Genomic DNA, 57671 nt, shown 5'->3' on the forward strand with positions numbered 1-57671 from the left:
CCATAAATTTCAATTTTTTTAGATTTTCCTGGAAGTTTATCTTTATAGGACAATTTTTTATTCTTATTTGTAATTTTAGGATTATCTTTATTGTTGTTTATTGTGTTGTTTATCGTGTTGTTTTTTAATAATAAGTCTCTTCGCTGGATGGCGCTATGCCGGTCGCATTTTCAATGCGGGAATATGCAGGGGGAAGGCCATCTCAGAGTTCCGTAGCCCGAAGGCCCTCCCCCTGCACCCCCACCCTCTTGGGCACGGAAGGAGTTCTGCGTTGTTGTGTGTGCTGCGTTGTTGACTTTTGTCTGTATGCTGCGGTACTCAGAATGGAACGTTGTGCCGATCTGGTTTCTGTATTCTTCGGTACTTATAGTGGTACGCTGGGCCGATCTGGTCCCTGTATTCTTCGATATTTATGGTGGTACGCTGAGCCGGGCTGCTGCGGAGGAGGGGTGATTACTACTTGGGCTGCGGGAGATGGCGTTATTGCGGCAGAGCCTGCTGTCTGAGCCGAAGGCGAGTTCTGTACTTGGCGATCTTTGTGATCCCTTTCACAAAGGTGACCGTCGTCAGCCCTGTATCTCCCGCAAAAATTCCCGGATACGCCGAACTCTCACCCACATAACCATGTGTAACCATTGATGCAGGGATATGGATACGGGTAAGACTTGTACATTGCTTAAATGCACCTGCTTCTACCACCACCCCATTATCCAGAATGTGGATGGAAGAAAGGAATGTACAGCCGGAAAAAGCTCCTCTTCCACTGCCTGTTCCACACTCTCTTCTGCTGAAAAATCAGCTGCACTGACCAGCATTCCCGAATCCAGGCTGCCAGCCAGAAGCGTCATTGTCAGCATCAATGCCAGTTTTCTTTTCATACCCAATCCTCCTTAAAAAATATAAAGCAGCCATATTTTATTACTGCTTATTATCCTGATTTTCTTTCTGATTCTTTTCTTTTTTCTGAGCAGTACTGTCGGACTCTGCAGAATCTCCCTGCATGATCTTATTCAGTTCCTGGATCATCTCTTCATCCTTCAAACGGAATTTTACCTCTACACGTCTGGACGCACCCTTATCTACATTTCCATCTGCATCCAGAACCGGATCTGACATGGAATGCCCATTCACTGTCAGACAATCCTTCAGTTCCTGAACCTGTGAATCCTTCAGAAAATCACTCTTAATATCCAAAAGATACTGCGCTACTGCCAGAGACCTCTTCTGTGACAGCTCCAGGTTATAACTGTAATCTCCGTCTGTATCCGTATAACCATCAATAATGATCTCGCCAAGATATTTCTTATAGGAATCATCCAGCAATACCTTACAATATGTCGGCAGTACCATAGACAATGTCATCTTACCGGAATCGGTAAGCTCTGCCTGATCATAATCAAACATAACATTGGCATTCAGCGTCAGCGCACCTGTCTGTGGATCAATATCCACATTGAGGTTCTTTTTTTCAAATTCCTTCTGCAAAGCTTCCACAACCTCCGCTTTCACGCCGATGATCTTGTCGATCTTCTCCTGCTGCTCTTCCAGAAGCTCTGTTTTTTCATCCAGCGCAGACTGCTGCTCTTTCAGTGTATCCTGCTGGCTGGAAAGCTTCTTTTTCTGAGAGGACAGCTTTTTCTGCTGTTCTTTCAGCTTTTCCTGCTGTGCCTCCAGTGTTTCCTGCTGTTTGGCAAGCTTCTCCGCCAGAGAAGACAGTTCTTCATCCTGAGATTTGATCTGCTTGTCCTTGGACTTGATCTGCTCATCCTGGCTCTTTAATGTTCCTGCCTGCTCATCCAGCGCATTCTGTTTTTCAAGAAGCTCTTCTGTATATTTTTCCTGAAGAGCGATTTTTTCATCCCGTTCCTTCAGACTGTCCTGATAGCTCTTCTGTGCCTGAAAAAGTGTCACACACATGATCAGAACAAAAAGCAGCAAAACTCCTGCCATCATATCCGAATAAGAACGCCAGACATTAAACCCATGCTCCTCCGGCTTTCTTTTTTTGCGCATTGACAATTCCTCTCTTATTTAAATAAACCAAAACGGCTTTTCTGTGCTGCCTTCGTTGCCTCACGGATACTGCGCTCGATCTCATCCAGCAGCGCTTCCTGTCTTGCACCCTGTCCTTCCAGAAGATCCTCCAGACCCGTCAGCTTATCCTTAAGTTCCTGGATACCGGCATTGCTTCCATAGCCCCAGGGCTGTCCGGCGATCAGATGGATATCACGGTTATTTTTTGCCGTCTTGATCTCAGAAAGAAGCCTGCGTACCTCATCCAGAACACTGTTGACCATCTTCTGGCTCTCAGTAAATTCTTTCACTCTGGCTTCAAAATCTTCGATCATCTTCTTATCTTCACGAAGAAGCTCCTCACTGATCCTATTGGAATCCGCAACTGCTTTCATCCCTTCTGCAGCACTGTCCACATACTGGCGCATAGATGCATTGCAGTTTTTCCAGAGATCTGCGGATTCTTTTTCATTTTCATGCATATGCCGGGCAAACTTTTCGTAATCCTGTTTCTGCAGCTGCTGGATCATCTGATTATCCCGGATAATACGGTCTGCAGTCTTCATATAACTGCTCTGCATCTCATCGATTTCCTTAATGGCATCCTTCATGGCACGTTCCTGCTTCGTAAAAGTTTCACTCAGCTGACTGCTCATGGTCTTGTACAATTCTGATGTATATTCTGTATTCTCCTTCTGCACCTTCTTAAGTTCTGCCAGAGCATCATTAAAATCTTCAAACTGCATCTGAAAGGAACCATGCATCTCGCTTAAAAACGTATCCAGGATCTCCCGGATCGCATCCTGCTGCCCTTTTGTCACAGACGCGGTAAGAACGTCCAGAGAATCATTCATCTTCTGAAAAGTAGGTGTGATCACTTTCTCAAAGCTATCTGCCATCTGCACAGAAAACTGTTCCGCCATCTGTTTCATGGCTTCTGTCTGTGTCTTCTGGCTGGAAACAAGGAGATTCCAGGACTCATTCTCCGCAGTAGGGAGCACCAGTGCGTGAAAACGATCCAGAAAATCCTGCATCGCCTGGGACATCGCAGAATATCCGCTTTTCATCCCAAATGTGTACACAACAGAAAGTGCAACTCCATAAATGGAAGTCAGAAACGCAACTTTGATGCCATCTACAAGAGCGGATACCGAGCTTGTCATCACTTCATAATCTGTGGGCTGGAAATTCTTAAGTCCCCACACAAGACCGATAAATGTTCCAAGGATACCAAGGCTTGTAAAAATGTCCGGAGCCATCTCAAGGAGTCTCTTGTGGATATGTACATCTACATCCTCAATATTCACAAAATCCTCTACTTCAGCGATCCCTTCTTCCGTTCTGCTGATGCTATCAACAAAATCATCCATCTTTTTGTCGAGATAGCGGTCACCGAAAATCCCTCGCAGCTGCCCAATCTCTTCTTTTCTGGCTCTTCCCGGAAGCTGAAACACTTCTGTGATCTCACCAGCGCCATGCTTCAGTGCTCTTGACAGGTTATCCATCCGATATAAACCTGCAAAAAGCCCCACTGCGTATATGATCAGCATAAGTCCCAGAAATGTAAAATTATAAAGCAACACATTCCCGGAGCCTTTTCCAACATAAGCAGTCAGGGTTGCCGCGACCACTGTTACTGCCAGAAACAGCGCTGTATTCATAAACTTTTTTCCCATAATATGCCTCCCCTGTCTTTATTTTTGAAAAAAGTTACTCTTTTGTTCCCATACTATCATAACATCTTCCCTAAAACAACCAGAAAGGACAATTCCTTCGCCAAAAGAATTGTCCTTTCGTCTTTTTTCTATTTTATACTTTTATTTATACTTTTATACGGCAGGCTGCATCATCGCTGATCAGGATCCTGCGTCCGCAAACACCTACGATCACTCCGCCAAGTATCCTGCTTATGATCTGTACGGTCTTTCCTTCACTGACATCATATTGCCTGATCTGTTCCATAGTCTCCGGCATTCCGGTCATCCACTTGATCGTGTAGCTTTCCCCTGCTTTTGTCTCATTTAATGACTGCATATACTCACCCCATTCCATATATCACATCACTATCAGTAATTATCCTCTATCCGTAGGCGGATATTCGCAATCCGCACTTGGTTAAATGATTTCATATAATCCCAACACAATTCTGCATCTTTATATAATTAGTAAAGTTTAACTTTTATTTTTCTGAATTATTCATTACTTTTATATATTTTATCTCATTTTATCTCATTTTATCTCAATTAGTCAATCATAACCTGTGAAATTCTACCAATAAAAACAAGCAAAAAAAGAAACGCAGAACAGCCATTACAGTTATTCTGCGTTTCTCATTATTTTCTATGCATAAACTCTATCTTCTTCCAGAAGCGTTGTCTTTCCATTCTTTACTTCCACAAGATTAACACAGCAGTTTGGCGGCACGGAGCCTCTCCAGAAATTCTCCGGATCAGGATCTACATTCTGAAGAAGAGCACGGACTGCACATCCATGAGAGGCAACAAGAATTGTTTTATCCGCAAGAGTCGGATCTGATGTTATTTCATCCCAGAAATCCTTTGTCCTGGCGATCACATCAAAAATATCCTCGCCCTTTTCCGGTCGTTTAAAATTTACCGGAGCACGGAAAAAAGTCTCGATCTGCGGATCGATATAATTGCCATCTGCATCTCTTACCTGATCACCCTCCAACACACCAAAATCGATCTCCTGGATCCGCTTATCCGGTATGATCGGAACATCACGTTTCCCCAGAACATATTCTGCTGTCTGTTTTGCCCTTGAGAGCGGACTTGTAAAACAGATATCAAACTTCACATCACGGAGAGCTTCTCCGGTTTTTTCTGCAAGAAGGATCCCTTCCTTCGCAAGAGGTACATCCGCTGCACCCTGAAGCTTTTTTAATTTATTCCACTCAGTCAGGCCATGTCTTACAATGTAGATCAGCATCAGCTTCTCAGCTCGATTCCAAGTCCGTTAAGACCATTCATGATCTTTTTCATTGCTGCGGAGATCTCGTTTTCACCAAGAGTCTTGTCATGGGCACGGAATACCAGAGAATAAGCCATGGATTTGAAACCTTTCTCAATCTGTTCGCCCTCGTAGATATCGAACAGCTGATAACTCTCAAGAATATTTCCGCCTCTCTGATCAAAAATCTCCTCGATCTGTCCTGCGAGAACTGCATGGGGAACTACAAGGCTCAGGTCACGAGTTACAGCCGGATATTTGGCAATTCCTGTATATTTGTGGTTGAAACCAGCAAATTCCAGAACATCCAGAATGTCGATCACTGCGATATATGCTTTTTCTCCGATAGAGTAATTATCTGCAACAGCCGGATGAACCTCACCTAAGTATCCAACTACCTTACCCTCGTAAATCATGTTAGCCTGTCTTCCCGGATGAAGGAATGGTTTTCCGCTGTTTGGATCGTAGGTAACCTTTTTCTTCATTCCGATCTTCTCGAAGAACTCCTCGCATACACCCTTCATATCAAAGAAATCGCCTTTTCCGTACATTCCAAGTGTAAACATGGTACGCTCATCCGGAAGCTCTGTGACCGGAAGGGACTTCGGAAGATAGATATTTCCAAGCTCGTAAAGACGAACATCTTTATTACGTCTGTTATAGTTTGTGGAAAGGGATGCCAGCATACCGTTCAGTGTGCTTGTACGCATGATACTGTAGTCCTCTCCAAGAGGATTGCTGATGGTGATGACTTTACGAAGATCACTGTCCTCAGGAATACAAAGCTTGTCAAATACCTTCGGGCTTTCGAAAGAATAGGACATTCCCTCTGAGAATCCGCAGTATTCTGCGATATCTCTTGCAACCTCCTGGATACGAAGCTTAAATGGCAGCTTACCTGTAGTAGCCTCTCCTGTAGGAAGTGTCATCGGGATCTTATCATAGCCATAGAATCTTGCAACCTCCTCTGCAACATCTGCATTACAGTGGATATCCTGACGGAATGTCGGTGCAACGATCTCGTCTGTTTTTTCATCATAAGCCAGTTCTACACGTCCAAGATAATCGATCATCTCTTCTTTTGTAAGGCTGGTTCCAAGAAGCTTGTTGATCTTCTCAGGCTCAAATTTTACTCTGGATGGCTCTCTTGTCTCGCTGCAGACATCAACCATTCCGCCTACAACCTCACCTGCACCAAGCTCTTCCATCAGCTGGCATGCACGGTCAATTGCAGCCTGTGCATTGTTCGGGTCAAGACCCTTCTCAAATTTACCGGATGCATCTGTACGAAGTCCGATCCTCTTGGAAGAAAGACGGATGCTGGTTCCATCAAAGCACGCCGCCTCAAAAAGAACCGTTTTTACATCGTCTGTGATCATGGAATTCTCTCCACCCATGATACCTGCGATGCCGACAGCCTTCTCACCGTCACAGATCATCAGAACGTTCTCATCCATGATACGCTCCTGGCCATCCAGTGTGACGAATTTCTCATCTTTTCCTGCACGGCGTACAACGATCTCCTTATTTGCGATGGTATCCAGATCATATGCATGCATTGGCTGTCCAAACTCTTCCATTACATAGTTTGTGATATCAACCAGGTTGTTGATCGGGCGGATTCCATTGGAAGCCAGACATCTCTGCATCCACTTCGGGGACGGACCGATCTTGACATTTTTTACAACTCTTGCGCAGTAACGCGGGCAAAGCTCCGGATCCTCTACAGTAACCTTTACATAATCGGAAGCTTTCTCATCATTTTCCTTAACCTCTACAATCGGCGGGCAGAATTTCTTCTGGAAGGTTGCTGCTGCCTCTCTTGCGATTCCAAGAACGCCGTAGCAGTCTACACGGTTGGAAGTAATCTCATACTCAAATACCACATCGTCAAGGCCAAGTGCCTTAACAGCGCTCTCCCCCACAACTGCATCCTCAGGAAAAATATAGATTCCGTATTCCGGTGCTTCCGGATACATTTCTCTGGTACTTCCAAGTTCCTCGATAGAGCACATCATACCAAAGGACTCCACGCCACGGAGTTTGCCTTTTTTGATCTTGATACCTCCGGGAGTCATTTTTCCATCGTGGCCGCCTGCAACACGTCCACCATCAAGAACAACCGGAACCTTATCTCCTTCTTTTACATTTGGAGCGCCTGTTACGATCTGCACACTCTCAGTTCCGATATTTACCTGGCAGATGATCAGCTTATCTGCATCCGGATGTTTCTCGATCTTATCGATCTGACCGATCACGATCTTATCAAGATCTGCATCCAGCTCTGTAAAGCCCTCTACCTTTGTGCCTGTTAAGGTCATGGCATCTGTATATTCCTGTGCCGTTACATCCAGATCCGGCACATATGTTTTAATCCAAGATAATGAAGTATTCATTTTGGTTGTCCCTTCTTTTTTCTATATTTACTGTCAGACGGATACTCATGATCCGTGTTCACTGTTTTAGAACTGTTTCAGGAATCTGCTGTCGTTCTCATAGAGAAGACGCATATCATCGATCTCATATTTCAGAAGTGCGATACGCTCCAGACCTACACCAAAGGCAAATCCTGTATACTCATCCGGATCGATCCCGCACATACGGAGAACATTCGGGTGAACCATACCACAGCCAAGGATTTCGATCCAGCCGGAACCTTTACAGAAACGGCAGCCCTTTCCGCCGCATTTGAAGCAGGAAACATCAACCTCAGCGCTCGGCTCTGTGAACGGGAAATGATGCGGACGGAATTTGGTCTTTGTCTCCGGTCCGAACAGCTCTTTTGCGAACTCCTGAAGGGTTCCCTTAAGATCTGCAAACGTAACATTCTTATCAATAACAAGACCCTCGATCTGATGGAAGGAAGGTGAATGTGTTGCATCTACCTCATCAGAACGGAATACACGGCCAGGTGCGATCATACGGATCGGAAGCTTGCCTTTTTCCATCTCACGTGCCTGCACCGGTGATGTCTGGGAACGGAGCAGAATGGAATCATTGATAAAGAATGTATCCTGCTCATCTCTTGCCGGATGATCCTCCGGAATATTCAGCTTTGTAAAGTTGTAGTCCGCATACTCAATCTCCGGACCTTCCACAACCTCATAGCCCATTCCGATGAAAATACGCTCAACTTCTTCCAGAGCGATAGTATTCGGATGGCGATGACCGATCTTTGCTTTCTTTGCAGGAAGTGTTACGTCAATCACTTCTGCCTTCATTTTTTCCTCACGGACCTTCTCCTCGAAATCCTTTTTGGAGGCTTCCAGAAGTTCTTCGATCTTAGCTCTTGTCTCATTGACAAGCTGCCCAACCTTCGGACGCTCTTCCGGAGCAACATCCTTCATACCTTTTAAGATTGCAGTAAGCTCACCTTTTTTTCCAAGATATGCAACACGCACATCATTCAGCTTATCCAGGCCCTCGGATTCCTCGATCCGTTTTCTGGCATTTTCAGCCAGTTCCTGAAGTCTTTCTTTCATATCCATGGTCTATTTCTCCTTTAATTAAAATGATCAAATGATCCGCCGCCCACCCCGAAGATCCAGATATGGGCAATAAAAAAACCGCCCCTTATAAAAGGGACGGAATATCCGCGGTACCACCCAGTTTCCCATGAAAAGATCACGGGCACCTCTTGTCTGCTTAACGCGCAGCTTACGTCATCTCCTACTGTTACTTCAGAGAGGAAGCTCCGGTGGGAAATTCAAGAACCATCTGAACTCGGGGAAGCTTACAGCCGGTGACTTCCCTTCTCTGTGAGAAAACGATCCTCTATAAACACCTTCACAGCTTTTCTGTCTTTTAATACTATGCCACAAGGTCTGTCTTCTGTCAAGCGCAAAGTCAGGATTCTTTGGTACTGTTTTTTTCATTTTCTTTCTTGGAAAGAAGTGTTTTTACAGATCTCTGGGCCTTTCGGAATTCATTTTCGAAGTAGGCATTAATCTCCGCCCCGTAAAGAAGCAGGTTCATACACACATACAGCCACAGCATTACCATGATCAGCGCAGTCAGACTTCCGTACATATTTCCGAAATCCGGAAAAAATGCAAAATACAGGGAAAATCCGTAGGAAAATATCATCCACGCCACTGCGATCATAAATGCACCCGGAAGCTGGCTTTTAAAGGTTGCCTTTCGGTTTGGAAGTACTTTATAAAGAACCAGAAACACTGCAAACAGCACGGCAAATACAAGCAATGTCCTGGCCCCCATAACCTTGGCCAGCAGCCTCCCAAGAATCGGAATGGTTCTCTGTGCAGCTACCTGGATCCGGTTACCAAGAACCAGAACCAGAAGAGTGACAATGATCGCCAGCACAAACAACAGCATATAAAAAACCGAATAGATTCTGGTCATCAGCCAGTTTCGGGTTTCCTTTACATGATAAATGGTATTTAAACCATTGGTGATCGCCTGCATTCCCTTTCCGGACGCCCAGAGCGCCATCAGCGCAGACAACGGCACGATGGCTGTACTTCTTTTGTATACTTCTACCACAATGCTCAGCACAAAGGTCTGCAGATTTCCGGGCACAAACCCGATGATGGCATCCCTGACAACATTATAGCTTAACGGTGTATAACGGATCAGCGTTGTAAGAAACAGTATAAACGGGATAAAAGACATGATCAGAAAATACGCTGCCTGGGCCGCATATGCACTGACATGATCTCCGTTTGTCCTGCGCACAAATCCCAGCATGAGCTGGATTATATTTTTCTTTTCCTCGTCCATGCTGACCTCCCTCAGGTTTTTTTTTTACCAGGAAAAACGTTCAAATCCGATCTTATCCTGGATTTCCGGAAAAAGCTTTACTTCCGGCTGCAGGCTCTTATGTTCGCCTATCATCTTTTCCATCCATACCATATTATACCAACGGTTAAACTTATAGCCGCATCTGTGGAACTCTCCCACACGCTTATAACCAAAATGTTTATGAAAATCCACACTGGCATTGGTCAGGTATTCATCTTCTTTTAGTGCAACTGCAATGCAGGCATTCAGGTTCAGAATTCCCATCTCTGCAAGAAGACTCTCCAGGGCTCGATAGAGTCTGCCTCCTGCACCGCTGCCCCGCCGGTCATGTCTCACATAAACAGACATCTCTGCGCACCAGCCATAAGCAGCCCTCGGGTGAAACGCCGAACCATAGGCATACCCCAGGATCTCTCCCTTCTCTTCTGCCACAATGTACGGATATTTCACCTTTATATCATGGATTCGCTGCGTAAACTCTTCTATGGAAGGTGTTTCATATTCAAATGTGATCGCAGTTTTTTCTACATAGTAGGAATAAATCTCTAAAAGTGTTGCTGCATCCCTCTCTTCTGCCACACGTATCTGCATTGCCTTCTCGCACCTCTTTTAATTCTGTTTATCTGTTATTTCACAAAGAAACGGTAAACCGTCTCAGAGCTGTACTCTTCACCGGGAAGCAGGATCGGAGAATGGAAATCCTCCACATTGACTGCATTTGGCTCCACCTGTGTCTCCAGGCAGAATCCATAACGTTCATGATAAACATGACCGTTCTTCCCCTTCTCATCCTTAACAAAATTGCCTGCATAGAACTGCACACACGGGCAATCGGAGGAAACCTCCATACCGATACCGGATTCCCTGCAGTATGCAGTCGCAATCGAACGGACATTGCCCTTTGCATAATTATCTGTCACATAGTTATGGTCATAACCGCCTGTAAACTTCAGCTGTTCAAAGTCCGCCTCAATATCTCTGCCGATCGGTTTGGAAACATTGAAATCCATCGGTGTTCCCGCCACCGGTGCATATTCACCAGTAGGAATGGACTGGCTGTCTTTTACCGGAGTAAAATACTTCGCATGAATACATACTTCCTGGTCAAGCACATCTCCGCTGCCTTCTCCGTTCAGATTAAAATAAGAATGGTTGGTCATATTGGCAACGGTAGCTGCATCAGAGCGTCCTCTGTAAAAAATCTTCAGTTCGTTTTCCTCTGTGAATTCATATTTCACAACAATGGAAAATTCTCCCGGAAATCCGTTCTCTCCATCCGGACTGATGCGGAAGAAATCCACGCTGTTCTTCTCCTGGGAAATTTCCTTTACTCCCCACAGCTTTTTCTCAAAGCCATCCGGACCGCTGTGAAGATTGTTATGATTCTCATTCTCTGCAAGAACCACTTCTTTATCATCAATAAAAAATCTGGAATTCTCGATACGGTTTCCGCTTCTTCCTATGATTGCACCGAAAAAGCATCCATTAGTCTCATATCCCCGGATATCGTCATATCCAAGAACCACATCCTTCAGATCTCCGTTCTTATCCGGAACACATATCTTCACCAGGATCGCACCATACTGAAGCACTTCAGCATAGGCACCTTTTTTATTCTCAAGATGATAGATCTTTACTTCTTCCCCTGTAGGAAGTGTCCCAAATTTCCTTTCAGAAACACTCATGTTTTAATTCCTCCCATATATGAAAAAAGAGCCACTAACCGGCTCTATGTCTTTAACCGATTAATCCCGGGATGCCGTTCCCTTATTTTTGACGCCTAGCAGATGCTAGGTGGGTATCCTCAACAGTGTCTTCTGCCTACCACGACGTGAGGTCTGACATCCAACCTGCGATTTTGGATTCCCAAAATGTCAATGTAGGTTCAAAAAGAAAAGGGGGATCGAACATTCCAGGATTCGGTTTTCGTTGTTTTTATTATAAACCAGTATTTGTGCTTTTTCAACAGAAAATACATTTTCTTACTGATTTTATTATCAATTATTATTTGATCTTAAGGATATCCTTTACTGCTGCCGGCATATCCACTGCATCTACCACCCTGTCATGAAGGACCGACGCAGTACGGATTTCTTCAACTGCACGTGGAACAGGTACTCCGGAAAGCGCACTTAATGCGTCTACAAGGCCAAAATCATCCAGATCTTTATGCTCCTCGCCAAGTGCTTCCATAACACTTCTTGTGAATTTATACGGACTTGCAGTAGAAGCGATCACTGTCGGAAGATAATCCGCTGTCTCACTTACATACTTCTTATATACGCCGGCTGCAACCGCTGTATGCGTATCGATCACATAATTGCTGTCTTTGTAGATATCACTGATGGCCTGTGCAGTCTCATCTTCGCTGCAGAAATTGCCATAAAAATCACCAAGCTGTGCTTTCATCTCGTCAGTAATGGTATATTCGCCGCCCTCACTTAAAGATTTCATAAGCTCTGCACACTTTTCAGCATTTTCTCCGGTAAGACGATAGATCAGTCTTTCCAGATTGCTGGAGATCAGGATATCCATGGAAGGAGATGTCGTAAGGATGAAATCTCTCTTTCTGTCATAAGTTCCTGTGCGGAAGAAATCATAAAGAACACGGTTCTCATTCGATGCACAGATCAGCTTGTGGATCGGAAGTCCCATCTGTTTCGCATAGTACGCAGCAAGGATATTTCCGAAGTTTCCGGTAGGAACTACCACATTGATCTCCTGTCCGTCTTTGATCCTGCCGTCACGTACCAGTGATGCGTAGGCATATACATAATACACGATCTGAGGAACAAGACGACCTATGTTGATAGAGTTTGCAGAAGAAAACTGGAAGCCCGCCTGATCCAGCTCTGCTGCCAGCTCGTGATCATTGAACATCTTCTTAACTGCAGTCTGGGCATCATCAAAGTTACCGGTAATACCTACCACATAAGTGTTGGCACCCTTCTGAGTTACCATCTGTTTCTCCTGGATCGGGCTGACACCATGCTTCGGATAAAATACAATGATCTTCGTTCCAGGCACATCTGCAAAGCCTGCCATGGCAGCTTTACCGGTATCTCCTGATGTTGCGGTAAGGATCACGATCTCATTCTTAACATTATTCTTCTTCGCTGCAGTTGTCATCAGATGCGGAAGGATGGAAAGTGCCATATCCTTAAATGCGATGGTCGCGCCATGGAACAGTTCCAGAAAATATGCCCCATCCGCTTCATGAAGAGGTGCAATCTTTTCTGTATCAAATTTACTGTCGTATGCTTTGTTGATACAGTTCTTAAGCTCATCCTCAGTAAAATCTGTAAGGAAACGGCTCATTACCTCATATGCTGTCTCCTGGTAGGTCATCTGTGCCAGCTTGTCCATTGGTACATCCAGCTGTGGAATGCTTTCAGGCACGAACAGTCCGCCGTCCTCAGAAAGGCCCTTAAGTATGGCCATAGACGCTGTAACTGCCTGCTCTTTTCCTCTGGTGCTCTTGTACAATACCTGCATTGGTGTTCCGCCTTTCTATTGTAAGATATTCGTTTTCTTTTCAACGTTATCACATTATAGCATGGAATTATGGAAAATGCCACCACTTTTAAAAAAGAATCTGTCTTGCCCAATCCCACCCTGTGATCAGACAGATATTCACAGCTTTCGGACATAAAGAAACCGCCGGTCTGTTTCTGCCGGCGGTTGGTTCCTTCTGTACTGCATCAGTTCTTCCTATTTATATGTATAAAATTCATGGACCCCATATTTAAAGAGCCTCTTCAGGTCCTTTTCAAACCATTTCACATTGTGTTCCTCTGCTGCGGATTTCTGGATAAAGAACAGTGCACCTTCAGAATAATCAGCACCCTTCAGCGCCTGCTTGACCGCTTCCCTTGTTTCATCAGAAACTGCAACTTCATTGATCCTGCCATCATAGGTCGGTGAAAACTGCGGAACGCCGTCACTGTTATCCCAGACAACCTCTGTCACCGTATTCGGAAAATCTTCGCTTTTTACACGGTTCATGATGACATTGGCCACCAGAACACGGCCCTTGATATCTTCACTTCCTGCTTCTGCCTCCACGATCCTCAGAAGTGTATCATAGTCCTCATCTGACATCAGTGTGGGATTTTCTGCCAGTGTGATCGATCTTGCATCAAGCTCATTTACTTTGTTTTCCATAGAGGAGCTTACATTAAGATCTGCAGCAGTATTGGTCACTCTCTGTACTCTCTGGCCTACGATCACCTGCTCACAGGAGCTTCCGATCCTTGTAACCGTGCTTCCGGATAATGGCGTATCCGTAACTCCTGAAACCACACCTGCGATCCCGGTAGGAACAGCAACCTCTTCATAGGAAGAGCCCTCTCCTCCATCTGAAGCTGCATAAACCCTGCCTCCTTCACTTTCTGCAAATGTCCTTGTCCCCAGAGAAATAACCATCGCCAAAACTGCACATAATGTCAGCACTGCAAAACTGCGCGCGGAATTTCCTCCGGTTTTTCCATTTCTACGTTCATCCTGCACTCCGTCAGCCTCACGTAAATCTTTCTCAACTTTCATAATCTCATTCCTTGCGTTTCATTTTCTGTAACAGCCCATAATCCTCCGATGCGATATCACAACCCCCATTATCATCGCTTCCCGGATATTTACGGATCATTACGATTTCCTTTACATGTTTGTAACATTTTTGTAATGTATGGGAAAATTATATTTAATAATATTGAATATGTCAAGCTTTTTCCCGTATTTAACGCTTCAACGGCGGTATTTGTGTTTTATCCACACTTTATCCACATGTATTCCACATTAAATCCACATAAAATCTCAGAGTTATCCACACTCATACCATATTTCATTTCAGAAAAAAAGACAGATAGCGTCTCCATCTCCGTCCAATGTTGTACACCCACTTTCCGGAAATCGTACTTCTATCTGCCTGTTTATCCTTTTTCAGAACAGTTTTTTCTTCTGTTATCTACGGATTTGATTATAATATTTTGTTTTCATCCAGTCAAGGATTTTTGCTCGACCAGATCTGACACCTTATGCAAAACGGCACAATGCCTGCACGAAAAGTGTCGCATAAACGCACAGATCGATACTCCAGGCTCCCAGAAACAGCCCCCATGGTGTTTCCCCGGCTCCTTCGGCAAATCGTTTGGGCTTCAGCGCAAGGATCAGCGAAAAAAGAAGCGGCAGAAAATACCGTCCCTGAACGCCCAGGATCTTATCGTAGCCATAGGCTGTCCACTGTCCGTATAACGTGACAAAGATCAGCGCAAATACCAGGAGACTAACTCCTCCCAGAATACCCTTTGCCGGAAGATCCAGACGGATTCCCGACATATCATCATTCCCGGAAACCTGAAGGGCCAGGATCAGAAGATATCCCATAGCCAGCAGGGCACAGACAGGAATGTTCAGCCATCCAAGATTACTTCCTATCATTTCTGTAAGATAGGTCACACCAAAGCTGTCCAGGCTCCGCACAAAAGTCAGGACAAAGGCAGCCGGATCCTTCAGAATCCCCACAAGCTGTGCAGCTGTATCCACACCCGGCTGTGACTCACAGAGATATCGGGACGCAATGGCCAGCCAGCCGAAACTTAAGATCAGGATCACGGTTCCTGCGCAGACTACGTGGAACCAGTAATTTTTCCTGCTTCTAAACCGTTCTTTCGGAATCAGGAACAGGAGCAGGCAAAACGGCATGTAAACCACTTTGCAAAGACACAGAAATCCGGTCAGTACGTACATCCATATCAGCTGTCTTACACTCATAACTTCTTTTTGTTTATATCGCATGGCCAATACAAAGGCAGCCAGAGCAACCGTCAGAGCCAGGGCAAGGGCATCTGCAGACATGGAATTTGCTGACTGGATATTCACAGGTACCAGCCCCAGAAGTACGAGAAAATTTTTCCCAACAGGCGTCAGACGAATGGCAAAGAAAAAGAACAGTCCAAACATAAGCATATTGGCAATCCTTCCCGCATAGGCAAGGACCATCGGCCGGTCTGTAAACAGATCTGCAATGCGGATTCCCACTGCCTGGGGAAGATACGAAGTAGGTGCATACAAGGCTGTATTTCCAAATCCGTAAAACTGTGTTTTTTCCCGGTCGATATGCTGATCTGCATTCTCTCCGATATCCCATAATGATACATGATCCTTGGAGGTAAATTCCGGAACCAGACCACTGTTAAACGTCCTTCCATATGAGAATAAGTCGTTTCCTCCGTTGCCTTCCGACGTCAGATATCCTCTGGAAACCTCATAGCTTCTCAGATAATGACTGTACTCATCCGGCGAATTAAAGGCCGGAACCGCCGCCAGCGTACAGATACTCATAAAAATATAAACAACGGCAAACACCACTTCTGCCCGAAGCTGTCTGCGTTTCAGAAATGCAAAGATCACCAGCATCACAGCTGCCGCCGCCCCAATTACCAAAAACACCAGTGATTTTGGAAATGGACTGGAAATGATACGATAGGCAAGTGTCTGTGTATCATCCTTCTGGCTCACCAGCCCTGCAGCCACTCCGGTATCCCCTTTTGCGCCATCTAAAACGATTCGAAATTTCTGTCCCTTACATTCCGTAAGCTTCTGGTCAAGCCTGAAATACGTGGTATCCCCCGACGATATGGTCAGTCTGCTGGCCTGCCAGCTCTGGATCTCCCTGTCATTCTGATACAGAGTTACCTGAAACGTTCCAGCAACCGATGCACTCTCTGTAGAAAGAAAAAGCTCCACACCTGACAGACGGTTCGTTTTGCAGGTAAACTCCTCTTCAAAGCATCCTCCCACACCGATCATCGACCAGGTATCCGGTCTTGCCTGCTGCTTTACATTTCCGAGAATCTCCGAATCACTTAGCAGATATGCGGAAAAAATTAGGATCATTCCCCATATCAACAGATATTTCAGAGCGTTTTTCAGCTCTGCAGACAAGCTGTATGAGCTCCTGTTTTTTTTCTTATTTTTCATAATATCCCTCTTACTCTCTGTTATTTTCACATTCCGCACTATTATAGCATCTGCACGGCAAAAAAAGAAGCTGCGTTTTATGGCAGCTTCTCATTTTTTGTAAGCCTGTTCTGAACCGGATGCTTATCGATTGTTGATCGCAGTTACCAGTGCATCAATGGAGGCACGGATGATATCCTGATCAACACCTGCTCCCCAGGCAAGCGTTCCATCTGGTTTGCGGATTCCCACATAAGCGATAGCCTTGGAGGAAGAGCTCTGCTCCAGAGCATGCTCCTGATAAGTCTCCAGTGTGTATTTCAGTTCGTAAGCTTTCTTCAGTGCATTGTTTACCGCATCCAGACGACCATTTCCGGAAGCCTCTGTAACGATGGTTTTTCCACGGAATGTAGAAGTAACCCGTGTTATGATGCCATCTTCTTTCTGCTGGAAATGAACATCACTGATGCTGTATGGTTCAACCACATTTTCGAAGGTAGATTTGAACAGACTGAAGATCTCGTCCGGATGAAGCTCTTTGTGCTTGTGATCGGACACTGCTTTGGCTGCATAGCCCATAGCCTCTCGCATTTTCGGAGGAAGGTTCAGTCCAAACTTTGTCTCCAGTATATAGCCTACGCCACCCTTTCCGGACTGGCTGTTGATACGGATAACATCTGCGTCGTAATTTCTTCCCACGTCTGTCGGATCGATCGGCAGATACGGAACAGTCCAGTGCTCCAGATCTCCATTCTCTCTCCAGTGCATACCCTTTGCGATGGCATCCTGATGAGATCCGGAAAATGCAGCAAATACAAGAGCTCCACTGTACGGACTTCTTTCATAGATCTGCATTCCGGTACATTTCTCATAAACCTCACAGATATGCGGCATATCAGAGAAATCGATCTTCGGATCCACACCCTGGGAATACATATTCATACCAAGTGTTACAATATCCACATTACCGGTACGCTCACCATTTCCAAACAAAGTTCCCTCAATTCGGTCAGCACCCGCAAGAAGACCCATCTCAGAATCTGCAACGCCACATCCACGGTCATTGTGCGGATGAAGAGAAACGATCACGTTTTCACGGTATTTCAGATTATCACACATGTATTCCACCTGGCTTGCATACACATGCGGCATAGAATGCTCAACAGTAACAGGCAGGTTGATGATCGCTTTGTTATCTGCAGTAGGCTGCCATACATCCAGAACCGCATTGCACACCTCCAGCGCATACTCAGGCTCTGTTCCCGTAAAGCTCTCCGGGCTGTACTCAAACTGGAAATTGCCTTCTGTCTCATCAGCCAGTTTTTTCAGAAGTGCAGCGCCATCTACTGCGATCTTCAGGATCTCCTCTTTTGATTTTTTGAATACCTGCTCTCTCTGAGATACGGATGTGGAATTGTATACATGAACGATCGCTTTTGGGGCGCCTTTAACAGCTTCAAAAGTCTTACGGATGATATGCTCTCTTGCCTGAGTCAGCACCTGGATCGTTACATCCTTCGGGATCAGATCCTGCTCGATCAGCGTACGGAGAAACTCATACTCTGTCTCAGAAGCAGCCGGAAATCCAACCTCGATCTCTTTAAAACCAATCTTTACAAGAAGCTTGAAAAATTCCACTTTCTGCTCCAGGCTCATCGGGATCACAAGTGCCTGATTTCCGTCACGAAGGTCTACAGAGCACCAGATCGGGGCCTTATCCACATATTCTTTCTCCGCCCATTTCATACATTTCACCGGCGGCATGTAATACTGACGTTTGTACTTGGATGGTGTCATCATTTTGTTTTCCTCCACTTTCTGTTTCCATTAAAATTTCTCTTTGGTTTCTGTTTTTGATATAAAGACATAAAAAAAATCTTCCGACTCTGCAGATTCTGCAAGAGACGAAAGACAACTGCTGTCCTACGCGGTACCACTCTTATTTCATGAATAAAAATTCACACACTTGACAGATACGGAATGTATATACATCCTTATATCCTCTCCGGATAACGGCGGACACCGTCTGCGTCTACTCTCTTATATAATATATAAAGATTTCAGGCAGATGCTCCGAGGCGAGTTCCACAAATCCCTTCCGCTGCTTCTCACCGGCCAGCAGCTCTCTGTGCTCCGTTCTCTTGTGTACTATTCCTCATCTACGCATTTTCTTTTTGAAACTGGTATTAGGTTAACACGTTATGGAAGATTTGTCAACGAAATTTTAACGATGCACCGCGCAAAAATTTCAGTGCATCACTCACGAACAGCAATCCGGGCTGATCCGTTTCTCTGTCTTCCTGCTATCTGCGGCAGACATTATTCGGCTCCCCGCCTGACTGAAAGCTGATGACCAATCCAGTACACAGCCCCGCCAATACCTCCTCCAAGAGTATTATATGTCAGATCAGAAACCTGGAACGTCCCAAGCCTCAGGAAAAGCTGCAGAAGTTCAATGGACAGTGAGAATACAAAGGTAATCTTAAGTCCGGTCCACACAATATTCAAGAATGTTGTTTTTTTCAATATTTTCTTTCCTGCGGTCCAGAACAGCAGGATCGTGAACGGAATGAACAGCATCAGATTCTCAATACACTCAGTTGTGAGATATCTGGTACCATCCTCTCCATATTTCCAGATCCACCAGTTCGCCATCACATCCGAAAGGGGATTCATCCACATATCCCGGTTCAGCAGCGTGCGAAACAAGATCATGGTTGTATAAAAGGTCAGAAAAAACAGCTTCCGAAAAAAAGCATTTCCTCTGAAATACTGCCACCACACGGAAAAAGCTCCCCTGATTCCCCTTCCACCTGTCTCATTATGGTAGGCAAAGAGATAAAAAAACAGTACCATCACAGACAGGATCACAGAAAACCAAAATGGCTGGTACAAAGCTGTCAGTACACTTGTAATAATACTTGATATGATGTCTTTCATTATAAGTCCTTTCACATAAGCCAGACAGTCGACCATTCTTCTGTCCGGCAGCTCTGTCATTATTCCTACCTATATTACTACACTCTTCCCACAAATGCCAGAAAAAGATATCTCTCACCGCTCTGTCAATCGACCTGCATATCGTTTTTATATTCCTGAAAATGTGAGGGTCATGCGGATATTCGCAATTGAAGCAGGGGACTTACTTGATTCGGCTAAACTGCAATATTTTTTTATTTTTAACAAATTTTTGTTATATTTTACCAGCAAAACATGCTATAGTTCATAGTAAGAAAAACATTTCGGAGGTATTTTTAATGAAACGTGATCTGAAAAAAATCGTAAGCCAGATGACACTGGAAGAAAAAGCCGGCATGTGCTCAGGTCTTGATTTCTGGCATCTGAAACATGTGGAACGCTTGGGAATCCCGGAAGTAATGGTCAGCGACGGCCCTCACGGACTTCGTAAGCAGGATGACAAGGGCGATCATCTTGGAATGAATGACAGCATCAAAGCCGTCTGCTTCCCGCCGGCCGCTTTAAGCGCCTGCTCCTTTGACCGCAAGCTGATGGAAGAAATGGGCAAAACCATCGGAAAAGAAGCTCAGGCCAACGATGTATCCATAGTTCTCGGACCGGCCGTAAACATCAAACGTTCTCCTCTCTGTGGAAGAAACTTCGAATATTATTCCGAGGATCCTTATCTTGCAGGTGAGATCGCAGCCGCTTTTATAAACGGAGTACAGTCCCAGCATGTAGGAACCTCTATCAAGCACTTTGCAGTAAACAACCAGGAATATCACCGCATGAGCAATTCTTCCGAGGCTGATGAACGCACTTTACGTGAGATCTATTTCCCTGCATTCGAAACCGCAGTAAAAAAAGCTCAGCCATACACCTTCATGTGCTCCTACAACCAGATCAACGGCACTTTCGCATCTGAGAATAAATGGCTTCTCACAGATGTTCTCCGCGGCGACTGGGGCTTCAAGGGCTATGTAATGTCCGACTGGGGTGCAGTCAATGACCGCGTCAAAGGTCTTGAGGCAGGTCTTGAGCTGGAAATGCCTTCCTCCAATGGGGTCAACGATGCCCTCATCGTACAGGCCGTAAAAGACGGTTCCCTCAAGGAAGACATTCTTGACCAGGCTGTTGAACGCATTCTACGCATAATTTTTGAATATGCAGACAACCGGGCACCGCAGGAATTCACCATGGAAAAAGACCATGAAGAAGCACGCCACATTGCCGAAGAATCTATGGTTCTTCTGAAAAACGATGAGCAGATCCTCCCTCTGAAAGCATCCGAGAAAATTGCTTTCATCGGTGGTTTTGCAAAGAAGCCTCGTTTCCAGGGCGGCGGAAGCTCTCATATCAACTGCTTCAAGATCACAAACGCACTGGATTCCGTTCCTTCCGATGCACAGGTTACTTATGCAGAAGGTTTTCCTGCAGACAAAAATCTCTACGATGACGCACTTGCAGCTGAAGCGATCAAAACTGCTGCCGCCGCTGACAAGGTTGTGATCTTCGCCGGACTTCCGGACAGCTTTGAATCTGAAGGATACGACCGTTCCCACATGAGGCTTCCTGAATGCCAGAATCGTCTCATTGCTGAGATCCTTAAAGTACAGCCGAATACCGTGATTGTCCTCCACAACGGTTCCCCCGTGGAGATGCCATGGCTCAATGATATAAAAGGCCTTCTGGAAGCATACCTCGGTGGTCAGGCAGGCGGTACCGCTGTCGCAAACATCCTTTACGGAAAAGTAAATCCAAGCGGCAAGCTTGCCGAGACAATACCGCTCAAGCTCTCCGACAATCCATCTTACCTGAACTTCGGCGGCGGTGAAAAGGTTGAATACCGTGAAGGCGTATTCGTAGGCTATCGCTACTACGATACAAAAGAGATGGGTGTAGCATATCCGTTTGGCTATGGACTCTCCTACACTACCTTTGCCTGCAGCGACCTGAAGATCTCCAATGAAAATCCTACAGACAAAGACACCATCACCGTTTTGGTTGATGTAACAAACACAGGAAATATGGCAGGAAAAGAAGTCGTACAGCTCTATGTCAAAGACTGTACCAGTTCCGCAATCCGCCCGGAAAAAGAGCTCAAGGGCTTCGAAAAGGTTTTCCTGAATCCAGGCGAAACCAAAACAGTAACCATGGAGCTGGACAAGAGAAGCTTCGCATGGTACAATACAGAGCTTCACGACTGGTTCGCAGCCAGCGGCGAATATAAGCTCCTTGTCGGTACCTCTTCCAGAGATATCCATCTTGAAGGCAGGATCCATCTGAACAGCAGCCAGGAGCTTCCGATGCATGTTCATATGAACACCACCCTGGGCGAACTGTTCCGCAACCCGAAAACAAGCGAAACAGCAAAAGAACTGACAGCAAAATATATCTCAGCCATGAACGTTGGTGAAGAGTCCTCTTCTGAAGCCGCTTCCGAAGCTATCACTGAAGAAATGACAGAAGCCATGACCGACTCCATGCCATTACGTGCGCTGGTAAGCTTCGGCGGATATTCCAGAGAAGAACTTACAGAAATTATTGAAAAATTAAATAAACTGGTATAATTTCACAGGACATCCTCCGCCGAACGAATTATACTTACATAAAAAGCTGCATAAAACGGCACAAAAAGCGACATAATTGGACCGCTATGGCAGTTTCAGATCGCTTGACAAGCATTAAAGCGGATGTTATCATTACATATGGTTCAAAATCTTGGATCAAACAACAGAATAATCCGAAAAAATTACTGTCGCTTAATCTAACATTAAGCGGCAGTTTTCACATTCTCTTCATTTTCCTTTCACACAATGCACACATTTTTTTACTATATTATTAACTGTAGATAGCAAATGCTAAACAATCTTTTTCTTTTTCATACTTTTTTGCCGGGAGTCCGCACAACTCCCGGCCTCCTTTTTTTATTCTTCAGGTAGTTCGCCTGCATTTTCTATTATTATTAAAGATATAAAAATATGTCTTGTTTTTTCTTATTATATATATTATACTAGTCAAGAACTTATTGTTCCTGTCCATTTTGTTCTTTGATAATTTCATAGACTTCATACTCGAAACATGATACAATATCCGCACAGAGAAATATGCGGTACAATTTTTATAGGAGGATGCGCATATGCTAGATCAGAAAGATTTGGAATTATTAGCCGGTATGATAAACCCGATCAATGTCCAGCTGGGCAATATAAATAACCGATTAGATGGTATCGACGCCAGACTGGATGCAGTGGATACTCGTCTCGACGGTATTGACGCTCGTCTCGATGCTATGGATGTTCGTCTCGACGGTATCGACGCTCGTCTCGATGCTATGGATGTTCGTTTTGACGGTATCGACGCTCGTCTTGATGCTATGGATGTTCGTTTTGATGAAATAGATGCCCGCTTCAACCGGGTAGAAAACAGACTTGAAATGATCGATCTGAAATGTGATACCAACAGAAAACGCCTGGACGACCTTTCACTGGATGTTAAGCTTGCAGAACGGAATATCCGAAAAGATATCAAAAATTTACAGGACACAACAGAAACTCTTGTCGTTGTACTTCAGGGAAGAGGTATTTTACCTGACCCAGGTAACACAATACAGACAGCCTGATCATATTATGTAAAGAGTGTGAAGCCTATGAAAGTATCAAGGGATCACACTCTTTATTATCATCCATACAACCATCTTTCTCCTCAAAAAATGGTTGCATTTACAATTCGTTTATGTTATAGTTATATGCGTTGCGGGGTATGGCGTAGCTTGGTAGCGCGCACGGCTGGGGGCCGTGAGGTCGCAGGTTCAAATCCTGTTGCCCCGATATTTCTAACAAATTCAAGGATTTCCGAGGTCTGATGACTTCGGATTTTTTTATTACCTTTATTACCTTACTATTTTTCGAAAGGAAGGTTTTGCATGCAGGATAATCTGTCTCTTTATCATATTTTTTATACGGTAGCACGTACCGGCAGTATCTCCCACAGTTCCCGGGACCTTTATATCAGCCAGCCTGCTATCAGCAAAGCGATCCAGAAGCTGGAGCAGAATCTGGATACCGTTCTTTTTAAACGCAGTTCCCGGGGTGTCACTCTGACTCCGGACGGTGAGCTTCTTTTTGAAAAAGTAAAAGAAGCTCTTTCACTTCTGGATGAAGGAGAAAATTCCATTCGCCATAACCGTTCCCGGGACATTCCAAAGCTGCGTCTGGGCGCCAGTTCTACTCTTACCAGATATGTACTGCTCTCCCACCTGGAAAACTATATTGCACGTTTTCCTCATGTACGTATCACAATTTCCTGCCAGTCTACTTATCAGACGCTGCAGCTTCTGGATGAGGAAAAAATCGATCTGGGACTCATCGGACGGCCGCAGAAGCTTCGGGGATATTATTTTCAGCCTCTTTTGAAAATCCAGGATACCTTTGTCTGTACACAGCAGTATCTGGAAAATCAGAAAAAGCTCTATCCGGATGAACCTCTGATCCAGGCAGCAACTTTCATGATGCTGGATGAGGACAATATTACACGTCAGACCGTGAACACTCAGCTGAAAGAACATCATGTGGAATTAAGTCATATTCTGGAAGTAACAACTATGGATCTTCTGATCCAGTTTGCGGAAATTGGTCTTGGGATTGCATGTGTGATCCGTGATTTTGTAAAAAAAGAGCTCGAAGAAGGAACTCTGGTGGAAGTACCGGTAGGATTTTCTTTTCCGCTGCGTGAGATCGGGTTTGTATGCAGACAGAAAGATACTGATTCGGCTTTGATCGCGCCATTTTTTGATGATGAAACAGGGCATCCGGATAAATAAAGGAATGAAAAAAAATCCCATCTGATCATTGCGACCAGATGGGATTTTTAAATTTCAAAAAAGTTTCCTACCACTGTATTACGTGTGTGACTTCTTTGACTCAAACTTCGCTGCGCTTCGTTCGAGTAGCGCAAAATTTATTGCACCTGCAATAAATTTTGCTTAGTTATTAATAAGCTTATCCTCGCCGTTCCAGCTGTAGAGTTTACGGATCTCTTCGCCGACTTTCTCAGACTGATGCTCAGAAGCTAATTTTCTCATAGCCTTGAAGTGTACCTGTGCACCTGCATCGGACATGTCGAGTAAGAACTCTTTTGCGAATGTACCATCCTGGATATCGGAAAGAACTTTCTTCATTGCTTTCTTTGTATCCTCTGTGATGATCTTCGGTCCTGTGATGTAATCGCCATACTCAGCTGTATTGGAGATAGAATATCTCATTCCGGCGAATCCTGACTGGTAGATCAGGTCAACGATCAGTTTCATCTCATGGATACACTCGAAGTATGCGTTTCTTGGGTCATAACCAGCTTCAACAAGTGTCTCGAAACCAGCCTGCATAAGTGCGCAAACACCACCGCAAAGTACAGCCTGCTCACCGAAGAGGTCTGTCTCTGTCTCTGTACGGAATGTTGTCTCAAGAACACCAGCTCTTGCTCCGCCGATTCCAAGTGCATATGCAAGTGCGATATCCTGAGCTTTACCTGTAGCATCCTGCTCTACAGCGATCAGACAAGGAACACCTTTACCAGCCTGATACTCGCTTCTTACTGTATGTCCAGGTCCTTTCGGAGCGATCATTGTAACATCAACATATGCTGGTGGTTTGATGCATCCGAAATGAATGTTGAAGCCATGAGCGAACATAAGCATGTTGCCTTCCTCAAGGTTCGGCTCGATATCCTTCTTGTAAAGTGCAGCCTGTTTCTCATCGTTGATCAGGATCATGATGATATCTGCTTTCTTAGCTGCTTCAGCAGATGTATATACCTCGAAGCCCTGCTCCTCAGCTTTTTTCCAGGATTTGCTTCCTTTGTAAAGACCGATGATTACATTACATCCGGACTCTTTAAGGTTCAGTGCATGTGCATGTCCCTGGCTTCCGTATCCAATAATCGCAATTGTCTTACCATCTAATAATCCGAGATTACAGTCTTCCTGGTAAAAAATCTTATTTGCCATTTTACTTTCCTCCTCTGATGTTTACAACATCTTCTTCATAAAAATTATTTATCGTTAAGAGAGTAGCTGCTCTCCTAGCAAACATATGTAAAAATTTTTACAGGTACCGGACATCGTCACTGCCTCGTGACAGACCTGTGATTCCTGTTCTTGCAAGCTCAAGGATCTCATAGTCAGCCATCAGCTCCACAAACGCCTGCAGCTTGTTCTGGCTTCCGGTCATCTCCATAATAAGAGAATCCTTACTTACATCCACCACCTTGGCACGGAAGATATCTGCAACAGAAAGAGCTCCCTGTCTCTGTTCCGGCTTCACAGCAACCTTGACGAGCATCAGCTCACGGGCAACGCTGTCGTCCTGTTCAAGGACCTTAACATCCCGTACATCTTCCTGCTTCGCCAGCTGCTTAGTGATCTGCTGGAGCATCTGATCATCTCCCTCACAGACAACTGTCATACGGGAATATCTCTGATCTGCAGTCACTCCTGCGGTAATGCTGTCAATATTATATCCACGGCGGCTGAAAAGACCAGCCACACGGCTAAGGACTCCGGAGGTATTATCCACAAGGATGGATAGTATTCTCTTTTCCATAATACACCTGCTTTCAACACTTTTATGTATAGAAAACCGACTTCGTCAGTTAACGCTTTAATCTAATAAACCCTTGCTTTCTTACCATTATAACAACTTCGAAAATTTTGTCAATCAAAATTTCCTGCAAAATCCCTTCAGGCTGATAAGAAATGTTTTTATCCTCAGATCAGATATTTTTTCTTAAGCTCCTCGGATGCCTTTGGTGTCAGATAAAGTTTTTTTCGAAGGAATCTTTCAATTCCTCCGTTTTCTTTTTCGATGACATCAAAAACTGTATTGATATAGGACTCCTTCACCTGATAGAAGGCTTTCAGATCTGCAAGCTTCCGGCTGTTTTCCGGCCAGTCTGCCCGGTAAAGCCTGCGCATATATTTCAGTTCATCTTCCAGACATGGATTCGACCGCATATAATCCCTTCGTATCGTTTCCTTAGGTACACCCAAAGCAAAGAGCAAAAGTGCTGTTCCGACTCCTGTCCGGTCTTCTCCTGTGGCACTGTGAAAAACAACAGCTCCATTCTTTACATGAAGCAGGACATCCAGAAAACGTGCATACTGCTTCAGAGAATACTCATCCGTAACGAAATTCCGGTACCAGTCCTGCATATACCGGTCTACATCACCATAGCAGGACATCACATGTTCAAAAAAGCTGTTTCCACTGCTGTCCTCATCCCGGATTGGAATGTGATAATACTCCACTCCTGCCATGATATCATCCGGTTTTTTCTTTACTTCTGCAGCTGACCGGAAATCGATCACTGTTTTTACATTATATTCTTCTGAAAGGATCCGGTTGTCTGCAGCAGAAGCATGATAGATTTCTCCGCTGCGCAAAAGTTTTCTGGGAAGAATATGCGAACCGTCTACTGTCATCAATGCACCCAGATCTCTTGTATTCGGAAGATTCTGAAGCGGAAGCCTGCTTCCTTTTGGAAAACCAACCGCAAGATCCGGATTCAGTACTTTAAGAAGCTGAAGGCAATCCTGTACCTCCTGCTCTGTCATATCAAATTTATAACGCTTCTGACGTCTGGTTATGATCACCAGATAATTGATGATCAGCTGCTTTTCACCGGTTTTATCGGTTCCCTCACGGCGCATGTACGCCCAGAGAATATCTTTACACGGAAGACTGTTGAGCATCATATGTCTGGTAAACACAAAAAAGCCATCTTCGATCCGTATTTTTCCGTATCTCATTTTCTTTCCTTTCTCCTTCTCAACCCCTGTGCTGCTTTCTTCGCAACACTTTTTATCATACCAGAAATCTCCAGTCCCGTATACCTCGTTTGACAATTTTCGTAGTTTGAATATAATAAACAGAGAAATTTTACCACAGGGAGGCTTTCTTTTATGGACAATCTTATTTTCTGTCTGAATGTTACCGTGCCCATCTTTCTTACGCTGCTCCTGGGATATTTTTTCCGGAGGATCGGACTGTTTGATGAAACATTTGTCAATCGTATGAACAAATTTGTGTTTGTCATCCCCCTGCCTGTGCTTCTGTTTCAGGACATCGCTAAAATCGATATCTATGAGGCCTGGGATCCCAAGATGATTCTTTTCTGTTTTGCGATCACATCGCTCAGTATTATGATCTCCGTGCTCCTGTCCCGTTTTCTCCACCCTTCCGATATCCGGGGCGAGTTTATCCAGGCATCCTACCGCAGCAGCGCAGCGATCCTTGGTATCGCCATTATCCAGAACCTTTACGGAAATGCAGGTATGGCACCACTGATGATCATTGCCAGCGTCCCTCTTTACAATGTAATGGCTGTTGTAGTTCTCTCTGTCTTTAAACCAGGTCAGGGAAAAATAGATGGTACCGTTCTGAAGCGCACTTTAAAGGGAATTGTCACCAATCCCATCATTCTCGGCATTGCAGCCGGTACACTCTGGTCCTTTCTTCGTCTTCCATTTCCGAAGATCCTGGACTCTACGGCAGGCAATCTTGCAAAAACCGCCACGCCTCTTGGCCTCATGGCTATGGGCGGATCTCTGCACTTCGGAAAAGCCTTTTCCCGGCTGAAAGCATCTGTTGCCTGTACATTTATGAAACTTGTCGGTTATGAAGCACTTTTTCTTCCTCTTGCCATCCGTTGCGGTTTTACAAAGGACAAGCTGGTTTCCATCATTATCATGCTGGGGTCTGCCAGCACCGTTACCTGCTTTGTCATGGCAAAAAACATGGGACATGAGGGCTCTTTTTCTTCGGGAGTCGTGCTTCTTACCACATTATTCAGTGCCTTTACCCTGACACTCTGGCTGTTTATCTGCAAAGGTCTGGGACTGATCTGATATTGCAGCTTCTGCATATTATCTACCCGGAAAAATCTGTAACATAAAATGCTGTAAGAACTATGATTTCTGGTTCTTACAGCATTTTTTTATAAAAGCATATTCACATAAAGCTATCATTTCTGATGTGGATGTTTCTGTTCTTACAATCTCATAGCCTACAAAACAAACGAAGCATTCTCTCAGATCAGCTTCAGATATTTCAAGCCATCCCGAATGCCGTAGTGGAACATGTCAGACGTAACATAATCTGCCAGTTCTTTGATCTTCGGAGAAGCATTTCCCATGGCAACCTTTGTTGCAGCGTATTCAAACATGGCAAGATCATTGTTGCTGTCTCCAAAAACAACGGTATTCTCCCACGGAATATCAAACAGGCGGATCACAGCTGCGATCCCAACAGCCTTGTTAAAGCCCTTTGGCACCAGTTCAATGGTATTTCCCACAAACGAACTGCTGCCTTCATGGCGGATGATATCATAGTATTCTGATAAAATGGATAACGCTGCCTCCGCATCACATCCCTCAGTCATTTTTGCACTGATCTTATTGATCCGCATACAATCCTCATTTCCACGGATAGGCCTCCATTTATCGCCCAGGGATTCTGTGATCAGACTGGCATACCAGTTCACTTCATCGGTATACTCCTCTTTGTCATAATACATAAAATCCGCGCCTTCCATTACCGGGATCAGTCCGTATTTTCTGAGAACCTCCACAGAAAGCTTTGCAACCTCCGGCGTCATCTCTTTATTAAAAAGTCTCTTCCCGTCCTTCTCAATGGTGGATCCGCAGGCACTGATCATTCCCGTAAAAGGGATCTGCTCCAGATACCAGGATACAAACGCACGACTTCTTCCTGTGCAGAGCCACGCTTCATGTCCGTTATCTACCAGCGCACGGATGGCTTCTATGGCACTGTCCGGCACTCCTTTTTTCATATCACAGACTGTTCCGTCCGCATCAAAAAATACTGCTTTTCTGCTCATTTTCCTGTCCTCCGATATCACCTGTAAAATACCTTTGCCGCACGGATCAGGCTTTCCGTATCTTTCACTCCGGCTGTTTCATAAGCGGAATGCATCGCCAGCTGCGGCAGACCGATATCGACCGTATTTATGGCCGCCTGGGTATTGGAAATATTTCCCAGAGTGGAACCACCGGCAATATCGGAACGGTTCACAAATGTCTGATATGGCACATCTGCTTCTCTGCAGAGTTCCTTAAAGATTGCTGTGGAAATCCCATCGGTACAATATTTCTGATTGGCATTATATTTGATCACAATTCCACCGTTCATTACCGGACGGTTTACAGGATCTGCCTTGTCTGTATAATTCGGATGTAATGCATGTGCATTGTCCGCAGAGATCATAAAGCTCTCTGCAAGGGCCATCAGATAACTTTCCTGATCTCCGCCAAGGGCCAGATTGATACGAAACAGTACATCTTTAAGAAATGTGGATGCAGCTCCCTGCCTGGTAGTGCTTCCCACTTCTTCATTATCCAGTACACAGTGGACTGCAATGACCTTCTTCTTATCTGCCTGAAGAAAGCCTTCCATTGAAGCGAAAGCACACTGCAGATCATCTAATCTTGGACTGGAAACAAACTCATTCCTGGACCCCCAGATCGTTCCGGGCATCCGGTTATAGAGAAACAGATCATGGCCCAGGATATCCTCCGGACGGATCTCTGCCTCTTCTGCCAGCATCCGCATGAAGTTTCCTTTTTCGCCACTGCTACTGTACAATGGAAGCATATCCTTCTGGACATTATAATGATAGCCTCCGTTAATATCTCGGTTCATATGGATCGCAAGGCTCGGGATCATGACCAGATCTCTATCAATATCTACAAGCTTTTCCAGAATTTTTCCGTTTTTGTGGACGATCATGCGGCCTGCCACAGAAAGGGGACGGTCAAACCAGGTAGAAAGGATCATTCCTCCGTACCGCTCCACATTCAGTTTCACATAAGCTCCGTTTACAGACATCTCCGGATTTTCTTTTATTTTAAAAGACGGAGAGTCACTGTGACTTGCAATGATATGATATCTCCTGCAGTCATTGACAGGAATGGAAAATCCGATGATCGCGGAATGATTTCTCATGACAAAATATTTTCCGCCCTTTTCCAGCTCCCAGCGCTCCTCTTCCTTCAATTCTGTAAAGCCTTCCTCCAAAAAACGTCTTCTTGTTTCCTCTGCCGCCTGAAAGGCTGTAGGACTTTTACTGATAAATTCCAGCAGTTTTTCTGTTGTTTCTTCGTACATAATCTTCTCCTCTGTCGGCCCGGTAATATCCAGGCTGTTATGCTATTACCCATTATACGGCAAAACTTTTTTCAGGGCAATATCTCAGATTTCTGCACTCTTTCGTACCCACATATGCTGCACAAGCTTATCCCCAAGCTTATTTGCGAGCATCGTATAAATTGAACTAAATACATTGGCTCCAATACGGAGCAGCACTGCTGCCGGCATTCCAAACAGTCCTGATGCAATGGACAGTGCTCCAAATGTATTAAATGCAGTCTGCCACGCATAACCTGCGGAATATCCCACACCGATTCCTCCGATCATTCCAATATAGGGATACATAGATTCCGGAAGTATCAGATAAAGCACTGCAAACAGAATACAGCCAACGATGTTGAACATAGCTCTTTTTCCGGCTCTTCCCCTGCAATCCGCGGTAAACGGCAGACACACGGACATACAGGCAATTCCGGCCCACATTGCTCTTGGAAGTCCCAAAAGAGACATGATCAGCATAGCGCTGGAAACGATCAGCGTCAGTCTTAAATACCACCTGCCTCTTGCAGAATGCAGGTCAAATTCCCGGAACAGGTCCAGAAACGTCCTGCGATACGGGCGGTTTTTCTGATTCTTATAAAAAACTACCATGCAGAGAACCATTCCGGCCAAAAGCCCCTCTACACGAAGCAGATACGCCTTTCCGGTTACGTCATATCCCATCAGAAGCAGATATCCGAGAACAAATGTGGAATGGTTATACATAATTACATTATGACATCCCAGGATCATCAGTAACAGGATGCTTATCGCATTAACAAAAAATGCCGGTACCGGTGAAACCATATTGGATAATCTCGGTCCTGCGATCAGAATACAGAAAATCCCGGCAATGGACAACAATCCGTGGGACGTCCGGATTCCGAAATCCGCCTGTCTTAAAACCAGCACTGCCAGTAGTACGGTTACTCCTACAACACTGTTGTCATTGCCGGTTATCTTACTGTACAATGTCACAACCGCCACACAAAATGCCATGACAAGATACACTTTAAAATTATAGATCAGAATATGCCTTCTTTTCTCCTTTTTGTCTGTGGTATTTCTGATCAGCTGTTTTGATCCGGTTGAGCTTAACTGCAGTTCCTGATAAAATGTCATTTTCATCACTCCTTTTGTAAAACAGACATTCTCATTTCGCTTTTTTCACATGCTCATAAACGCAATCTCTTTACAATTTACGTTCAAAGATACAAACAGCCATTATACTTGGTTTATTCTGAAACGTCAAACACTTTTTCTGAAATCATGTTCACGCATTACACTCCCAGCCCCGATCAGATCACTCCGAAAATGGCCAGGAACATTTTTATTATTTTTATATTTACTGCAGCTCCGCTATCCTGGTCACTGCTACATAAATGTCCTGTATCTTATACCAGGTTGGATAATCCACCACTCCGGATGCAGGAAGCCCGAATATATTCTGGAATTTTTTTACAGATGCAGCAGTAGCCGGACCATAAATACCATCCACAGTCACTGACGGGATGGCAGGATAGGCTTTTGCTATGGCATTAAGCTGTTCCTGGATCTGCTGTACCTTTTCTCCGGTAACACCGATAGTCAGGTCATATCCCGGCCAGGACGCGGGAATCCCGGAAACTGCTTCCGCCACATTGATATACATATCGTTTCCATAGAAGCTCCGCAGGATCTCAATTGCGGAATATCCCTGATCTCCCAGAGCTTTGCTTCCCCACTGGGTCATCCATCCCCGGTTCCTGCACTGCACCTGGTGTCCGTCACAGTACTGGGTCAGGATCGGCTGACGTACATCCGGTCTGGAAAGGTAGTTTTCAAAAAGTTCATCCACGATCCGGTCGATACTCTCAAAAATATTCCTGCCATGGATCCATTTGTGGTCGTATGCTGTGGAGGATGTAATGGTGAAATCATAACCCTTATTCCGGTACCACTCTGTATAAACTCTGTTCAGAGTAAACGACATGATTGCCAGAACATTGGCACGTATCGTGTCCTCCGGCCAAGTTGCGTAGATCTCACTGCTGGCCACGTTTTTGATATAATCCTTATATCTTACATAATAATCCTGTGCAGAGGTATCCCCTATTGGCCCGTCGTGGACTACGATATACTCCGGGATCACCACTTTGTTTAATACGATCTCGCCGGTTTCATTTATCGGCTTGATCTCTGCTTCCGGATTTTTGGGAGGATATTCCCCAAAAAGCGTATGGGGTCCGATGACGATCCGCTGATAGTCCTCTCCACTACCCTGCTGTCTGCTAAGGGATGCTCCCTGCCTGGCAATGGAATGGGGAAGAACTTCTGTCCCGGCAACTTCTTTTGGTGTAAAACCTTCTGCACTGATCCGAACTGTATATTCTGCATAAGGCTGCTGCTCCACCGGTTTCATGCTGTATTCCAGTGGAGGAGCTGCTAGCTCCAGCATGGGCGTTTTTCCGGAGGAATCCGTACGGATTTCTTCGATCACATTATCCGGGACTCCTGTGTACGAGATCCGCACTGTAGCATTTTCCACCGGACGGTTACTGGCACTGTCCAGCACCGTCACCTGCAGCTGTCCCTGATCCGGCATATCCTGCTGCATGGAAATATAAGAATGATTTTTCATAAACAGAGGCTCCTTTTTGTGCCTGAAAGCACACTGGTTCTCTGCTAGTATATGTACAGAATCTCAAAATGCCATATCTCCTACTGTGCTTCCTCCCAGTAATCTTCCGCATCCTGGATATCATCAAACTCATCTGCATGATCATAATAAAAATCTTCCGGATCATCATAATCCTGCACATCGTACATATCTTTTCTGTCATTATTCCTGCTGGTATTTCCACGGTAAGTTTTTTTCCCGGATGTTGTGGATGAAACAAATTCCACTACACTGCTGACCCGTCCGTTTCTGCAGACTGCCATGAATTTTTTTGCTCCATTGCTGTTATACCACATATATCTGTACTGAATGTCCTGTGTTCTTTTTCCCGGTGTGTCCCGCCAGTAATGTTCTGTTCTTTTCTCTTTTGCCCTTCCCAGAAGCGTAATGTTTATGTATTTTTCTTTCATTCCCTTATATGGCTCATCCTCCTTTCGCATTCTTTCTTCCTCTTCTTTTTCCTTCTGTGCCATATATTTTTTGTATTGTTCTTCTGTATCTTTCTGGGCCTTCCTCATTTCTTCTATATATTTGCTACTGTACTCATCTCCCTTTGGAACATACCATATAAGCTTATGCAGCTCCTCAATTCCTTCTCCATTCTGAACAGCATCGCAAAACTTTGCATATTGGATAATATATTTTACATCCTCATAATATCCCGGAAGTTTTTCCAGCAGCTCTATCGCATCATCATATTTGCCTGCATCCATGCATTCTTCCGCTTTTTCATAACATTCCCTGTTCTGTTTTTCCTTAAATTCCTCATTTTTGATCTGGATTGCCTCTTCTGCCTTTGTAGCCAGAAAAGGAACTGCTATAACAACTGCTATCAATGCCGCCAGTATTAAAATATCCTTTTTCAAATTTACATATCCCCCTTTACTCTGATGCCTTTATTATATAATAAATATCTGCACAAAAAAAGTGCTGTATCATCTACTCACAGATCATACAGCACTTGATAGTTATTGTTCACTCCGTTCTCAGTAACACTTGATATTTACCTTCTTCCGCCAGATATCAGAATATCTTCAGAATATCTTCAGAATATCATTATACATAACGATAACCATCAACGCCATCAAAAGCATCAGCCCCGCAAAATGGATCATGCCTTCTACCTGACGGTTTACCGGTTTTCTCCGGATCGCTTCTGCCACCAGAAATACCAGCCTTCCTCCATCCAGCGCAGGAAGAGGAAGAAGGTTCATCACTCCCAGGTTTGCAGAAAGAAGAACTGCCATATTCAACAAATTCATCCAGATCATCAGCGTTCCCTCACTCTTGGACTGTTCGTAAGTGTCGCCAATGGCATCCGCAATACCCACAGGACCACTTAAGTCTTTCATTCCAAGGTGACCGGTCACAAGCTCTTTCAGGCTTAAGATCGTAGTACGGATCATGTATTTCACTTCCACAGCACCATATTTCAGAACATTAAAGCCGGAAGTTTTTTCACTGTATGTGTTATATCCGAAACCGGAAACCGGTGTTCTGTATTCCCTTGGTGTTATCTCTGCCTCATATTCCAGTCCGTTACGCTCATAGGTGATTGTCACAGGTTTCTTGGATAACGGATGCTCCTCGATGTATTTTTCATATGCATTTCCATCCGGGACCTCCACACCATTGATCTTCGTGATCACATCGCCGGCTTCCAGACCTGCCTCTTCCAGTGGCATTCCCTTGATCAGTGATTCCACTGTCATGGAATTTACATCGGAACGGTTAAAGCCAAGAAGATACCGCACATTTACATCTGGTTTATAGGAAATCTCCTGTTCCTTTCCATCACGTTTTACTTTCAGCCGGATGGTATCTCCCTCTTTCAGTTCGTTGAGATACGAATATACATAAAGATCTTTCCCCAGATCAATATGATAGCCCTGATATTCCGTGATCACATCACCCTTTTTCAATCCTGCCTTTTCCGCAGCAGAATTTTGGGTTACTTCCAATACGGTTGCCGGATCATAGCCCATACAGCCTACAATGATCACAGACAAAACAAATGCCAGCAGAAAATTAAATATCGGACCTGCAGCAACCACTGCGATCCTGCCCCACACAGGAGCCGAATTAAAGGTTCCCGGACTGTCATCTTCCGCATCCTCTCCGGCCATGGCGCAGGAACCTCCAAGAGGAAACAGTTTCACGGAATAACGTGTGCCGCCCTTTACCGTACTTATGATCCTGGGTCCCATACCAAGAGAAAATTCCAATACCTCGATATGGTTCTTTTTTGCCAGAAGAAAATGTCCCAGCTCATGGATCAGTATCACAACACTGAAAATAATTACAGCAATCACAAATTTCAATTTACCACCTGCTTTCGATCCACTGATAAGTATCCTGCTCTACAGAAAGGATCTCATCCAGATCCGGATGTGCGATTTTTTTATGTCTTTCCATAGACTGTGCAATAATCTCATAAATATCCAGAAAGCCGATCTTTTCCTCCAGGAATTTCTTTACTGCAAGCTCATTGGCTGCATTAAAGACAGTCGGCATACTTCCGCTCTCCCGGGATGCCTGGATCGCCATAGGAAGTCCCCGGAATGTCTCCATATCCGGAACCTCAAATGTGATCTCATGAAGCTTCGTGAAATCAAGGCGGTCTCCGTCCAGATATCGTCTGTGCGGATAGTACAGAGCGTACTGGATCGGAAGTCTCATATCCGGAGTTCCAAGCTGTGCCATGATCGCACCATCCTTAAACTCCACCATGGAATGGATGATACTCTGCGGCTGCACCACCACCTGAATATGATCCAGATCCATGTCAAACAGCCATTTGGCTTCCATAACTTCCAGCCCTTTGTTTACCAGGGTTGCGGAATCTACGGTGATCTTTCGTCCCATTACCCAGTTTGGATGCTTCAGAGTATCTGCAACAGTGACCCTTCGCAGCTCTTCTGTGGTACGTCCGCGGAAGGGACCACCGGATGCCGTGATCAGAAGCTTGTGGATCTCTTTGTTTTCTTCTCCGTGGATAGCCTGGAAAATAGCGCTGTGTTCACTGTCTACCGGAAGGATAGATACGCCATATTTCTTTGCCATGGGCATGATCAGATGACCGGCTGTGACAAGGGTTTCCTTATTTGCCAGGGCAATGTCCTTTCCGGCACGGATTCCCTCCATGGTAGGACGGATCCCGATCATTCCCACGATCGCAGTGACAAGAATTTCTGATTCCGGCATGGACGCAAGCTCCAGAAGTCCCTCCATTCCGCTGACTACCTTTGTATCCGTGTCCGCAATACGCGTTTTCAGATCCCGGGCTGCTTCTTCATCCCAGACTGCTGCCAGAAGCGGATGAAACTCACGGATCTGCTCTTCCAGCTTCTCCACACTTTTGCCTGCACTGACTGCAACAACCCGAAGGTCTTCGTTTTTTCTTGCCACATCCAGTGTCTGGGTCCCGATGGAGCCGGTAGAACCTAAGATTGCAATATTCTTCATTTTAATGTCTCCTAAATTCCAAGAATCATTTTTGCAAGATAGTAAATAACAGGGGCTGTGATGATCACACTGTCAAAACGGTCCAGGATTCCTCCATGGCCCGGGATCAGCTTTCCATAGTCCTTGATGTTCTGGTTTCTTTTGATCGCAGATGCAGCCAGATCACCCACCATGGAGATCAGAGCTCCAACTGCGCAGATCAAGGCATACTCAGCCATTTTTCCCTGTGTTGCTGCTGCATAAATCACTCCAAGAAGCGCCGCTCCCGCAACGCCTCCTACAGCTCCCTCGATGGATTTCTTCGGGCTTAAAACCGGCGCCATTTTATGCTTTCCGATAAGCATTCCCACACAGTAAGCACAGGTGTCACATCCCCAGGAGCACAGGAATATCAGCCATACCAGGAATTTTCCGTCCGGAAGGCTTCTGGTAAGATAGATAAAGGAAAGCATCACAGCAACATATACAACTCCAAAAAATGCTGCCATCACCTGTTCTGCATGGTATTTCGGATAACCGAATACATAAACAAACAGGATCAGGATCATACTGATGATGATCGCCATTGTTCCGTAATTTCCAAAATCAGCTTTCATGGCAATATAATAAAGCACTGCTCCAAGATATCCTACAAGTTCCAGCACAGTAACATGCTCATCGCTTACCTTCATTACCTTGTAAAGCTCTCTCATTCCGATCAGTGAAACAGCCAGAAGTGTAAAAAATAAGATCCAGCTTCCGGAAATGATAGTTGCCAGGGCAATAATGACAAGGACGATACCACTTATCAGTCTTGTCTTAAACATGATCTACTCCTCCTTGACGCCACCGTAGCGTCTGTCTCTCTGATTGTATTTCTCGATGGCTTTGATCAGCTCTTCTTTATTGAAATCCGGCCATGCAACCGGTGTAAAATAAAACTCGGAATAGGCAAGCTGCCAAAGCAGGAAATTGGAAAGCCGCTGCTCACCGCTTGTGCGGATCAAAAGATCCGGATCCGGTACACCTGCAGTATCCAGATAGCTCTCAATCGTATCTTCTGTAATGCCATCCGGCTCAACTTTTCCGTCTTTTACATCCTGTGCCATCTTCTGCATTCCACGGCGGATCTCATCACGGCTTCCGTAATTTAATGCCAGCTGAAAATAAATACCGTCAAAATCTTTGGAATATTCCTCCAGTTCCCGGACACTCTGCTGGATATCCGGTGCAAAGGCAGTAACATCTCCGATGACTTTCATCTTCATATTATTTTTCTTGGAAATCTTGATACATTTCTTAAGATAACCGCGGAACAGTTTCATCAGTGCTTCCACTTCTTCTCTGGATCGTTTCCAGTTTTCTGTGGAAAAAGCGTAAACCGTAAGATATTTCACCCCAAGGTCTTTGATATCATAACAAATGTTTTCAAGATTGGCGCATCCCTTTACATGTCCGTAGGTTCTCGGCATTCCTCGTTCCTTTGCCCAACGTCCGTTTCCGTCCAGAATGATCGCGATATGATTTGGTACGTTCATAAATCTCCTCCATACAGAAAGAGAGCTTCTTCAAAGAAGCCCTCTCTATCCTCGTATTTCTTACAATTATACAGTCAGAATCTCTTTAGACTTGTTCTCGATCGCCTTGTCAACTTCCTTGATGTACTTATCTGTAAGTTTCTGGATCTGATCCTCAAGCTCTTTGATCTCATCCTCAGAAACATCCTGTTTTGCAAGTTTCTTAAATGCATCGTTGGCATCACGACGGATATTTCTTACTGCAACCTTGGCACCCTCGCCTTTTTTCTTAACGTCCTTCACCAGCTCTTTACGACGCTCCTCGGTAAGCTCCGGGAAAACAAGACGGATCATTTTTCCATCGTTGCTCGGGTTTAATCCCAGATCAGAGCAAAGGATCGCTTTCTCGATCGCTTTGATCATGCTGGATTCCCACGGCTGGATCTGGATCATACGTGCCTCCGGTACAGAAATGTTTGCAACCTGCTGGAGCGGAGTCGGTGCTCCATAATAATCTACGGTAAGTTTGTCAAGAATATGCGGGTTTGCACGGCCGGCTCTGATGGTTGTCAGCTCACTCTCCAAAGCATTCAGTGTTTTTCCCATTTTTGTTTCGTATACCTGAATTCTCTCATCCATTTCACATATCTCCCTGTATGGTTTTTTTTATTATTCCCTTTTGATCACACGGTCACCTTTGTTCCGGAGAACTTGCCATGTACGGTATTGACGATGCTGTCCTTTTCATCAAGACCGAATACCAGCATCGGCATCTTCTGCTCCATACACATGATGGAAGCGGTAAGATCCATAGCTGCCAGCTTCTTTGCAACTACTTCATCGATGGAAATCTCATCATACTTCTTGGCATCCGGATTTACCTTCGGATCACTGTCATAGATTCCATCAACAGCCTTGGCAAGAAGAATGGCATCTGCGCCGATCTCAACAGCACGAAGTACAGTAGCTGTATCTGTAGAGAAATACGGATGGCCGGTACCACCTGCAAAGAATACAACCTTTCCTTCTGCGAAGCTCTCTTCTACAGCATCCTTGGAATAAAGTGTGGTAAATGCACCACATACAAACGGGGTAAACACCTCTGTCTTAAGTCCCACATATCTGCAGATGTCAGACACATAGATACAGTTCATGATAGTAGCAAGCATGCCGATCTGATCCGCCTTGCTTCTGTCCATGGCTCCGCTGGTACGTCCTCTCCAGAAGTTTCCACCTCCGATCACGATACCAACCTGAAGTCCTTCATCCACGATCGTCTTGATCTGTTTGGCAACCTCTGTAACAGTTGCTTCATCAAAGCCTCTCTTCTGCTCTCCTGCAAGAGCCTCTCCGCTTAATTTCAGTAACACTCTTTTCATATGTTTATTCTCCTTTACCATACGCCGGATACAACTTCATTGCCGTCATTGTCAAAAGTTGTGGATACCGTAAACGTATCATAATAATAATAACCTGTCTTACCGGACTCCGGCTCGTCCTCATAATCACTGCCATTTGGGCTGCCGCATGCATTCTCAAGCTCAGACATGGACTGACCGATATATCTTGCTGCTACAGATGCCGGATCATCCTCGCCGGATGGTGCTTCCGTAGGATCCGCATCGGAAGAATCAGAGGAAGCTGGTGCAGATGTTGGATCCGGTGTGGATGTGGAGTCCGAACTGCCGGACGAACTGCTGTCTGTACTGTCTCCATTATCATCAGAACTCTCCGGAGTCGGAGTCACAGCCGTACTGTCTGAAGAATCTGTACTGTCACTGTCACTTTCACTGTCATCCTCAATGCCAAGCCTTGCCTTTACATCCTTCAGGGTAGACACCTCCTTGGTGCTTCCGCTCGCCAGATATGTAGCATATGGGATTCCGTCTTCACCCTCACCATCCATACAAAGACTCAGCTGTGAGATCGTCAGAAGCGGCAGCTGGCGGAAGAAACATTCATTCTGCTCTTCGTCAGAAAATGTGATCCTTACATCAAAGCTTGTTGCTGTATCTCCGTTATCGTCCTTCTGGCTCTTCTCCATATAATAAACAGCCTTGTCGTTGGAAGCCAGTGTGAATTTACCATTTACAAGATCGCTTCCCCAGGTCTCATCACTGTCATCGCCATCATCTCTGGTAGGACGGACATAAATTGCAGAAATCGTGGAATTCATCTTATTGGTAAATACAATACTGGTAGTGGTCTCACTCTTGGTTCCCATTACGTTCTTGATATTTGCTGTTTCATCCGTAGAGGTCTGCATCTCCACCACATCCGTTTTCGCAGCTTCCGTTACCGTCGGGGTTGCCGTTGCCTCCACCTTCTGCTCCGGTGCCACAGAGTTCTTCTTTCCGCAACCGGCTGCAAGCATGCTCGCTGCAAGAATTCCGGCAAGAATCAAATAACGTTTTTTCATTATATCTCCTCCATATAAAATGGTCCTATTCGCTGTCAGGTTTTCCTTTTCTATTATTACAGAGTATCACTTTCTTGTCAACCTGACCGTTCTGAATTTCACAGAATCTTTAGATATTTTAAACTATGTCAAAAATTGGAACAGCTGAGGTCAGAACCCGTTTTCCCTTCGCTGTCTGCGCATATCACGGCGCATTTTCGCAGCTTCATTCCGGGCTTTTTCCGCTTCTGTGGTAATGATCAGTTCCGGCACCTGGATCGGTTTCTGGTCTTCATCTACAGCCACCATCACAAAAAATGCCCGGTTTACAGTATGACGCATGCCATCCGGCTGTTCCACATACGTATCGATCTCGACCTCCATGGAAGTTCTTCCCACATAAGTCACATATCCCTTAAGTACTACGATCTCTCCCTCATAGATCGCATGCTTGAACTGAAGATTGTCCACTGCCGCAGTTACCACCCGATATGTCTCCGCATGACGCATAGCTACCACTCCGGCAACCTCATCCAGCCACTGCATCAGTGCTCCGCCAAAAAGTCTTCCGCCTCCGTTCAGATGCTGCTGCATGATCAGATGAACCTGCTCCGTCATCGATGCTTCTACCGTTTTTTTACGTCTTTCCTGTACCTCTGTCATTTCTCATTCCCCGCATTTTATCATACTTTTACTTTTTCAGTTGAAACCAGCCGATCAATAAAGATTTTTTACTTTAAAGTCTCGCTCCGCTTCTCTTCTCTGATCCTTCTTTGCAATATCCTGGCGCTTGTCATAAAGCTTTTTACCACGTGCCATGCCAATCTCTATTTTTACCAGGCTGTCCTTGAAATAAACCTTCAGTGGTACCAAAGTCAATCCTTTTTCCTTTAATTTAGCTTCGATCTTATTGATCTCGTAGCGATGCAGCAAAAGCTTACGCACACGAAGAGGATCTTTGTTAAAAATGTTTCCTTTCTCATAAGGAGTGATATGCATTCCATATACATAAACTTCTCCGTTTTCCACACGGACAAAGGCCTCCTTGATGCTGCATTTACCGGAACGTAAGGATTTCACCTCGGTTCCTGCAAGTGCGATCCCGGCCTCATAGGTATCCTCGATAAAATAATCATGAAAAGCCTTTTTATTATTTGCGATCAGTTTCATTCCTGTTTTTTTTGCCATTTCGCGCTCCCTCAGTCTTCCTCAGCCAGGACAAAATCCACGGTTTTCAGCATTTTATCCGCATCTGCCACACGGACACGGACCTTCTGCCCAAGACGGAAGATCTTTCCTGTCATGTCGCCCCGCAGTTCATATGCATCCTGGTCAAATACATAATAGTCATCTCGTAATGTATTGATATGGATCAGTCCTTCTACGGTATTCGGAAGCTCCACATAAAGTCCCCATCCTGTAACGCCGGAGATGATCCCCTCATACTCCTCTCCGAGATGATAGGACATATACTCTGCTTTCTTCAGCTTATCGGATTCTCTTTCCGCTTCGTCTGCACGCCGTTCGCACACACTGGACTGGCGCGCCACTTCATCCAGGATCTCCTTGTAATGCTCGGTACGTCCTTCCCTTACCAGTCTGCCTCTCAGACGGTCATGGATGATCCTGTGGATCTGAAGATCCGGATATCTTCGGATCGGAGAAGTAAAGTGGCAGTAATACTTCGCTGCAAGTCCGAAATGTCCGCTGCATTCCGTAGTATATTTTGCCTGTTTCATGGTACGCAAGGTCAGTCGGCTGATCTGTGCCTCATTGGGCATTCCCTCAATACTTTCCAGGATCTCCTGGATCTCACCAGGCGTGATCTCCTGTCCGGATTTCTGTATGTTGACTCCTTCATTATGAAGAAGCATCAAAAGACTTTCAATCTTTTCCGGATCCGGATTTTCATGCGTTCTGTATACAAAGGGATAATCTCCGGTACAGTATTCCTGTGCCACGGTTTCATTGGCAAGAAGCATAAAATCTTCAATGATCCTGGTTGCCACATTGGCCTCATAGGGCTGCACATCAATAGCTCTTCCTGCAGCATTCAGGATGATCTTACTCTCCGGAAAATCAAAATCAATGGAACCTCTTGTATGCCGACGGCTGCGCAGGATCCCGGAAAGCTCTTTCATCAGGAAAAACATGGGGATCAGAGCTTCATAGCGTTTCTTCGCCACATCATCGGTATCTTCCAGAATATTTTTTACATCGGTGTAGCACATACGCTCATCTACACGGATCACGGTTTCTGCAATCTTATGGGAAATCACCTTTCCTTTTTCATTAACATCCATCAGACAGCTTAAGGTCAGACGGTCCTGTCCCTGGTTCAGAGAACAGATACCGTTGGAAAGCCGCTCCGGGAGCATGGGAATGACACGGTCTGCAAGATAGACGGAAGTTCCGCGCTTCAGTGCCTCTCTGTCAAGGGCACTGCCGCCCTGAACATAGTTGCTCACGTCTGCGATGTGCACACCCAGATGGTAGATTCCATCCTTCTTTGTCAGGGAAATGGCATCATCCAGATCCTTTGCATCCTCACCGTCAATGGTGACTGTAACAAGGTCTCTGAGATCCAGTCTTCCATCCAGATCCGCCTCCTGTACATGGTCCGGCACACGGTCAGCCTGACGAAGTACTTTGTCAGGAAATACATTTGGTATGTTAAAGCTCTTCACAATAGCAAGGATATCTGTTCCAGGTGAACGTAAGTTTCCCAGCACCTCTGTGATCTTTCCTTCCGGCTTCCGGTTTCTGGAACCGTAATCTGTGATCTCTGCAACTACCTTGTCTCCGTCCTTTGCTCCCATGGAGTTTTTTCTGGAAATAAAGATATCTTTGGAAAATTTGGGGTTATCACTGATCACAAAGCCATAATCACGGCTGCTCTGGTATGTTCCCACGATCGAAGGCATTCCCCTTTCCAGAACCTTCAGCACAACGCCTTCCTGACGTTTTCCCTCTTTATGTCCGTTCCGTACAAGAATCTGCACCTTATCCTGATGCATGGCGCTTCCCGTGTCATTTTCCGGAATAAAAATATCCTGTTCCTGACCCTCCACTTCCACAAAGCCAAAGCCCTTGTAATGGCCAATAAAAGTTCCCTCCATGATGGTTCCGTCCTTCTCGGAGAAACGATATTCCTCATGATTCTTCTCTCTGCGTTCTCTTCCCTTACGGCCACGCTCCGGCTTTTCTGCCTTCAGAGCTTCTTTATTCTTTCGTCTGTCTCTGCGCTTGCCGGAAACTTTGCTGTATCTTCCTTTATTATCTACTTCAGCCTTGCCCTGGGCGCAAAGCTCGTCCAGCACGTCAAAAAGCTCTTTTTTCTCACTCTTATCCAGCTGAAGAAGAGATGCGATCTCACGCAGACGCATGGGCTTATACAGCGGATCTCCCAGAAGCTCCATTATAAACTTTTTTCTTTTTTCAAAATTTTTCGATCTTTTCACATTTTCTCCTGTTTCATATTTATATTTCATTTTTACCCTGTTATCCTTCCGGAGGAAGGCTCACCCGTGCCCCTGTATCAACGCAAAAACACTCCTGCTGATTAACAAAAGAAGTCCCCATCCGAGTTTCTTCTGCATGCTAACGCAGCAAGAGTGTTACCAACTTCTGTTCTGCCCCTGGCAGATCAGATAATGTTCAGTACGATTGACAGTACAAAGAAAATAACTCCCATGATAATGGTACCTCTTACAAGACCACCTTCCATGGAACGGCCCTTATTCTTACCCCAGTAAGTATCAGCTACTCCGGCGATAGAGCCAAGACCCTGCTGCTTGCCCTCCTGCATCAGTACGACAACAGTCAGAGCGATACAATCTATTGCATAAATTACAGTCAGAATAATCTTCAAAATGTTCACGCGGTTACACCTCCTAATCAACTAGAGGTTATTTTACCATAGCTAAACCGGGATTTCAACCATTTTCCGTTTATTTTATGCAGGGCTTTTTCTGAGATTTTTTTACAAAAGGATCTTTATATCTTCCAAGAGCTCCGAGCTGTTCGTGGATCCGCAGAAGCTGGTTATACTTGGCGTTCCGGTCCGAACGGCAGGGTGCGCCTGTTTTGATCTGTCCTGCCCCACAGGCAACTGCAAGATCTGCGATAAAGGAATCCTCTGTTTCCCCGGACCTGTGAGAGATCACTGCACGATATCCGGCATGCTGAGCCATCTCCACCGCATCCAGAGTTTCCGTGAGAGTTCCGATCTGGTTTACTTTAATAAGGATAGCATTGGCAACATCAAGTCCGATGCCACAGTGCAGCCGTTTGATATTGGTGACAAACAGATCGTCGCCTACCAGCTGGATCTTTTTTCCCAGGTGTTCCGTCAGATATTTCCAGCCTTCCCAGTCATCCTCCCAGAGACCGTCTTCAATGGAAACAATGGGAAATTTTTCCACCAGTTTTTCATAATACTCTGTCATCTCACCGGCATCCCGGTAGATCTTTTCTCCTTTCATGCGGCTCTCCCCAGGGAAAAAGTACACACCCTTTTCCTCATCATAAAGCTCGCTGGAGGCTGCATCAATGGCAATGGTGATTTCTTCTCCTGGTTTATATCCTGCTTTTTCTATGGCATGAACGATCAGGGTAAGCACTTCCTCCGAATCAGAAAGATCCGGAGCAAAGCCGCCTTCATCTCCAACTGCTGTGGAGAGTCCTTTTTCCCGGAGAAGAAGCTTTAAGTGCTGGTAGACTTCCGCACACATGCGGATACCCTTTTCCAGACAGCAAGCTCCTGTTGGCATGATCATAAACTCCTGAAGATCTACCGTATTGTCCGCATGCTTTCCCCCGTTTAAAATATTCATCATCGGCACAGGGAGCTGCATGGTATGGCAGCCGCCCAGATACTGATAAAGAGGAAGCCGAAGGGCCCCGGCTGCTGCGCGGGCTGCTGCCAGAGATACTGCCAGCGTGGCATTGGCTCCTGCGCTGCTTTTGTTCTCCGTTCCGTCGGTTTCGATCAGAAGATGATCAATCCATGCCTGGTTCAGGGCATTCTCTCCGATAATGGCATCTGCCAGACGTGTATTGATATTTTCCACTGCTTTTTTCACACTCTGTCCCAAATATTCCTCCCGGTTTCCGTCCCGCAGCTCCACAGCCTCAAATTTACCTGTGGATGCTCCGGACGGCACCATGGCTCTTCCTGTGTATCCGTTAATCCCCACGATTCCTTCACCCACAGTCACTTCCGCTTCCACCGTAGGATTCCCCCTGGAATCAAGGACCTGTCTTGCATGAACTTTTCGAACAGGCAGATAACGTAGCATAAGTTTTTCCCTCCTTGAAAATAATAATACTGTTTATGATCTCCTGCACTTTCTGATTTTTTTCTTATGTTTATGAGGGTAGCTTGTCCGAAAAGGGTTGGGTCTATACGTGTTCTGTTGATAAGGACGAGGATATTACACTAATTTACGTATACGGTAAATGCTTACTATAAAAAAGCACAGGACAAAGTCAGTACCACCAGCTTTGCTGGTGGTACTGACTTAGGTTGTTGTGTCCATATTTACTTTTCAAAACCACCTCTTACGATGGTTTATTTGTCATGCCCTTTATTCTTTGGCTGTCCTCTACTTATTTGTTTCAAACTTCTTCTCTTATTTCTATTAACTCACTTATGCAGCGTTTGAAATTTTCCGAAAAACACCTACATTATAAATTCCCGTATCAAAAGTTTCTATTTTATTACCATTGCTATCAAACAAAGTACATTCTGTATAATTTCCATACTCATCCTTCTGTCTGTCAGCAGTAATATATGCACCATCTTCAGATATTTCACAACTATCATAGCTACATGGGACTATTAATTCTCCATTCGAACCAAGCATTCCGTAATTTGCCCCATCATAAACTCCCACTATATCCGGCACTGTATATGAAAGCATATATTTCTGATATTCTGTGTTAACTACCTCGCCTGACTTTAAGATCAACATACCATGTTTTTTCTCTTCGTTATTGCCAGCAATATACTTCTCATTTACTTCATGATTATCATGAGTTTCTGAAAACAGATATTCACCATTTGAATCAATAACATTCCAGTTCTCATTAATCCCTACTTCATAAAGATTTGAATCCATCTGCCAACACTCATCTGCATTTGTAAGAAAACGCTCATTTCCATAAATGTCTACTATAAAAACAGCATTATCTTTCATTGCATAGGTCTCATTATCATACGAAAAATTCCCTAATTCATCATATTGACATGGTACTTCCAGATTACCTTCCAAATCTATAGCGCCATAATATCCTTCAGAATTTTCAACAACTAAACGATTCATTCCACATTGTGAATTTATATCATAATATTCCATTGGCACAATAGTTTCTCCATATTCATTTATAATCTCAGCACCATGCCCTTCCTGAAAATCATACTCTGCTATCAGCAGATACTCTCCATTTACTTTCACTAAATTATCAGTAGAATCCTCCCACACTTTATAAATATCTGAATATTCTGCTTCACAAATCCACTCGTAATTTTCATCTATAATTCCATACATTCCCGTTTCAGACTCACAAGCAATAAAATATCCAGAATCACCTATATTATATATACTGCTATACTCTGGAGACATCATAATGTTTCCATTCTTATCCATAACTCCTGAATATTGCTCATCATAATCAAATGGATACGGAAGTCTGGTTATAGTTCTATATCCATAATTATCACAAGTAGAACCAATTGAACTGTTAATATAGCTATAGTCTAAAGGAATAATCTCTTCTCCCTCTGTATTTACCAATCCATAAATCGTATAATATTCACTTGCATCTGAATCTGTCTGCATTCCAACTACCGCATATCCATCCTGATCAAATTCATATGCTGAATCATATTTACATTCAATAACTACATCTCCATCTGTGTTTATATAGCCCCACTTTCCTTCATTATTCATAAAAGGAGCCACATATACACCAGAACTCTTCTTTTCAGCAGATATGTCTTTATCCACTTGTCTATTTTCTTCTTTCTGTGCTATTGCTTCACCTTGATCTTTCCCAGAGTTTTTATCTTTAAAAAGCATAAATACTCCGGCCAGACATGCACAAATAACTGATATAAGTATTACGATTGCTATTATTCTTCCCAGATCATTTTTCTTTTTCTCTGATATCACCGGCAACTCTGCTCTGCACCATGTACAAAATCTTGCCTCATCTATATTTTCTTTCCCACACTTCGGACATTTCTTCATACGCACCTCTCTATCTCAGTTTACTCTTTTTCCACATTGTCCACAGAATTGCATTCCTTTTACTACTGCTCCACAATACGGGCAGAATTGATTTATCTGCGTTTTTTTGTCTTGTGAAATTTCAGATTTATCTTCTGTTTTTTTGTCTTGAGATTTACCTATTGTTGGAATTTCTTTCTCCATATTAACTTGTGCTTTTTCCACAAATATCGGATTATTCCCACAAGAAGACATCTGCAGACTATTTCGACTCTTTTCTTTTAAATCCAACAACTTTTCACATTCATTGTTTAATACATTGACTTCAGATTCTAACATATGTATATTTTTTTCTAACTCTCTGCATCTTTCTCTATATTCTGTATCATTCATACTACTTATCCCTTCTTTCCTTTCCGCAAAGCGGGCATTTATTATTTTTATTGGAATACACCTGTCCACAGCAGCACTGATGGTTTTTCCCGATATTTTTTTCCATACACATCACCATATTCGAATTCGCGAATCTTGCACTACGCAGTTCATCAACAGAATAATCACTGTATGCTGAAAAGCCACTTCCTTTTTCCACATGTTTCTTCTGACTTTTATATATGTTATAAACTAAAATGTTTACTCTTGCACTTGCAATGCCATCCAGATCATATCCCGCATCCTGCAATTGGAATCTTGCGAAATTTTGTCCTTTTTTCTCAAATAGTGCATTTTGGACAAACGTATTAACAGTGCCATCGTATCTTACTAACTGAATATCTACTATAAATTCCTCAATACCTGCCCATTCAAATTCCGCATACGTCAATTCAAGTATTAATTTATCATTTTCTTTTCTGATTTTAAGAGTTTTCATTCGAACCGGCAGAACTGGATCATAATTCATCACTTCAAATTCGAAGTTTGATTTATTCTTTGTCTCTGCTTCTGTATCACTTTTATAAAATACAATCACACAAATCAAAGCGATTCCTGCAAGCAACATCAGCCAAACGCCAACCTGCGTATTAATTGAAATCCATCTCCAGTCATCTTCTTCCATACTAATTTTATACAATAAGATAGCCACTGATACTACAATTCCGCTGATACCTGCTATCGTTCCACTTACCTCAGATTCCCTTTTTTGTAAGACCTGTGCTATAAAATAGCCATTAATAAACAGCATTACAAAACCAAACATAATAATAAATACAAATACTCTTAACACTTCTGGTGTTGAGTTCGTCCAATCTTCAAATTTTGAAATATCGTTCAATAGATCAAAAATACCTGCGCAACTTATTGTTTGACCTTGAAACAGATCCGCATAATATAAACTCACCCATGGCATGAATCCTGAAATAAATTCCAAAACAGCAATACATGCTGCTATATACCATTTGACGTCCATTTTAGAATTCTCAATTTTTATAACTGGCATATTCGGTGCCGTTTTATTTCGTTCACAACTCGGAATCTCTTTTTGTATAATCTTGCTGTAATTATCAATTTTCAGTCCCAAACTCTTTTTCTTTTTTAATAAATTTTCTTTTTGATATTCCAGATGTTTTTGTTTTTGTAATTTTTTATTTATATCAGTTTGATATTTCTTTTGAGTATCATCATCTAACCCATATATAGCTGATTCTCTACTTTCACTCTTCACATTCTCATTTATAATGTTTCCACAGAACGGACAAAACGAACCACCTTGAGACACTTCTTTTCCACATTGTGAACACCTTTTAACTTTTGTCATTTTCTCTTCCCCTTTATCATTTATTTAAAAATCTCTCAACTACATAATTTAGCATCAGACATGCCAAACAAAATATCCGTCATATCACAAATCCCGTTATATTCAAAACTAAGCTCTCTGATTCCGCTTACATCTATATCAAAATCGATCCGACAATTATCTGCATTTAACTCTGAATTATCATATATTACATTTCCATCGCCTATTAATCTTATATGTGCAAATCCATCTTGAATCTGATCTGCAGGAAAATACCAGGTTCCCGTAAGTCTTGAATAATTTTCCCCTAAATACCACGCATCGCACGTACTGTATTCTTCTGTACCAAACGGATCAGTGACAAAAGAATACTCTATTGCATTTCCATAAGTATTTCCCTGAATATCCATTCCAGCCGTTTGCTCATTTCTCCAAGAACAGTTTGTTTCCAATAAAGGCATCAAATTTAACGACTGTTTTTCTGGTGTCTCCAATTTAGCAAGCTCAATCTCATTTAATTCATTACCATTTTTTACTACAATGTTTCCTTTTTCCGTTGCTATTGCCAAATCGCATTTCGTTGCCTCCGTAATCATACTTCCATAAAAATCCATAACCGCATAATAATTTTGTCCATCAGTACCTTCCATATTTAAAAGAACGAGATATTTTTCTCCACATATACTTACTTTTAATGTATCAGTCCACCCATGCCAGAACTTATCAGCATAATCCGGATGGTAAATGTCGTAAACTTCTGCAGCAACAACATCATATATATAAAACTCTTCCCCATCATAAATATAAACAACCTGCTTTCCATCCGCATATACAAACTCAAAATCATCCGGGCTCAATATTTTATCCTCGGTAATAAAATCAGTAATACCGGTATTTTGGTAATTTCCATCTTCGTCGATTTCATAAATTCCATACAATTGATCTCCATAGGATTCTCTGGCTCCGCTCACCGCACATCCATTATAAAAATGAAGATCATTAAAATTAACATTTATATCCAATTTCAAAAATTTCTGCGTCTTAGTATTTAATAACGTAGTGGTCTCTCCATCCGACAAAGCGAATATTCCATCTCCTGCATAATAGGATGATTTCAAATATTCATCATAGGCCTGATATTCTACAGTCCACATTCTCTCAACACAGTTATACACACCTAAATATATTCCTTCTGATGAAAAACCATTTTTTTCATTTCTTACCAGAACTAAACTATCTCCCTCTACCAGAATATCCGTAAATTCGATTTGTTGATCTTTTAGAATCTGATACGTCGAAGATCCATAAACATTAAAAACTCCCAAAAAAATTCCTGTCATTATCAAACATATTTGTACTATTCTTTTCATATTTATATCCATTCCTTTCGCTTCACTCAGACAAAAAACGTTATGAAAATGTTTTCCTGAGTTTTTTTCTTTATAATTCTTCTTATAGGGATCTCGGTATACTGTAAATCACGGGGAGGTGAGTGGGCTGTCCGGCTTGCCGGATGACCGTATTTTTATATGTGTAGTCCGCCTTTTCAAGCACAAATAAGTGTGACTTTGAACACGTAATCTTATCTTTGTATAAACAATCTCGTTTATGGCTTAGGCGTTCAGTCAATGCCGTTACTCCCTATAATTCTCTGAACCTCACGGTTCCGAAAGGAATCCCTATGACTTTAAAAATCGTGTACAAAATCTGCTGTGGCATTGATATCCACAAGACTTTTGTAGTTGCCTGTATTGCTTCTACTAACAATAAAGGCATCACTTCTTATATGGTACGTACAATTATACCTACTATGTGCTAAACTTTGATTATCCATGGATACCTCCGTTGTCTTTTATGTGGTTTGCTAGACCCACATTCTAATTTGATACTACATTTATCGCTCCTTGTGTCCACGAGTCTCCCCAGTTCTGCTGAGGGTTTGAGATTGTTTCAATCAATACTTTTTGTGTAACTGCAATGAAGCAGTCTAAGAGTGTAAAGTATATAAAAGTGAACACTCTTATGAGCGAAATGGAACAGGCACGTATCAAATCCACAAATCTGGATTACCTGAATAAGCTGACCAAGCTGGATCTTCTTGTGATCGATGATTTTGGCCTTATGGATCTCAATCTTGATAAATGCCGGGATCTTTTTGAAATCCTTGACACCAGGGATAGAAGAAAATCAACTGTAGTCATCTCACAGTTTCCAGTCAGTACATGGTTTGATATGTTTGCTGATAATACCTACGCTGATGCGTGCCTTACACGAATCACAGATAAACATCATACATATCGTCTGGAGATGAACGGTATAAATATGCGTGAAACAGAATGATATCATCTAGCGGTACTTCGTACCGTTAAAAATGGAATAGCCGTTCCGCAGTAGCGGAACTGGCATTCCGTTTGAGCGTAATTTGCACCTCTTCCCTATTTTACTGTGATTATTACTTTTACATTTTCATATGTTTTTTTCTGTTACTTGTAGTATTTCTATAATATTTCAAAGTGCTTGTTTGTTTAATCCATTTATCTGTTATCTGTTTCCATTTTTTTAATGAAATTTTTTTCTTGTTATATAAACATTTGTATTGTACATTTCCATTTTTTACTCCATTTACATACGCACCGCATATTACCTGTTTTACTTTTTTATTCTTTGTCAAGGTATAATACCAATATTCAACATTTCCACATCCACCCCAAGATGCATGCAAACGCTTTGTTATACAATTATAGCTTATTCCTGACATAGGACTCCCAATCTCACCTGCATATCTCAGTTTTCCCCGTGTATAAGTATATGCATATGCTTTGATCGGTGAATTTCCAACTCGCTCTCTTCCATCGGTAACAAGAAGTTCTTTCAAGCCATCTTTATCAATATCCCATAATGTAAAATATCTGTATCTCCTTTGCGTCAGAAATTTTCGATATGCCTCTTGAGCTTTTCTCTTCGTCGAAGAAGAAACCTTTGCCTGAACGATATATGCACTAAAATTCAGTGATGAAGTTTCTACAGTTGTTAAAGTGAATATACTTAGTAATATTATAATAAAATACTTTTTAATCTTTCTCATCATATCCCTCCCTTAATCATCATCTTGTTTTCGTAGAACGAACTATACCTCTCTCATCGGATTTCCGGCGTGTCATTGCAATAATTTTGCAAGGAGCTCCAAATATATTACACTCTATGGTTTCAAAACTATTCGAATCAATTACTCTTGTTACAACTCCATAGTGTGGTGTTTTATCTGTACTCAAATCCACATAATCTCCTTCTTTTTCTACATTCACTCCAAATCTATATCCGTTCCCGTAAGATTTTCAAGAAGTTGTACATTTTTAACTGGATTATCCCCTAAGCTTAATTTCTCAAGATTTTTTAAATTCATTAATGGTTCTACGTCTTCTATCAGATTCCCTTCCAGTTTTAACACCCTAAGTTTGCAGAGTTTTCTGAGTGCAGATATATTCTTTATTTGATTCCCGTATAATATGAGTTCTTCCAGGTTTGTCATTTTCTCCAAAGCATCGATGTTTTTGATATTATTATTAGGCAGCCTTAGTTCTTCCATATTAGTCAGTTCTTTTAATGCCTGTAAATCTTCGAACTCCGCACCCTGAATGATCAGACTTTTTAATGCAGTCAGATTTTTCAAACGATCAAGGGAATCTATGGAATATCCATCCAACTTCAGGTTTTCTAATTTAGTCAATTCTCCTAATGCAGTATTATCATCAACTATGCATTCATTCAGACATAATTCACGAAGATAAGGAAATTTCTTTAAATCCTCTAATGTAGAAAATTCCTGCAATGCAAGTATTTCACACATATCATTCCCTGAATTGTAAACGTATTCTTCTGTCTTATCTTTCCAATCCAACTTCACTACATACTGCGAATCGATACTGATGCCTGTTATTCCTTCAATATCTGCATATGTGACTTCTTCTTTTTTCAAAGCATTGCAAATTGACTCACCAAAGTTTTCATCTTCCCATTGAACATTCAATGTACCTTCATTAGTATCCTGTACTGCTGCTTCTGTCTTATTTGTTGAAATAACTATTGAAAGTAAAAAAACATCCAACAAAAGCTCTTGATTTTTCTTATATTTTCTCTCTCATTTCTAGTCAAACGGATATTCGCAATCCGCTTCGCTACTTGTTCATAACCGGATAACTGCCTCGCAGTTTATCAGAAGGAGCCTGCCCTCCTCCTGATACAAGCAAGTCTCCGCCCACTGCTTATTTATTTTCGCAATTGAAACAGTGAGCTTACTTGATTCGGTTAAAGTATCTACATTTTAATCCTTGTTACTGCAGAATTATTACTGTATACCTTTTTACCATCAATTGTTTTGTAAGCACGAACAATATAATAATAGTTCTTTCTGCGTTTCAATCCTTTATCTATGTAATAATTTCTCCTTCTCGTTATTGTTGCAACCTTCTTATAACTGCCTCCATAATTCTTTCTAAATAACTCATATCCCGTAACATTTCCAAGATTTTTCCATATTATTTTAGCTTTTGTGGAAGAAACTTTTCGTATTTTAGTTATCTTTGCAGAATTTAAAAGTTTTCCCTGGACTGTTAATGAATACGGATGTTTTTCTGAATTAGAATTATAAAGTTCCGTTAGACGAATATAATATTCTCCTGCATTACAAGTACTCCGCAGAATTGTACTATTCTGATTTTTAGATCTGTTATATAACCAATCGTTACTATCCCTCATATAATTTCCTCTGCTATTATATAACGACATTGAAACACCTTGGGTTCCTTTCATAGTTACTGTAATAGTGATATTCATTTTTACCGGGGCCTTAAAATAAAAGTACTCTTCATAGCTATCCCATGGATCCATGAGAGTCGGGGGCTGATTATTCCGTGCCACTCCTTTGATCGTACTATTGATTTTTACCTTCTTTGCACTCTCCATCCAGCTGTAACTGTCAGCATGTACCGGCGTTCCAGAAACCATAAGCAGACTAACTACCATTACTACTAGTACAATAAAACTACATTTTCTTTTCATCCTTGAATACATAAAATCGCTCCTTCCTTTTCTCAATTTACTCTCTTACCACATTGTCCACAGAATCTGAGACACCTCTTCCACATTGCAAACATCTTTTTATTTTATCCATTTTCTCATTCCCCTCCCCTAAATTTTTGTAACTTTAATTTTACCATACTTTTTTCTTTTTTTTAGTCATTTGCATAAACAGACATAGTAAAGTACATAATTAACCATTTACTATTTCTACAAGCATCAGTTTTTTAAATTTTTCATTTGTCATAGATTTTTTACTTGAATTTTTACTATCAATTGAAAAATTGTGTTATAATACTTTCAAAATCACTTATTTCAAGGAGAGATTTCTATGCTGAAACTCGCAATATGTGAAGATAATGACATTCAATGCAGACAAATTCATACATTATCCTGTTCTTCTCTTGAAATTCCAGTCGAAATTGATACCTTTTCTTCGGCCACTGATTTTCTCAATCAAATATCCAATGAACAATGCCCTTATCATATTATTCTCATGGATATTGAACTTGGATCTGAATCTGTGTCTGGAATCAAACTTGCTCAGAGAATCAATTTATTAAATCCGAATACACAGATAATTTTTATCAGCCAATATCTGCAATATGCATCTTCTGTTTATGAAACAGATCATATTTATTTTGTTTATAAACAGCAAATGGAAGAATATCTTCCTAAAGCACTTTCTGCTTCCTGCCGCAAACTGAATAAACTCCGTCAACAGTATTTTTGTTTTAATTATCAGTCCCGAGATTACCGTCTCCTTCGATCCGATATTTTTTATATGGAGCGAAAACTACGAAATACTGAAATACATACCAAATCGCAGATTTACTATTGTCGTGAAAAAATTCCGATTCTTATCGAACAATTAAAACCTGATTTTTGTATATGTCATAAAAGTTTTGCGGTCAACATAAATACCATACATACTTTCAGCCATGCTGGCATTGAACTTTCTGATGGAACCCATATTCCTGTAAGCCGAAACTATTACCAGGCAACTAAAGATGCCTTTGCACAATTGTTACTCCAAAATTCAAGTGAGGTTCTGTAATGTTAAAAAACCTGTTATTTGCAATGCTTATTGCTGCATATCATTCAACTATGCCTGTATATTGTTTCATGCAGCTTTTTCCCAGACGAATAAGTTCAAAAGCGAAAGCTTTTGTCCATATTTTAGTTTGTTTTGTTTTACTGTCTTCTTTTCATATGATCAAAGTATATGGGCACAATAACGAAATGACGATGTTAACACAAATAGTCATGTTTCTGAATCTTTTTTCTTTATTCAGAGGCTCCTTTAAAAAAAAGCTGATAGCTTACTTTATCATTCTTTTTACCAGTATATTAACTGAACTTCTGGCACTGAATATTTACATACAAATTTACAACCGGTTTATTCACCAGCATACATATACTGCAATAAATATTTATTCTCTATGCACTTTCCATGAAAAGCTGATCATACAATTGCTCATTTTTTCTTTTGCTTATCTATTTTATAAAAATGTTTTCTCTCTTTTACGGGAATGTATAAATTATCTGAAGTTTACTTTACTGCTGTTTATTATTCTTCCTATTTTCCTGCCCATGATTGCAACAGAATTCCTACAGCATTATAAATTCAGCAACCAGTTTATTCCTGTTATTTTATATATCACTTGCTGCTGTATAAGTTTTCTGTTATTTATACATGGTCTTAAATCCTTAGAACAAGAGCAGATAAATTTCAAACAGAATCTCCATAAAATGGAATTACTGAAAAAACAAATGGAAGTATCAGAAGAAATGAAACAAGAATACATTAAAATCCGCAAATGGAATCATGATATAGAAAACCATCTGTTTTCGTTAGCTTATCTTATAGATATGAAAAAAACAGATGCAGCAGAAAAATATTGTAATTCTGTGTTAAGCAATAACATAGACCATAATAATCATACATCAGTCTGTAAATCACTCAATCAGGAGGATTCCATATTATGACTTTTAAACAAAAAATAATTTTTATTATATCTTTAGCTTTTTTTCAAATATTTTATCTTCTGTCTACTTATACCGGACAATATTTGAATTCATTTTTTTTACTGACCTGTCTGACTGCAACTATCTTATGTTACAATTTATATCAGCTTTTAATGCAACTTTTTACAAGCGAAAAAGTAGAAGCAGAGCTTAATCTGTTAAAAAAGCAACAACTTTTAAACTCTGAACATCTGCTATTAATGAATCAACAGGAAGCCACCTCACTTAAAGCCCAGAAACAATTTTCAAAAAATCTCCAGTCAATACAAAAACTTCTGCATGAAAATGATTGCGAAAATGCACAGAAACTCGTTTACGAGGTCCTTGAAGCTTTCCAGCGTGACCGCTTTCATCCTTATTGCGAAGATAATCTTATTCTTGCCATTCTGGAATCCAAACGACTGTTTGCTCAGCATTTAGGTATCCATACAGACTACAAGATTTTTCTTCCTGAAAAATCAAATATTCAGTCCTCAGATTTATGCAGTGTTTTATTTAACATATTAGATAATGCTATTGAAGCATGCCGTTCTTCTGAATCTGCGGAACCATATCTTTCCCTGTCCTTGACAACCTCTAAAGGATTTATTTCTATCCTGGTTAAAAATAGCAAAAATCCGCAAACGGTATTTGACCATACTACTACAAAAAAAGATTCTTTTAATCACGGATTAGGACTTTCTATTATTGAAGATATCTGCCACAAATATGACGGAAGCTGG

At 42.9% G+C, this 57671-nt stretch carries 52 protein-coding genes, 1 tRNA gene, 1 other RNA gene and 2 other annotated features (1 of these 56 running past the window's edge); of the genes, 10 read left to right on the forward strand and 44 right to left on the reverse strand.

The window, feature by feature from the left end; genetic code table 11:
• Nucleotides 1-480: 480 nt before the first annotated feature.
• The 17 genes from DWW77_RS15440 to DWW77_RS15520 all read right to left on the reverse strand — a co-directional run bounded on the left by DWW77_RS15440 (nucleotide 481) and on the right by DWW77_RS15520 (nucleotide 19701).
• Nucleotides 481-699: a leucine-rich repeat domain-containing protein gene (locus tag DWW77_RS15440; RefSeq protein WP_250789769.1), complete on the reverse strand. Its 219-nt coding sequence runs from the start codon at nucleotides 697-699 to the stop codon at nucleotides 481-483.
• Nucleotides 693-878 carry a hypothetical protein gene (locus DWW77_RS15445; RefSeq protein WP_118609067.1) on the reverse strand — a complete coding sequence of 62 codons (186 nt, stop codon included), beginning with the start codon at nucleotides 876-878 and terminating at the stop codon, nucleotides 693-695. Before DWW77_RS15445 ends, DWW77_RS15440 begins: the two co-directional genes overlap by 7 nt.
• Nucleotides 879-918: 40 nt before the next feature.
• A complete protein-coding gene (locus DWW77_RS15450; protein ID WP_118609068.1) occupies nucleotides 919-2013 on the reverse strand; it encodes an OmpA family protein in 1095 nt (364 codons plus the stop codon).
• Nucleotides 2014-2027: 14 nt separating this feature from the next.
• Nucleotides 2028-3689 (reverse strand): anti-phage protein ZorA-like protein, encoded by a 1662-nt coding sequence (locus DWW77_RS15455; protein ID WP_118609069.1) that lies wholly within the window; start codon nucleotides 3687-3689, stop codon nucleotides 2028-2030.
• Nucleotides 3690-3834: 145 nt separating this feature from the next.
• Complete coding sequence (locus tag DWW77_RS15460) at nucleotides 3835-4047, reverse strand: ferrous iron transport protein A (protein ID WP_044962386.1); 213 nt, start codon at nucleotides 4045-4047, stop codon at nucleotides 3835-3837.
• 306 nt (nucleotides 4048-4353) lie between these two features.
• Complete coding sequence (locus tag DWW77_RS15465) at nucleotides 4354-4962, reverse strand: histidine phosphatase family protein (protein ID WP_182431235.1); 609 nt, start codon at nucleotides 4960-4962, stop codon at nucleotides 4354-4356.
• Nucleotides 4962-7379 carry a phenylalanine--tRNA ligase subunit beta gene (gene pheT / locus DWW77_RS15470; protein ID WP_118609071.1) on the reverse strand — a complete coding sequence of 806 codons (2418 nt, stop codon included), beginning with the start codon at nucleotides 7377-7379 and terminating at the stop codon, nucleotides 4962-4964. Before pheT ends, DWW77_RS15465 begins: the two co-directional genes overlap by 1 nt.
• Nucleotides 7380-7445: 66 nt before the next feature.
• Nucleotides 7446-8465, reverse strand: coding sequence for a phenylalanine--tRNA ligase subunit alpha (gene pheS / locus DWW77_RS15475; protein WP_118515952.1), 1020 nt, complete (start codon nucleotides 8463-8465; stop codon nucleotides 7446-7448).
• A gap of 95 nt (nucleotides 8466-8560) precedes the next feature.
• Nucleotides 8561-8782 (reverse strand) — a binding site (T-box leader).
• 47 nt (nucleotides 8783-8829) lie between these two features.
• Nucleotides 8830-9723, reverse strand: a complete 894-nt coding sequence (locus DWW77_RS15480; RefSeq protein ID WP_118609072.1) for a YihY/virulence factor BrkB family protein — start codon at nucleotides 9721-9723, stop codon at nucleotides 8830-8832.
• Nucleotides 9724-9747: 24 nt separating this feature from the next.
• Complete coding sequence (locus tag DWW77_RS15485) at nucleotides 9748-10335, reverse strand: GNAT family N-acetyltransferase (RefSeq protein ID WP_118515947.1); 588 nt, start codon at nucleotides 10333-10335, stop codon at nucleotides 9748-9750.
• A 35-nt stretch (nucleotides 10336-10370) separates the two neighbouring features.
• On the reverse strand, nucleotides 10371-11429 hold the full coding sequence (locus DWW77_RS15490) for an aldose epimerase family protein (RefSeq protein ID WP_118609073.1): 1059 nt from the start codon (nucleotides 11427-11429) through the stop codon (nucleotides 10371-10373).
• Between the two features lie 59 nt (nucleotides 11430-11488).
• A non-coding RNA gene (gene ssrS / locus DWW77_RS15495) (6S RNA) lies at nucleotides 11489-11666 on the reverse strand.
• An 82-nt stretch (nucleotides 11667-11748) separates the two neighbouring features.
• Nucleotides 11749-13239, reverse strand: a complete 1491-nt coding sequence (gene thrC, locus DWW77_RS15500; RefSeq protein ID WP_118609074.1) for a threonine synthase — start codon at nucleotides 13237-13239, stop codon at nucleotides 11749-11751.
• Nucleotides 13240-13455: 216 nt separating this feature from the next.
• Complete coding sequence (locus DWW77_RS15505) at nucleotides 13456-14289, reverse strand: cell wall hydrolase (protein ID WP_118515945.1); 834 nt, start codon at nucleotides 14287-14289, stop codon at nucleotides 13456-13458.
• A gap of 486 nt (nucleotides 14290-14775) precedes the next feature.
• Nucleotides 14776-16722 (reverse strand): DUF2142 domain-containing protein, encoded by a 1947-nt coding sequence (locus DWW77_RS15510; protein ID WP_118609075.1) that lies wholly within the window; start codon nucleotides 16720-16722, stop codon nucleotides 14776-14778.
• Between the two features lie 123 nt (nucleotides 16723-16845).
• Complete coding sequence (locus DWW77_RS15515) at nucleotides 16846-18501, reverse strand: 2-isopropylmalate synthase (RefSeq protein WP_182431236.1); 1656 nt, start codon at nucleotides 18499-18501, stop codon at nucleotides 16846-16848.
• Between the two features lie 97 nt (nucleotides 18502-18598).
• Nucleotides 18599-18872, reverse strand: a binding site (T-box leader).
• 148 nt (nucleotides 18873-19020) lie between these two features.
• The gene (locus DWW77_RS15520) at nucleotides 19021-19701 is read right to left on the reverse strand and encodes a VanZ family protein (RefSeq protein WP_227589151.1); all 681 of its coding nucleotides are present in this window, start codon (nucleotides 19699-19701) and stop codon (nucleotides 19021-19023) included.
• Between the two features lie 257 nt (nucleotides 19702-19958).
• On the opposite strand from DWW77_RS15520, the gene DWW77_RS15525 reads away from it, so the two are divergent.
• The 4 genes from DWW77_RS15525 to DWW77_RS15540 all read left to right on the forward strand — a co-directional run bounded on the left by DWW77_RS15525 (nucleotide 19959) and on the right by DWW77_RS15540 (nucleotide 24481).
• Nucleotides 19959-22229 (forward strand): glycoside hydrolase family 3 C-terminal domain-containing protein, encoded by a 2271-nt coding sequence (locus DWW77_RS15525; RefSeq protein ID WP_118609076.1) that lies wholly within the window; start codon nucleotides 19959-19961, stop codon nucleotides 22227-22229.
• Between the two features lie 569 nt (nucleotides 22230-22798).
• Nucleotides 22799-23281: a hypothetical protein gene (locus DWW77_RS15530; protein WP_114002949.1), complete on the forward strand. Its 483-nt coding sequence runs from the start codon at nucleotides 22799-22801 to the stop codon at nucleotides 23279-23281.
• A gap of 134 nt (nucleotides 23282-23415) precedes the next feature.
• A tRNA-Pro gene (locus DWW77_RS15535) sits at nucleotides 23416-23489 on the forward strand.
• A gap of 95 nt (nucleotides 23490-23584) precedes the next feature.
• Entirely contained in the window at nucleotides 23585-24481 is an 897-nt protein-coding gene (locus DWW77_RS15540; RefSeq protein ID WP_118609077.1) for a LysR family transcriptional regulator, read from the forward strand.
• 162 nt (nucleotides 24482-24643) lie between these two features.
• Here the strand turns inward: DWW77_RS15540 and ilvC are convergent, their stop codons facing one another.
• The 3 genes from ilvC to DWW77_RS15555 form a co-directional block, all read right to left on the reverse strand.
• A complete protein-coding gene (ilvC, locus tag DWW77_RS15545; RefSeq protein ID WP_059086364.1) occupies nucleotides 24644-25663 on the reverse strand; it encodes a ketol-acid reductoisomerase in 1020 nt (339 codons plus the stop codon).
• A gap of 97 nt (nucleotides 25664-25760) precedes the next feature.
• The gene (gene ilvN, locus DWW77_RS15550; protein WP_021652933.1) at nucleotides 25761-26258 is read right to left on the reverse strand and encodes an acetolactate synthase small subunit; all 498 of its coding nucleotides are present in this window, start codon (nucleotides 26256-26258) and stop codon (nucleotides 25761-25763) included.
• A gap of 164 nt (nucleotides 26259-26422) precedes the next feature.
• A complete protein-coding gene (locus DWW77_RS15555; protein ID WP_118609078.1) occupies nucleotides 26423-27463 on the reverse strand; it encodes a tyrosine-protein phosphatase in 1041 nt (346 codons plus the stop codon).
• Nucleotides 27464-27616: 153 nt separating this feature from the next.
• Here DWW77_RS15555 and DWW77_RS15560 point away from each other — a divergent pair, with 153 nt between their 5' ends.
• A complete protein-coding gene (locus DWW77_RS15560) occupies nucleotides 27617-28561 on the forward strand; it encodes an AEC family transporter (RefSeq protein WP_118609079.1) in 945 nt (314 codons plus the stop codon).
• Between the two features lie 182 nt (nucleotides 28562-28743).
• On the opposite strand, the gene DWW77_RS15565 is transcribed toward DWW77_RS15560, so the two are convergent.
• From DWW77_RS15565 to DWW77_RS15665, 21 genes are all read right to left on the reverse strand, one after another.
• The gene (locus tag DWW77_RS15565; RefSeq protein WP_015526778.1) at nucleotides 28744-29553 is read right to left on the reverse strand and encodes a Cof-type HAD-IIB family hydrolase; all 810 of its coding nucleotides are present in this window, start codon (nucleotides 29551-29553) and stop codon (nucleotides 28744-28746) included.
• 17 nt (nucleotides 29554-29570) lie between these two features.
• Complete coding sequence (locus DWW77_RS15570; RefSeq protein ID WP_118609080.1) at nucleotides 29571-30839, reverse strand: M18 family aminopeptidase; 1269 nt, start codon at nucleotides 30837-30839, stop codon at nucleotides 29571-29573.
• A gap of 84 nt (nucleotides 30840-30923) precedes the next feature.
• Nucleotides 30924-31982, reverse strand: coding sequence for an FUSC family protein (locus DWW77_RS15575; RefSeq protein ID WP_015526780.1), 1059 nt, complete (start codon nucleotides 31980-31982; stop codon nucleotides 30924-30926).
• 223 nt (nucleotides 31983-32205) lie between these two features.
• Nucleotides 32206-33480 (reverse strand): peptidoglycan-binding protein, encoded by a 1275-nt coding sequence (locus tag DWW77_RS15580; RefSeq protein WP_118609081.1) that lies wholly within the window; start codon nucleotides 33478-33480, stop codon nucleotides 32206-32208.
• 80 nt (nucleotides 33481-33560) lie between these two features.
• On the reverse strand, nucleotides 33561-34385 hold the full coding sequence (locus tag DWW77_RS15585; RefSeq protein ID WP_118609082.1) for an outer membrane protein assembly factor BamD: 825 nt from the start codon (nucleotides 34383-34385) through the stop codon (nucleotides 33561-33563).
• A gap of 168 nt (nucleotides 34386-34553) precedes the next feature.
• Entirely contained in the window at nucleotides 34554-35831 is a 1278-nt protein-coding gene (gene rseP, locus DWW77_RS15590) for an RIP metalloprotease RseP (RefSeq protein WP_286188030.1), read from the reverse strand.
• A 10-nt stretch (nucleotides 35832-35841) separates the two neighbouring features.
• Complete coding sequence (dxr, locus tag DWW77_RS15595) at nucleotides 35842-36984, reverse strand: 1-deoxy-D-xylulose-5-phosphate reductoisomerase (RefSeq protein WP_118609084.1); 1143 nt, start codon at nucleotides 36982-36984, stop codon at nucleotides 35842-35844.
• Nucleotides 36985-36995: 11 nt separating this feature from the next.
• The gene (locus DWW77_RS15600; RefSeq protein WP_015526783.1) at nucleotides 36996-37790 is read right to left on the reverse strand and encodes a phosphatidate cytidylyltransferase; all 795 of its coding nucleotides are present in this window, start codon (nucleotides 37788-37790) and stop codon (nucleotides 36996-36998) included.
• A 3-nt stretch (nucleotides 37791-37793) separates the two neighbouring features.
• Nucleotides 37794-38501, reverse strand: coding sequence for an undecaprenyl pyrophosphate synthase (uppS, locus tag DWW77_RS15605; RefSeq protein WP_015526784.1), 708 nt, complete (start codon nucleotides 38499-38501; stop codon nucleotides 37794-37796).
• 66 nt (nucleotides 38502-38567) lie between these two features.
• Nucleotides 38568-39119 carry a ribosome recycling factor gene (frr, locus tag DWW77_RS15610; protein WP_015526785.1) on the reverse strand — a complete coding sequence of 184 codons (552 nt, stop codon included), beginning with the start codon at nucleotides 39117-39119 and terminating at the stop codon, nucleotides 38568-38570.
• Between the two features lie 44 nt (nucleotides 39120-39163).
• Entirely contained in the window at nucleotides 39164-39859 is a 696-nt protein-coding gene (gene pyrH / locus DWW77_RS15615) for a UMP kinase (RefSeq protein ID WP_021976283.1), read from the reverse strand.
• Nucleotides 39860-39873: 14 nt separating this feature from the next.
• Nucleotides 39874-40899: a hypothetical protein gene (locus tag DWW77_RS15620; protein ID WP_022426542.1), complete on the reverse strand. Its 1026-nt coding sequence runs from the start codon at nucleotides 40897-40899 to the stop codon at nucleotides 39874-39876.
• A 150-nt stretch (nucleotides 40900-41049) separates the two neighbouring features.
• A complete protein-coding gene (locus tag DWW77_RS15625; protein WP_021652953.1) occupies nucleotides 41050-41541 on the reverse strand; it encodes an acyl-CoA thioesterase in 492 nt (163 codons plus the stop codon).
• 54 nt (nucleotides 41542-41595) lie between these two features.
• Nucleotides 41596-42066: an SsrA-binding protein SmpB gene (gene smpB / locus DWW77_RS15630; RefSeq protein ID WP_021652954.1), complete on the reverse strand. Its 471-nt coding sequence runs from the start codon at nucleotides 42064-42066 to the stop codon at nucleotides 41596-41598.
• 11 nt (nucleotides 42067-42077) lie between these two features.
• Nucleotides 42078-44339 (reverse strand): ribonuclease R, encoded by a 2262-nt coding sequence (gene rnr, locus DWW77_RS15635; RefSeq protein WP_330627229.1) that lies wholly within the window; start codon nucleotides 44337-44339, stop codon nucleotides 42078-42080.
• Nucleotides 44340-44524: 185 nt separating this feature from the next.
• A complete protein-coding gene (gene secG / locus DWW77_RS15640) occupies nucleotides 44525-44758 on the reverse strand; it encodes a preprotein translocase subunit SecG (RefSeq protein WP_021652956.1) in 234 nt (77 codons plus the stop codon).
• 70 nt (nucleotides 44759-44828) lie between these two features.
• On the reverse strand, nucleotides 44829-46178 hold the full coding sequence (gene eno / locus DWW77_RS15645) for a phosphopyruvate hydratase (RefSeq protein WP_118609086.1): 1350 nt from the start codon (nucleotides 46176-46178) through the stop codon (nucleotides 44829-44831).
• A gap of 351 nt (nucleotides 46179-46529) precedes the next feature.
• Nucleotides 46530-48131: a WG repeat-containing protein gene (locus DWW77_RS15650; protein WP_059086373.1), complete on the reverse strand. Its 1602-nt coding sequence runs from the start codon at nucleotides 48129-48131 to the stop codon at nucleotides 46530-46532.
• Between the two features lie 15 nt (nucleotides 48132-48146).
• Nucleotides 48147-48503 (reverse strand): hypothetical protein, encoded by a 357-nt coding sequence (locus tag DWW77_RS15655; RefSeq protein ID WP_059086374.1) that lies wholly within the window; start codon nucleotides 48501-48503, stop codon nucleotides 48147-48149.
• Between the two features lies 1 nt (nucleotide 48504).
• The gene (locus DWW77_RS15660; RefSeq protein WP_059086375.1) at nucleotides 48505-49866 is read right to left on the reverse strand and encodes a zinc ribbon domain-containing protein; all 1362 of its coding nucleotides are present in this window, start codon (nucleotides 49864-49866) and stop codon (nucleotides 48505-48507) included.
• 35 nt (nucleotides 49867-49901) lie between these two features.
• Entirely contained in the window at nucleotides 49902-51215 is a 1314-nt protein-coding gene (locus tag DWW77_RS15665) for a hypothetical protein (RefSeq protein ID WP_059086376.1), read from the reverse strand.
• 311 nt (nucleotides 51216-51526) lie between these two features.
• Between DWW77_RS15665 and DWW77_RS18145 the strand changes: the two genes are divergently transcribed.
• Both DWW77_RS18145 and DWW77_RS15670 read left to right on the forward strand, forming a co-directional pair.
• On the forward strand, nucleotides 51527-51664 hold the full coding sequence (locus tag DWW77_RS18145) for a hypothetical protein (RefSeq protein ID WP_173739664.1): 138 nt from the start codon (nucleotides 51527-51529) through the stop codon (nucleotides 51662-51664).
• 134 nt (nucleotides 51665-51798) lie between these two features.
• Complete coding sequence (locus tag DWW77_RS15670) at nucleotides 51799-52185, forward strand: ATP-binding protein (protein ID WP_265191075.1); 387 nt, start codon at nucleotides 51799-51801, stop codon at nucleotides 52183-52185.
• A gap of 118 nt (nucleotides 52186-52303) precedes the next feature.
• Here the strand turns inward: DWW77_RS15670 and DWW77_RS15675 are convergent, their stop codons facing one another.
• The 3 genes from DWW77_RS15675 to DWW77_RS15685 form a co-directional block, all read right to left on the reverse strand.
• Nucleotides 52304-52930 (reverse strand): hypothetical protein, encoded by a 627-nt coding sequence (locus DWW77_RS15675; RefSeq protein WP_059086378.1) that lies wholly within the window; start codon nucleotides 52928-52930, stop codon nucleotides 52304-52306.
• Between the two features lie 216 nt (nucleotides 52931-53146).
• A complete protein-coding gene (locus tag DWW77_RS15680) occupies nucleotides 53147-53950 on the reverse strand; it encodes a leucine-rich repeat domain-containing protein (RefSeq protein ID WP_059086379.1) in 804 nt (267 codons plus the stop codon).
• Between the two features lie 209 nt (nucleotides 53951-54159).
• Nucleotides 54160-54915 carry a fibronectin type III domain-containing protein gene (locus DWW77_RS15685; protein WP_059086380.1) on the reverse strand — a complete coding sequence of 252 codons (756 nt, stop codon included), beginning with the start codon at nucleotides 54913-54915 and terminating at the stop codon, nucleotides 54160-54162.
• A 337-nt stretch (nucleotides 54916-55252) separates the two neighbouring features.
• Between DWW77_RS15685 and DWW77_RS15690 the strand changes: the two genes are divergently transcribed.
• The 3 genes in view from DWW77_RS15690 to DWW77_RS15700 are tightly spaced (each overlapping or abutting the next) and all read left to right on the forward strand, a layout consistent with a single transcriptional unit that may run on beyond the window.
• A complete protein-coding gene (locus tag DWW77_RS15690) occupies nucleotides 55253-55978 on the forward strand; it encodes a LytR/AlgR family response regulator transcription factor (RefSeq protein WP_059086381.1) in 726 nt (241 codons plus the stop codon).
• On the forward strand, nucleotides 55978-56910 hold the full coding sequence (locus tag DWW77_RS15695; protein WP_059086382.1) for a hypothetical protein: 933 nt from the start codon (nucleotides 55978-55980) through the stop codon (nucleotides 56908-56910). Before DWW77_RS15690 ends, DWW77_RS15695 begins: the two co-directional genes overlap by 1 nt.
• A protein-coding gene (locus DWW77_RS15700) for a sensor histidine kinase (protein ID WP_118609087.1) crosses the window boundary here: on the forward strand, nucleotides 56907-57671 show its 5' portion. The gene runs 54 nt beyond the window's last position; the window shows 765 of its 819 coding nt (coding positions 1-765); the start codon lies at nucleotides 56907-56909; its stop codon lies off the right edge, out of view. Before DWW77_RS15695 ends, DWW77_RS15700 begins: the two co-directional genes overlap by 4 nt.

Source organism: Ruminococcus sp. AF17-12 (assembly GCF_003479245.1).
Classification (GTDB): Bacteria; Bacillota; Clostridia; order Lachnospirales; family Lachnospiraceae; genus Blautia_A; species Blautia_A fusiformis.

Excerpts from the sequence above, each read along its gene's own strand:
- DWW77_RS15445 (WP_118609067.1), bottom strand. The coding sequence starts at position 878 with ATGAAAAGAAAACTGGCATTGATGCTGACAATGACGCTTCTGGCTGGC.
- DWW77_RS15450 (WP_118609068.1), bottom strand. The coding sequence starts at position 2,013 with ATGCGCAAAAAAAGAAAGCCGGAGGAGCATGGGTTTAATGTCTGGCGT.
- DWW77_RS15455 (WP_118609069.1), bottom strand. The coding sequence starts at position 3,689 with ATGGGAAAAAAGTTTATGAATACAGCGCTGTTTCTGGCAGTAACAGTG.
- DWW77_RS15460 (WP_044962386.1), bottom strand. The coding sequence starts at position 4,047 with ATGCAGTCATTAAATGAGACAAAAGCAGGGGAAAGCTACACGATCAAG.
- DWW77_RS15465 (WP_182431235.1), bottom strand. The coding sequence starts at position 4,962 with ATGCTGATCTACATTGTAAGACATGGCCTGACTGAGTGGAATAAATTA.
- pheT (WP_118609071.1), bottom strand. The coding sequence starts at position 7,379 with ATGAATACTTCATTATCTTGGATTAAAACATATGTGCCGGATCTGGAT.
- pheS (WP_118515952.1), bottom strand. The coding sequence starts at position 8,465 with ATGAAAGAAAGACTTCAGGAACTGGCTGAAAATGCCAGAAAACGGATC.
- DWW77_RS15480 (WP_118609072.1), bottom strand. The coding sequence starts at position 9,723 with ATGGACGAGGAAAAGAAAAATATAATCCAGCTCATGCTGGGATTTGTG.
- DWW77_RS15485 (WP_118515947.1), bottom strand. The coding sequence starts at position 10,335 with ATGCAGATACGTGTGGCAGAAGAGAGGGATGCAGCAACACTTTTAGAG.
- DWW77_RS15490 (WP_118609073.1), bottom strand. The coding sequence starts at position 11,429 with ATGAGTGTTTCTGAAAGGAAATTTGGGACACTTCCTACAGGGGAAGAA.
- thrC (WP_118609074.1), bottom strand. The coding sequence starts at position 13,239 with ATGCAGGTATTGTACAAGAGCACCAGAGGAAAAGAGCAGGCAGTTACA.
- DWW77_RS15505 (WP_118515945.1), bottom strand. The coding sequence starts at position 14,289 with ATGAAAGTTGAGAAAGATTTACGTGAGGCTGACGGAGTGCAGGATGAA.
- DWW77_RS15510 (WP_118609075.1), bottom strand. The coding sequence starts at position 16,722 with ATGAAAAATAAGAAAAAAAACAGGAGCTCATACAGCTTGTCTGCAGAG.
- DWW77_RS15515 (WP_182431236.1), bottom strand. The coding sequence starts at position 18,501 with ATGATGACACCATCCAAGTACAAACGTCAGTATTACATGCCGCCGGTG.
- DWW77_RS15520 (WP_227589151.1), bottom strand. The coding sequence starts at position 19,701 with ATGACAGAGCTGCCGGACAGAAGAATGGTCGACTGTCTGGCTTATGTG.
- DWW77_RS15525 (WP_118609076.1), top strand. The coding sequence starts at position 19,959 with ATGAAACGTGATCTGAAAAAAATCGTAAGCCAGATGACACTGGAAGAA.
- DWW77_RS15530 (WP_114002949.1), top strand. The coding sequence starts at position 22,799 with ATGCTAGATCAGAAAGATTTGGAATTATTAGCCGGTATGATAAACCCG.
- DWW77_RS15540 (WP_118609077.1), top strand. The coding sequence starts at position 23,585 with ATGCAGGATAATCTGTCTCTTTATCATATTTTTTATACGGTAGCACGT.
- ilvC (WP_059086364.1), bottom strand. The coding sequence starts at position 25,663 with ATGGCAAATAAGATTTTTTACCAGGAAGACTGTAATCTCGGATTATTA.
- ilvN (WP_021652933.1), bottom strand. The coding sequence starts at position 26,258 with ATGGAAAAGAGAATACTATCCATCCTTGTGGATAATACCTCCGGAGTC.
- DWW77_RS15555 (WP_118609078.1), bottom strand. The coding sequence starts at position 27,463 with ATGAGATACGGAAAAATACGGATCGAAGATGGCTTTTTTGTGTTTACC.
- DWW77_RS15560 (WP_118609079.1), top strand. The coding sequence starts at position 27,617 with ATGGACAATCTTATTTTCTGTCTGAATGTTACCGTGCCCATCTTTCTT.
- DWW77_RS15565 (WP_015526778.1), bottom strand. The coding sequence starts at position 29,553 with ATGAGCAGAAAAGCAGTATTTTTTGATGCGGACGGAACAGTCTGTGAT.
- DWW77_RS15570 (WP_118609080.1), bottom strand. The coding sequence starts at position 30,839 with ATGTACGAAGAAACAACAGAAAAACTGCTGGAATTTATCAGTAAAAGT.
- DWW77_RS15575 (WP_015526780.1), bottom strand. The coding sequence starts at position 31,982 with ATGACATTTTATCAGGAACTGCAGTTAAGCTCAACCGGATCAAAACAG.
- DWW77_RS15580 (WP_118609081.1), bottom strand. The coding sequence starts at position 33,480 with ATGAAAAATCATTCTTATATTTCCATGCAGCAGGATATGCCGGATCAG.
- dxr (WP_118609084.1), bottom strand. The coding sequence starts at position 36,984 with ATGAAGAATATTGCAATCTTAGGTTCTACCGGCTCCATCGGGACCCAG.
- DWW77_RS15600 (WP_015526783.1), bottom strand. The coding sequence starts at position 37,790 with ATGTTTAAGACAAGACTGATAAGTGGTATCGTCCTTGTCATTATTGCC.
- uppS (WP_015526784.1), bottom strand. The coding sequence starts at position 38,501 with ATGAACGTACCAAATCATATCGCGATCATTCTGGACGGAAACGGACGT.
- frr (WP_015526785.1), bottom strand. The coding sequence starts at position 39,119 with ATGGATGAGAGAATTCAGGTATACGAAACAAAAATGGGAAAAACACTG.
- pyrH (WP_021976283.1), bottom strand. The coding sequence starts at position 39,859 with ATGAAAAGAGTGTTACTGAAATTAAGCGGAGAGGCTCTTGCAGGAGAG.
- DWW77_RS15620 (WP_022426542.1), bottom strand. The coding sequence starts at position 40,899 with ATGAAAAAACGTTATTTGATTCTTGCCGGAATTCTTGCAGCGAGCATG.
- DWW77_RS15625 (WP_021652953.1), bottom strand. The coding sequence starts at position 41,541 with ATGACAGAGGTACAGGAAAGACGTAAAAAAACGGTAGAAGCATCGATG.
- smpB (WP_021652954.1), bottom strand. The coding sequence starts at position 42,066 with ATGGCAAAAAAAACAGGAATGAAACTGATCGCAAATAATAAAAAGGCT.
- eno (WP_118609086.1), bottom strand. The coding sequence starts at position 46,178 with ATGCTACGTTATCTGCCTGTTCGAAAAGTTCATGCAAGACAGGTCCTT.
- DWW77_RS15650 (WP_059086373.1), bottom strand. The coding sequence starts at position 48,131 with ATGAAGAAATGTCCGAAGTGTGGGAAAGAAAATATAGATGAGGCAAGA.
- DWW77_RS15655 (WP_059086374.1), bottom strand. The coding sequence starts at position 48,503 with ATGAATGATACAGAATATAGAGAAAGATGCAGAGAGTTAGAAAAAAAT.
- DWW77_RS15660 (WP_059086375.1), bottom strand. The coding sequence starts at position 49,866 with ATGACAAAAGTTAAAAGGTGTTCACAATGTGGAAAAGAAGTGTCTCAA.
- DWW77_RS15665 (WP_059086376.1), bottom strand. The coding sequence starts at position 51,215 with ATGAAAAGAATAGTACAAATATGTTTGATAATGACAGGAATTTTTTTG.
- DWW77_RS18145 (WP_173739664.1), top strand. The coding sequence starts at position 51,527 with ATGACTTTAAAAATCGTGTACAAAATCTGCTGTGGCATTGATATCCAC.
- DWW77_RS15675 (WP_059086378.1), bottom strand. The coding sequence starts at position 52,930 with ATGAGAAAGATTAAAAAGTATTTTATTATAATATTACTAAGTATATTC.
- DWW77_RS15685 (WP_059086380.1), bottom strand. The coding sequence starts at position 54,915 with ATGTATTCAAGGATGAAAAGAAAATGTAGTTTTATTGTACTAGTAGTA.
- DWW77_RS15690 (WP_059086381.1), top strand. The coding sequence starts at position 55,253 with ATGCTGAAACTCGCAATATGTGAAGATAATGACATTCAATGCAGACAA.
- DWW77_RS15695 (WP_059086382.1), top strand. The coding sequence starts at position 55,978 with ATGTTAAAAAACCTGTTATTTGCAATGCTTATTGCTGCATATCATTCA.